The organism is Rheinheimera pacifica (genome assembly GCF_024809855.1).
Classification (GTDB): Bacteria; Pseudomonadota; Gammaproteobacteria; order Enterobacterales; family Alteromonadaceae; genus Alishewanella; species Alishewanella pacifica_A.
Genome location: NZ_JANUEM010000010.1, coordinates 115,343 through 164,222, shown reverse-complemented (window position 1 = coordinate 164,222; position 48,880 = coordinate 115,343). Strand labels below are relative to the sequence as shown.

Genomic DNA, 48,880 nt, shown 5'->3' with positions numbered 1-48,880 from the left:
ATTTCACCGTGTTAACCACCACCGTGAAGCGAGGGCGCCATTTTAGTGATTTAAACCAGTCTGTCAAGCGTCTTTTTAAAAGATTTTTGCGACCCATTTTGACTCACCTGAAGCACCCAAACTGCAGCGCCCCGTGGCATGGCGCGCATTATAGGGCCTTTTAGGAGACCTGCAAGCGGTTATTTAGTAAATAATACGGTTTTACGTGCTGTTTGCTTACTAAATGGGCTTTTTGCATGTTTTAGATACAAATTGAGTGCAAACAAGCTGTTGTTTATGGTTGCGGTTTATTACCTAACCGCTAAGATAAGGCTGCTTTATCTTATTAAAGCATTCCGATAAATAGAACTAAGTGCTTAGGATATTATTATGTTACCCACTTTACGTGCTTCTTTGCCTTATACACTGGCATTAGCAGTGTTGGCTTATCTTGGCTTTGCCTTTCTTCCTGTGCTGGGGTTTACACAGGAAATTTTCGTGGTAATTGGTATATTGTTAGCTGGCATATTGGTGCCGGTGTTAGTGGATGTGAAAGGTCGTGCCGGCGTAGCCGCTTCAACTTCGCCTTTAACTGACTACAAAGGTGATACGACTACTTTATATGTAGGTAACCTGCCTTATCGCGCCAACGAAGATGCTGTAAAAGAGTTATTCCAGCGTTTTGGTGTTGTCGTTAATGTGCGTTTAATGAAAGACCGGCAAACTGGCCGTCGCCGTGGTTTTGGTTTCGTTGAGGTTGCGGCTAAAGATGGCGATAAAATGATCCAGAAGTTAAATGACTTTAATTTTCAGGAACGCACATTAAAAGTGCGTGAAGCAAAAGAACGTCAGGATGCTGACGACACTGAAGAGTAAGCATTAGTAATCAGACGAGGGAAGCGTTGGCTTCCCTTTTTTAATGCTAATTAGCGCCCTGCGAATATTCGTGGTTGGCTCAAACGGTTCCGTGTCTTAAAATAGCCGTTTTGGTTAAGCAGAGCGATAAATGAGCGTAGGTCAGGTTTTCCCCGAGCAGTATTCACAGCAACTTGAAGATAAAGTTACCGCTGTACAGCAGTTGCTATCCGATTTTAGTGCTCCAGCAGCAGAAATCTTCCGCTCTGCAGCTGATCATTACCGTTTACGGGCAGAATTCCGCATTTGGCACAACGGTGATGATATTTATCATGCAATGTTTGACTCGCAAACACGCGACAAGGTACGTATTGACCATTTTCCGGTAGCCTGCCGCACTATTGCCGATTTTATGCCAGTGCTGCTGGCAAATATTCAGTTTAACCACGAGCTGCGCTATAAACTATATCAGGTAGATTATTTAGCTACCCTGTCCGGCGAGTTGCTGGTTTCACTTATTTATAAGCGGCCATTAACCAACAGTTGGCTGGAGCAGGCTAAGCAACTGACGGATAAACTGGCCGGGCAATATAATGTGAAGTTTCTTGGCCGTTCGCGTAAGCAAAAGCTGATGGTAAGCACCGACTACGTAACGGAGCAATTCGACTTTAATGGCAAGCTTTTACAGTATCAACAGGTAGAGGGCAGCTTTACTCAGCCTAACGGTGAAGTAAACCGGCATATGTTGGGCTGGGCAAAAAAGATCGCTCAGCAACTGTCCGGAGATTTACTGGAGCTATATTGCGGCAACGGTAACTTCTCTATCGCTCTGGCACCCAGTTTTAATAAGGTGGTTGCTACTGAGATCTCCCGCACCTCGATCAAGTCGGCGCAGTATAATATAGCGCTGAACAACGTAGATAATTTACAGGTGCTGCAAATGTCCGCTGAGGATGTAGCCGCAGCGCTCTTGCAGGGCACTAAGCTAAAACAACTGGATTTAACAGACATGCAACTGAATACTGTACTGGTAGATCCACCACGTGCAGGCCTGGATACCGGCACCGAACAACTGGTCAGCCGCTTTAACGATATTATTTATATTTCCTGCAACCCGCAAACGCTGGCACATAACTTACAAAGTCTGACTAAAACACACGACATAGTGCAATTGGCCGTATTTGATCAGTTTCCCTACACCCACCATATTGAAAGCGGTGTCTGGCTGCATAAACGCCAGAGCTGAGCAAATCCGCTGCACATCAGGTTTTAAACTTACGTCCTGAGCCAGCGGCACCATGGGTAAGCCAACGTAATTGGGTAATGGTGCGGCTGGTTAAATAGTTATACTGCTCTGGGGGTGCGTCCAGTGCATCAGCTCCGGCATGAAAAACCAATATTACCATGGCTTCTGCCTGTGCTCTGGCTAACTCGTCTGGGCAGGTGGTTTCCTTACGCAAATACTCGGCAAGTTCAGCAACGAAATGTTGGATCTCGCGGGCCACTGCGCCCCTGAATGCAGCAGAAGTACCCGAACGTTCGCGCAACAATAAACGAAACACGTTACTGTTGCCGGTAACAAACTCCATAAAAGTTTCAATAGAGGTGCGAATAACACTACCGTTTTTCTCAATACGTTGCCGCGCCTGGCGCATTAACTGGCGTAGCATCAAACCAGCTTCGTCTACCAGGGTAAGGCCCAATTCATCCATATCAGCAAAATGCCGATAAAACGATGTAGGCGCTATACCCGCCTCGCGTGCTACTTCACGTAAGCTTAAGCTGGCAAAGCTTTTATCAGCGCTCAATTGAGAAAAAGCGGCATTTATAATAGCGCGGCGGGTGCGCTCTTTCTGCTCGGCTCTGGACACAGATATTCCTTTATTCAGCGAAAAGCACTATTTTATACCTTGACCCGGGGGTTGTGACCAGTAGAATGAGCGAACAGTTGTAAGCTAAAGTGGAATTTATGAAAAAAGCGCCCATTATCTGGACTAACGTTCTGCTGTTTTCCATCACAACCCTGATTGCTGCCATCGGTGTGCCCTGGTATGCATTAACTATTGGTTTTGGTTGGTTCGAGATTATTGCCACCATTATATGCTTAGGCTATTGCGGTATGTCTATCACCGCAGGCTATCACCGGCTATGGGCCCACAAAACTTATGACGCGCATCCTGCATTACAATGGCTCTATGCTATTGGCGGCGCTTTTGCCCTGCAAAACAGTGCGCTGCACTGGTCGGCTGACCATCGCGTGCATCACCGTCATGTCGATCACAATGATAAAGACCCTTACTCTGCCGGCCGTGGTTTCTGGTATAGCCATATTGGCTGGATGCTGCGTGATTATGAAAATGTAGAAAAACCAGACTACAACAATGTACGTGATCTGCAGAAAAACCCGATTGTAATGTGGCAACATCGCAACTACTTGTGGCTGACGATAGTAACTAACTTTGGTATCCCATTATTACTAGGTATTATCAGTGGCAATATTCTGGGCATGTTATTACTAGCCGGTGTGCTGCGGCTGGTATTAAGCCATCATTTTACTTTCTTTATTAACTCATTGGCGCATATCTGGGGCTCACAGCCTTACACAGAAAAAAATTCTGCCCGCGATAACGGTATACTGGCTTTTGTTACCTATGGTGAGGGGTATCACAACTTCCATCATATCTTTGAGTATGATTATCGTAATGGTATTAAGTGGTACCAATTTGACCCAACAAAATGGTTTATCAAATCAGCTTCCTGGTTAAAGTTAACGGCCAACCTTAGGGTTGTTCCTGAAGAAAGGATTGAGCAAGCCAGATTGCAAATGCAACTTAAACGGGCACAGGATAATGTGCGTAAGCGGCCAAATGCAGAACAATTGCTACAGTTATTACAGCATGAGTATGAACTGTTACTGGCCAGAATGCAGGATTACTACAGTATAAAGAAACAGTTATTGCTACAACGCAAAGACAAGTTGGTAGCACAGTATCAAGCTGTTGATTTTAAAAATAAATATAATGAATTCAAACAACATTTACAGCAACAGCAGCAGCACTGGCAGCGATTGGTAGATGCTTTTGCTTAACCAAAAAAGAGACTTCGGTCTCTTTTTTTGTATCTAATACCTGATATGCTCAGACTTAAGTCAGTTAAATCAGTGAGATTATCCACGTGAGTGCAAAAAAAACGACCCCGAAAAAAGCCAGCTTTGATTTTGATGCCATTGTTATAGGTACCGGCCCTGGTGGTGAAGGGGCGGCCATGTATCTGGCCAAAAGCGGGCTTAAAGTAGCGGCGATTGAGCGTTACCATGCTGTCGGCGGTGGTTGCACACATTGGGGTACTATCCCTTCAAAGGCGCTACGCCACTCGGTTAGCCGTCTGATAGAATTTAATGAAAACCCTTTGTTTCAACTGGATGAACAACATACCAAACTTACTTTTTCGCAAATTTTAAAACATGCCGCCGGCGTTATCCGCAAACAAGTACGCCTCAGAACCGGTTTTTATGACCGTAATCTGGTAAAAATATACCAGGGCGAAGCCCGTTTTATTGATAACCACAATCTGAGTATCAGCAGTGATGATGGCAGTTGCTTTGAGCTTAGTGCCAAAACCATTGTAATTGCCACCGGCTCACGCCCCTACCGGCCTACGGAAGTCAACTTTAACCACGACAGGATCTATGACTCAGATACCATCTTGTCATTACAACACGATCCCAAGCATATTATTATTTACGGCGCAGGGGTTATAGGCTGTGAATATGCTTCGATTTTCCGCGGCTTAGGTGTTCGGGTAGATCTGGTAAATACCCGTGACCGGTTGCTGTCGTTTATGGATACCGAGATTTCAGATTCACTAAGTTACCATTTCTGGAACTCTGGTATGACTATCCGCCATGGCGAAGAATTTGATCGCATTGAAGGTAAAGATGACGGCGTAGTACTGCACCTAAAATCCGGCAAGAAAATGAAAGCTGATTGTTTTTTGTTTGCCAATGGCCGCACCGGTAATACTGACATGTTGAATTTAGCTGCAATAGGCCTGGAATCAGACAGCCGCGGCCTGGTTAAAGTAAATAAACAGTATCAAACCAGCATAGATAACATTTATGCCGTTGGCGATGTTATTGGCTACCCCAGCTTAGCCAGTGCAGCATACGATCAGGGTCGTTTAGCAGGCGAAGCCATTGTTAAAGGCAACCTGGATGGCCACTTGATTGCCGACATCCCTGCAGGTATTTATACCATCCCGGAAATGAGCTCTGTTGGCAAAACGGAGCAGGAACTTACTGCAGCAAAAATTCCATATGAAGTAGGCCGCGCCCAGTTTAAACATCTGGCCCGCGCGCAAATTGCCAATACCAGTGTGGGCAGTTTAAAACTGTTATTTCATCGCGATACCTTAGAGATACTTGGTATTCATTGTTTTGGTGAACGTGCTGCAGAAATTGTACACATTGGCCAGGCAATTATGATGCAGAAAAATGGCGGCAATACTCTGGAGTATTTTGTGCATACTACTTTTAACTACCCCACTATGGCAGAAGCATACCGGGTAGCAGCACTGAATGGCCTTAACCGGCTTTTTTAGCCATAACATAATGATATTTAATGACTAAATAATTTAATTTCGTTGCTATATATATTTTTGTTTTGCCTGATAAATCGTTGTAAACTCAATTGCATAATAATTAAACAAATAGTTTACGGGAAAGTTTTATGCTGCAACTTCGGTATAGTTTGGCATTATTGTGGCTGATAATTTCATTTCAGGTACAGGCTGATTTCCCCACAGCAAAAGCATTATTCGAGCAACAGGAATACGCAAAGGCCAAACCAAAGCTTGAGTCTCTGGCAGAGCTTGGCCACCTGGAGGCCCAGTATTTATTATCAAGAATGTATGCTGAGGGTTTAGGTGTAGATGCAGATATAAAACTCGCCTACGCCTGGACCCTGATTGCCCGTGACGCTAAACACCCGTTAGCAGATAAACAATATCAGGAACTACGCACCAAACTTCCTTCACGCTTGGCTGGTAAAGAAGTGTATATCGCGCTAAACAACCAATACGGCAAACAGGCTCTGTCAGGTAACCTGTATCCAAGTGCCAACCGTTATGTCAATACCAGCAGCAGGTTAAAAATACTGCATCAGCCAGAACCTAAATATCCATCTTATTTCGAGCGCGCAGGTGTCGCCGCATGGGCTGTGGTCCATTACGATGTGACAGAAGATGGCACAATAGAAAACGCTAATGTAGTTGCCAGTTTTCCCATTGATGGGATTAATGAATATGTGCTGGATGCTATTAAAAGCTGGCGGTTTGAACCGCCCAAAGATTTATACGGCGTCCCCGTTCGGATGGAATTACAATCACATACCTTCAGAGTAAAAAGCTCTGCAGGGGCACAAGCCCGCAAATTTCAGCGCGACAGCCAGGAGTATACCGATGCCATTTTGGCCGCAGCTAAAGCTGAATCTGCTAAATATCAGTACCTGCACGCAGTGTTGGCAGAAAATAATATTGTTACCGACCCCTCCCCTGTTAACTGGTATCTGCAAGCTGCCATTAACGGGTACCAGCCTGCCCAGTATCGTCTGGCGCAATGCTTAATTACCGGCAATGGCTGTGATAAAGACCCAAGCAAAGCGTTGAACTGGCTGGCGATTTCGGCAGACAGCGGCGATGCAAAAGCGGCCTATTTACTGGCTCAGGAGCTGCTGGACAGTAATAACGTTAATTATAACCCGCGTAAAGCTGCCGGTTATCTGGAAAGCGCCGCACAGCAACATTACATACCTGCAATAACCGAGTATGCCTCTTTGCTGGCGATGTCTGATGATCCTACGTTACGGGATCCGGAAAAAGCCATCAAACTGGCCGAGCAAGGCCGTACTGCAGATGCAGCCAACCCAACTCTGTTGTCTATTCTGGGTATTGCGTTTATTGAACTGGGCCAGCAAAGCCGTGGCGAATCAATGCTCAAGCAAGCAATAGAAGAAGCAAAACGGCGTAACTGGAGCATTGAAAATTATGAAGATTTACTCGCCGATTACCAAACTGTCGCAACCAGCACAAACTAACAATATTTTAGCATGTTAAGATCCCCCCGGCTTAATACCGGGGGGATCCTGCTTATTCAGCCAACTCAGTATTCATATGATATGTGCGGCTAAACGCATGAACAGCATCAATAAAGACACTGACGCGTTCAGGATCTACATCCGGTGTTATGCCATGGCCCAGATTAAACACATGACCTGTTCCCTGACCAAAACCATCCAGTATCATTTGCACTTCCTGACGGATACGCTCTGGTGAACCTAACAAAATTGACGGGTCCATATTGCCTTGCAACGCCACTTTATCGCCAACACGAACTTTTGCATCACCGATATTGATGGTCCAGTCCAGCCCCAGCGCGTCGCAGCCGGTATTAGCAATGGCTTCCAGCCACATACCACCATTCTTGGTAAACAGCGTTACCGGCACTTTACGGCCGTCTGCTTCACGGGTTAAACCGTTGACTATTTGCTGCATATAGCCCAGCGAAAACTCCTGGTAATCACGCGGCGTTAACACTCCGCCCCAGGTATCAAAAATCATCACCGATTGAGCACCCGCAGCTATTTGCGCATTCAGATATAACACGACACTTTGCGCCAGCTTATCCAGCAACAGATGCAAGGCCTCTGGCTCGCTAAACATCATCTTTTTGATGGTACCAAAGGTTTTGCTACTGCCGCCTTCAACCATATAGGTAGCTAAAGTCCAGGGGCTGCCGGAAAAGCCAATTAACGGCACACTGCCATTCAGTTCACGGCGGATAGTACGCACTGCATCCATCACATAGCGCAGTTCCTGCTCTGGATCCGGCACAGGCAGATTGGCAATATCAACAAAATCGCGTACTGGCCGTTGGAATTTCGGGCCTTCGCCTTCGCCAAAATAGAGCCCAAGGCCCATGGCATCAGGAATGGTCAGAATATCACTGAATAAAATTGCTGCATCCAGTGCATAACGGCGTAACGGCTGTAATGTCACTTCACACGCCAGCTCCGGATTTTTGCACAGCGACATAAAATCACCTGCCTGTGCTCTGGTTGCACGGTATTCAGGTAAATAACGCCCTGCTTGTCGCATCATCCAAACCGGTGTTCTGTCTACCGGCTGTTTGAGTAAAGCTCTGAGGTACCTATCATTTTTTAATTGCATAGTTTGTCCGCCATTCACAGGATTGGCGCTATTTTAACACTCTGTAGCCGCAGCGACCATGTTTTCGCTGTAAATGCTACGTTCAGGTTTTTTATGCTAGGCGCTTGTCATCAACAAATCGATCTGCTATAACATTGCTGCGCTAGTGAAGAATAACAAGCAAGAAGCCTGTTTAAACGGGACCATGCAAACCATTTAGTTAAGCCACTTTATGTGGCTTTTTTATTTGCTGCCATTCATGGCGCAGCCCCCTTCGGGCCACCGCTTTGCATTGTTAAAAATCTTTCCGGACGTTTTTATTTGCCTGCAATTTGCTGCAACTGCTGAATAATTTGCCCTGATAATGTTTGTACTGGCGGCACCTCTGGTAAAGAAGCCAAATCAAACCAATGCGCTTCTTCTATTTCTTGTGGCTGGCAGACAATATCACCGCCGGCATAGTCAGCAATAAAGCCTGTCATTAATGAATGCGGAAACGGCCACGGCTGGCTGCCAACATAGCGTAAATTAGTGATCTCAACACCTACCTCCTCTTTTACCTCGCGTACAGCCGCCTGCTCCAGCGTTTCAGCAGATTCAACAAAACCTGCCAGAATAGAAAAAAAACCTTTACGGTGCCGGCTGGAGCGCGCCAGCAAGATTTGTTTGTCTTTTACAATACCCACCAACACACAAGGCGCTATGCGGGGATAACAGCGATGGCCACATTTGCTACATAACGCTGCCAGCTCCCAACTGACCAGGCTCATAGCACTGCCGCATTGGCCGCAAAAGCGATGGGTTTGTAAAAATAATGCTACCTGCACCGCTCTGGCTGCCAGATGGAATAATTGCTCTCCTTCGTTTAGCAAGTCTCTTGGCGATACCCAATCATTTTCATCTGCAATATGGTCATGGTTAACCAGCAAATAGGCTTGTTGGCCTGCCAGCTCACCAAGCCGGCATATCTGCTCAGGCTCTGCTGAAAGGGTTAATGCGCTTAGCTTGCCTTGCGGGAGCTTACGCGCAGCATTAACCCAGATACGGCCCCGATTCACAACAAACCAGAGCCCGTGCTGATTTGGCGTTAAGCTGATACTGTGTTTGATCATAAGTGGTTCTCTGCTGTACCCTGTAGTTCGCGCTATCATAATGCCGTTCACTGGGCTGACCAATAAAAAAACGGTTGATCTTTCGTGCGAAATTCATTTAATTAGAGTTAACTGCAGCAAAAGCTGCATTGAAGGAGAAGGCAATGTACACCCGTGTGCAGACCGCGCGACAAAAATGGGGTGGTTCGCTTACCGCCATAGACAACTGGCTGGATGAGCGCCAACAACTTATTGTCAGTTATTGTAAGCTGGCTGCATTACCGCCTTTTGACAACAAACGCACTACTTTGCCTACGCAAATCGCAGTGCAGGAGTTTTGCCAACTGCTGGTAGATTATTTATCTGCCGGACATTTCGAAGTTTATGAACGTATTGTTTCTGAATGCGCGGTAAACGGCACAGACAGCCGCAAACTGGCTGACAGCCTGTATCCGAAAATTGCTGTTTCTACTGATCTGGCACTGAATTTTAATGATTTATACGCTGACCATCTGAGTACAAGAGATAGTGCAGCATTTGATCGTGAGTTGTCTGAACTGGGCCAGGCACTGGAAGAGCGCTTTGCTTACGAAGATGAACTTATTAACACTCTGTATGAAAAGCACACTGACAGTAATGTTTCTGCCTGAGCAAGCTAGAATAACAACCACCCTCAAGCTGGTTTAAGCTTAAATAAAGCAGCGCCAGAGGGTGCTGTTTTCGTCTGTGATACTTATAAGTTCCCTACTGATTTCTTGTTAAACTGCCCCCCTAAGATTACAAGCCACAAAATAAACACTATAAAAACCTTAATGAAACTTTTTTTACAAAATAACTACTCTTAGCTAAGATTCTCTCTGAACTTATCTTAAGGTGAGTTCTGTACCTGCTAGTTGTCTGGTGAAAACCGAGCCAGCCATGTTGTCAGTAGTAATTTGTAAAAATAACAATAAGGAATACTGCATGCGCTCCTATTCAACGATATACCTGAGTGTGCTTGGTGCTATCACCTTTGCACCAACAGCGACTCAAGCTCAAGACACAACAGCCGATAAAAGTGTTGAACGTATCGAGGTAACAGGCAGCCGGATTAAGCAAACAGAGCTTGAAGGCCGCAGCCCGGTACAAATTCTGGACCGCGATGCCATTGACCGTTCGGGTTTATCTTCAATTGGCGATATTATTCAAAATATTACCGCTTCCGGTTCTGCGCTGAATACTAAATTCAACTCCAGCGGCAATTTCGGTTTTCCGCCCGATGGTGGTGGAGTTGGCGCCGGTGCCACTACAGTTGATTTACGCCACCTCGGTGCTAAGCGTGTTCTGGTACTTGTTGACGGGATTCGCTGGGTAAATGAAAGCTCAGCATCCGGGGTGGGCGGCGTGGTAGACTTAAATACCATTCCACTGGCAATTGTTGAACGCATTGAGGTGCTGGAAGACGGTGCCTCATCAATTTATGGTTCAGATGCCATAGCAGGTGTGGTTAACATTATTACCCGCCGCTCAGCAGTTGGTGCAACTGTTAGCACCAGCTTTGGCCAATTTAGTAAAGGTGATGGTGATACCAGCACTTTTGAACTAAGTTTTGGCGGCGAAAGTGACAAACACAGCTATTTTATGGCGGCCAGCTACAACGAACAAAAGTCTGTTGCTGCAGACACCAGAGCTCAATCCAGTCTGCCAGTACCTGGCACCGGCCTGGCTTTTGGCAGCTCAGCTATTCCTGGCGGCCGTTTTATTATCAATGATCCCAATACCGGCGCTTCATTAGATTTAGTACCAAACGCCGGCATTACCAGCCCGAATTACGATCCCACCCTCGGCGATAGCTGTGATCGCACCGATGACTTTCACTGCTTCACCACAGCAGATCGCTTTAACTATTCCAGTTATAACCTGCTGCAGACACCGAACAAAAGAGTGTCACTTTACGCTCAGCAACGTTATGAATTTACACCGGATACCAACTGGTACCTACGCGCTTTATACAATCAGCGCAGCAGCGTAAATCAGGCAGCCGCTGAACCTATGTTTATTGGCACTTTCTCGCCAAGCAACTACTGGATGGATAATTTGACCATAGCGGCTGACAATCCATACAACCCATTTGGTTTTGACCTGATAGCATCAGGCGACGATCCCAACCTGATACTGGCAGGCAAACGCCCGCTTGAAGGCGGAGCCAGACGCTTTAAGCAGAGTGTAGACACCTTCTATATTGGCTCAGGTATTGAAGGCCAGCTTGAATTAGCCGGTAACCTGTATTACTGGGATGTCAACGCTGCTTATAGCACCAACCGCGCCAAGCAGGATAACTTCGGCAGTTACAATGCAAGGCGTATTGCTACCGCACTGGGGCCTTTGGCAACTTGCCAGGCGGATCCGGCTTGTGTACCGCTAAATATCTTCGGGGTTGGCAGCATCACCACCGATATGCTTGGTTATATTCAACCGGTTGTCCGCGATACCAGCGAAAACAAACTTAGTTTGTATTCCGCCAACATTACCGGCGACATTATAGAGTTACCCGCCGGAGCACTTAGCTTTGCATCAGGTTGGGAGTATCGCAAATACACCGGCGAATACATGCCGGATGCCCTTACTGTAGCAGGCGAATATAATGGCGTAGTATCTTCGCCTACCTCAGGCTCACTTAATGTTAACGAACTCTTTGTTGAACTAAACGTACCCTTACTGGCCGATATGCCGCTGGCAAAACAGTTAGACCTCAGCCTGGCCAGCCGCTACTCTGATTACTCTACTTTTGGTAGCGAAACAACCAGCAAAGTAGGTTTCCGTTGGCTGATGCAAGATGAATTGCTGTTTCGCGGCAGTTGGTCTGAAGGCTTCCGTGCGCCTAATATCGGCGAATTATTCGGCGCCGCCAGTGGCTATGATGCAGTATTATCCGATCCCTGCTCCACTCCAACAGCCGCAGTTGCAGCAAACTGTGCAGCACTTGGTGTACCAGCAAACTATCAGCAGCCGAATCCGCAAATCAGTGTTGTTACCGGTGGTAATCGCGAGCTGGCACCAGAAACCTCCACCAGTTACAACCTTGGCATGGTATACAGCCCGGAATACGCCAGCTCAGTATCCTGGTCAGAGCGTTTAGATATTGGTATCAGTTGGTATCAACATGAACTTAAAGGCGCCATTCAGGCGCTGGACGCGCAAACCCAGCTTAATTTGTGTGTGCAAACGCTGTCTGACACCTTTTGTGATGGTATCGGCCGTAACCAGTTGGGGGCGATTGATCAGTTTAATAATACTCTGACCAATATTGGCAGTATAGAAACCTCCGGCCTGGATTTCGATATTGGTTGGTTATTACCCCAAACTGCGTTCGGACAATTCAATGTCAGGTTAAGAGCAACCCTGGTTGAAGACTATACAGTGCTTGATGCCAACGGCCAGCGTCAGCCGAAAACTGTCGGTATTGAAGTGAATGATACGGCCATTCCAGAGTGGAGCGGTAACTTAGCTCTGAACTGGCAACATGAAGCCTGGCAAGCCAGCTGGACAATGCGTTACACCAGTGATTTAGAAGAAAGCTGTGGCGATGCAGCCAGTTTTGCAGTTTGCCGAAACAACCCGTCTACCGGCCAGAACCGTCTTGGCAGCACGACATACCATGATGCGCAGGTCAGTTGGAGTACAGATGCAATACTGTCTGGTATGCAATTAAGCTTTGGTGTTAATAACCTGTTTGGCAAAGAGCCACCAATTTGCTTGTCATGCTCACTGAACGGTTACGACCCATCAACCTATGATATGCCAGGTAGCCGTTATTGGTATCTGCGTGCATCCTTTAGTATTTAATAGCATCTGATAGCAAAGCCCCGCGATGCGGGGCTTCTTCATAACAGAGTAATGTATTAATTTTGTGCGTATTGCCGTTCAAGGCGGCTGACTTTTAGTTCTAAGCCCGCCAGCGAGGCTTTTTCTGCGGCAATTTTCTCGTTGTATAGCTGCTCGGTACGAGCAATTTTTTGTTGTACAAAAGCCTTGCCAAATAGGCAAGTTAAGCCAGGTATTTATTTAAACTACTGTAGTGCGTTTTCAGACACTCCTGTCTACCTCTGTTGCGTTTTAATCCAGCAAGGCTTTTTTCATAAAATTAGGCCAAGCAGACGCGGCTTTATGCACTTCGGCATTGTAGTAATCGGTATTAAACGGTGCCTGGGCAGCATCTGCCTCACGAAAGCCATTAAAGGCAGCACCTTTACGCGCCAGAGTGCAGGTCCACCAGCCAGACGGATATACCATTTGCGGGAACAGCAACGTTTGCAAAGCATCAAACCCGGCATCCAGCATAGCACTACGCATATCTTTAAGTAACGGCATATGGATCAGTGGCGACTCGCTCTGCTGCACCAAGATACCACCATGGCGCAATGCTTTACGGCAACTGTCATAAAATGCCCGGTTAAACAGCCCTTCGCCCGGCCCGATAGGATCAGTAGAGTCAACAATAATAACATCCACTGACTCCGGCGCTGCTTCACGCATGTATTTAATACCGTCGTCAAACTTCAGGGTTGCGCGAGGGTCGTTGTTTGAGGCACATAATTCCGGAAAATACTTTTCGGCCATCCGCGTAACCTGCTCATCAATATCAATTTGCGTTACGCTTTCCACGCCGGGGTGCTTTAATACTTCACGCAGGGTGCCGCAATCACCACCACCGATGATCACCACATTTTTCGGGTTGGCATGGGTAAACAATACCGGATGACTAAGCATTTCGTGGTAGAGAAAGTTGTCACGGCTGCTGAGCATAATAACGCCGTCAATCACCATCAGGTTACCAAAATGGGTGGTTTCAAACATCTCAATTTTCTGAAACGGCGACTGAACCTCATCCAGTTTCTTCGTGATAGCCAAACCAAAGGCGCTGCCGCTGGGGGCGAAAATTTCAGTGAACCAATTGTTGTCGCCAGACATAGTATTACCCTCAAAACAAAATAGCCGCATATTTTGCCTGCTTGCGCCGCCAAGGACAAATATTTCGATGTTTTTTGCTGCAGCTTTACCGTATTGGCCTTAAACTATGCACATCTTAATTTTAAAGGAACGACAATGGCCGACTGGGGTACTGAAAAAGCACGCTCTATCTATAACGTAGCGGTATGGAGTGAAGGATATTTTGATGTTAATACTGATGGTAATCTGGTGGCTTATCCGGATCAGGATCACAGTAAAACAGGCATCAGTTTTCCTGAGCTTACTGCACGTTTTAAAGAGGAAGGCTTAACCTTACCTGTGCTGGTGCGTTTTACTGACATTCTGCAACACCGGGTGGATACGCTGATTAAATCTTTCCAGCGTGCCAAGGCAGAAAAAGAGTATCAGGGCCAGTACACTGCTGTTTACCCGATTAAAGTAAACCAGCAGTTCTCAGTAGTAAAACGTCTTATCAGCCACGACAGCGATAAAGTAGGCCTTGAAGCAGGCAGTAAACCCGAGCTGATGGCTATATTAGGTGTTACTGATCAGCCATTGCAGATTGTCTGCAACGGTTACAAAGACAGCGAATTTCTGCGTTTGGCCACTATCGGCCAGATGATGGGCCACACTGTTTACGTGGTAGTAGAAAAACTGTCTGAACTAAAAACCCTGCTGCGTGAAATTGATAATTTAGGCACTGCACCACGTATTGGTATCCGTATCCGTTTAAATTCGGTGGGTAAAGGCAAGTGGCAAAACACCGGCGGTGAAAAAGGCAAGTTTGGCTTAACCGCAACCCAGGTGCTGCAGGCCATTGATGTCCTGCGCGATGCCGGCAAGCTGGATCTGTTGCAACTGGTACATTTTCATATCGGCTCACAAATTGCCAATATTCGTGATATCCACAACGCCATTCGTGAATGTGCCCGCCACTATGCTGAACTGCGTACTTTAGGTGTGCCCATCAGTACTGTCGATGTGGGTGGTGGCCTGGGTGTTGACTACGAAGGCTCTAAATCACGTTCGGCCTGTTCAATGAACTACACCATGTACGAATATGCCCGTAATGTGGTTAATGGTTTAAAAGAAGTCTGTGACGAGTACGACCTGCCCCACCCGAACATTATTACCGAATCAGGCCGGGCTATGACAGCACACCACGCCGTGCTGGTAACCGATGCCATTGATATTGAGCGCGCACCGGGCCTGGTCAATTTACCGGAGCCAAGTGAAGATTCGCCAACAGTGATCCTTGGCCTGTGGGAAGCTTACCAAAATGTTACGCCACGCACGGCAATTGAAGCCTATCACGATGCGGTGCACTACTTTACCGACGCCCATGCCCAGTATGTGCATGGCCTGCTGACATTAAAAGACTGGTCGCTGCTGGAGCAAATTTACTTTGCTACCATTAACAAAGTAAAAGCCAATCTGGACATGACAGCACGTTCGCACCGCTCTATTCACGACGAGCTGAATGAAAAACTGGCAGATAAGTTATTCGTTAACTTCTCGCTGTTCCAATCCATGCCCGACGCCTGGGGTATTGACCAGTTGTTCCCGGTAATGCCGCTGGAACGGATGAATGAGCCGCTGGATCATCGCGCCATTATTCAGGATATTACCTGCGACTCAGACGGCCAGCTGAAAAGCTACGCTGATGGTAACGGGATTGAACCCAGCCTGCCGCTGCCTTTATATAAAGAAGATGAACAGTACCTGCTGGGTATGTTTATGGTGGGCGCCTATCAGGAAATTTTAGGCGATTTACACAACCTGTTTGGCGACACTGACTCTGTACACGTGGAATTAACCGACGATGGTAGTTATAAACTGACCAATATCATTAAAGGTGATACGGTAGCTGATGTACTGCGTTATGTGCAGTTTGACGCGAATAAGCTGATAGCGTCATACAGCAAACAGCTGGCCAAACTTGATATGACTGCCAGCAAAAGAGATGAACTGTTGGATGAACTGAAAGCCGGTGTTTATGGTTACACCTATTTTGAAGATTAAGGTAAACTAGCTACTCATCGGACATGTTAACAGCAGGCTCGCCTGCTGTTATTATTTTTAGCAGCCGAAAACTTCGGCCAGCCACAAATACCAGGTGTTGTTATGCTACATTTTTTACCCCGCCCGCTAACGGGCACACTTTCAATGCTGCTTTATATTGTCAATACGCTGTTTTGGTGTGTACCCATTATGCTGCTGGCTATATTGAAATTGCCGCCGGTTACCCGCTGGCAAAGCTGGATGACTTACCTGCTGGATGCCTGTGCCGTGGCCTGGATCAGTGTCAACAACTTCACTACCCGGCTGTTTACCCGTATTCGCTGGCAAGTATCAGGCCTTGAAACGCTATCACTTAAAGACTGGTATCTGGTGTTGGCCAATCATCAATCCTGGGCTGATATTCTGGTACTGCAAAAAGTATTTAACCGCAATATTCCGTTTATTAAGTTTTTTCTGAAAAAAGAACTGCTATACGTACCCTTCTTAGGCATGTGTTGGTGGGCGCTGGACTTTCCCTTTATGAAGCGTTACAGCAAAAGCTTTTTGCAAAAAAATCCGCACTTGCAGGGCAAAGATATCGAAACCACACGCAAGGCGTGCCATAAGTTTCGCTTTAAACCGGCCGCAATTATGAATTTTGTCGAAGGTACCCGCTTCACCCCGGAAAAACATCGCCAGCAACAATCGCCGTACCGCAATCTGCTAAAACCCAAAGCCGGTGGCGTGGCTTTTGTACTGGGAGCTATGGGCGATCAGTTGCATAAAATTCTCGACATCACTATCTATTACCCTAAAGGAATTCCAAGTTTCTGGGACTACATCTCCGGCAAAGTGCGCGATATTACCGTGCAGATCCGGGTACTGCCTATAACACCCGAACTGCTGGGCGACTATAACGACAGCCAGTACCGCGAGCGGTTTCAACAATGGATCAACCAGTTGTGGCAACATAAAGATCAGCAACTCACTGCGCTGAAACAGGGAGAACAGCAATAATGCTAAGTTTTTTACCCGGCTGGCTGCTGCTGCCTGTTAGCTTCAGCTTATTTGCGTTAAATCTGGCGTTTTGGGGTATTTTGGTTACACCGCTTGGCATCATCAAGTTGCTGCTGCCGTTTAAAGCTGTGCACCGCATTACCGCACTGGCGGGTAAAGGCTGCTATCGCGGCTGGACAGCAGTTAACACAGCCTTAATTAACCTGTTTAATAAGGTCGACTGGCAAATTAGCGGTGCCCAAACGCTGGATAAAACCAGTTGGTATCTGCTTATTTCAAACCATAAAAGCTGGCTTGATATTCCGGTTGTCAGCACAGTGGCTCATAGCCGTATACCGGAGCCGAAGTTTTTCTTAAAAGACGAACTGAAATGGCTGCCATTTTTAGGCACCGGCTGCTGGGCACTGGATATGCCTTTTATGAAGCGCTACAGCACAGCACAGCTGGCAAAACGGCCAGAGTTAAAAGGTAAGGATATCGCCACGACCCGTGCTTCATGCCAGAAATTTAAAACCGTGCCTACTACCATTATTAATTTTGTAGAAGGCACCCGTTTTACCGAAAGAAAAAAAGCCGCGAAGCGCAGCCCATTTCAGTACCTATTGCCACCTAAAGCTGGCGGTATAGCTTTTACCCTGGCCAGCATGGGTGAACAATTTAACGCCATACTGGATTTTACCCTGCTCTACCCCGACAACCCACAGCACGTTGCTATGGACATGTTGATGGGTAAGTTAAAGCGGGTGATAGTACAGGTAGAAGTTCTGCCAGTAGATCAGCAGGTTATTGGCGATTATTTTAACGACGAGCAGTTTCGCGAACGCTTTCAGTTATGGCTTAACCAGCGCTGGCAGCATAAAGATCAGCTGATACAACAGTATAATCAGGCCCAGGTATTAACCCCCGCGCCCGGCCACTTGCCCTGTTAAGCCTGGCTTAACGGGTTGCTGTCAGTAGCAGATTGCGCGGTGTTACCTGATAGTCACAAAATTCACTGATGCGTGTCTTATAGCCATGTTGCTGTAAATATAACGCCTTATCCAACGCCAGCCATAGTTCCAGTGGCCGGCGGAATAAGTGCCTTACCAGTTCAATACGCTGTACAGTTGTTGCACGCTGTTGCGCCCGCGCCAGATACAGTGCTTCGTCTATCACGGCAGGTAACGCCAACTGATGCTGCGCCGCTGCCCAACAGGCAAAAGCTGTAAAACTGCCACTAAACCAATGCTTACCAACTGACGCCAGCGGCCGGTAATGGCGCTGCCCGGTAAGGTCGGCCCGTAATTCATCATAGGCCAGGCGCCACAGTACTTCGGTCGCTCTGAGTTTTTCAACACGATCACCTGCCGTTACCTGGCCTTGCACCACCAGTTTTAAATCGTCTTTGCTTAACTGTAAATTGTGTTGTAAGGCAAGATCCGACATCGGCTGATACTGTGGTTGCGTAATTAAATGATAGCAACACGGCACCAGTTGTAACTGCTGGCAACCTGCGTGTACCGCCTGTTGCAGCATAGAAATATGTAACTGGCCACAGGCATGCAGCGCTACGATATGCTGCTTTGGCTGTAAAACAGTATCAAGTGGTGCGCTTAGTACATCGGCACAAACAAAGTGCTGTGGTAACTGATATTTTTCGGCCAACCCCGCACCAGCATCACATAATGTTGCCTGCCATTCAACACTGGTTACCGGCACAGTAAAACGGTGAGCCAGTATCCTGCCCAAATGCCCTTTACCTGCGCACCATTCCAGCACCGGTAAATTGCTGTGTGGCCACTGCTGGCATAACGCCGTAATTTGCTGCAGTTTACGCCCGCCAATACCGTTTTCCAACCAGAACGGCAAAGCGGGCAAGGGTTCAGGAGCAACTGCAACCGCCACTGCCGGCAAAGCAAATAATGCAGGAAACAATGAAGCAAAATACTGCTGCTGCAACGTACTGCTTTGATCAATCTGCTTTAACAGGCTTTCATCCATACCTGTTAACAGCTGCTGCAACTCAGCATCCGGCCAGGGTAGAGTGTCACAGGCAAATGGCAATAACTGCCAGTACCGCCGGTACTGCTGTAATACCCTGCTTAGTTGCTGAAATTGCTGCGTTATTGTGTTGCTCATAAATATCTGTCTGCCGTTTTGCCAGGCTCACGCTTGTGCTTTATAGTAAAGCAGTCCGCTCCTATTAAGGCCGCTATGATAAATCAACGCATTAGCAGAACCATTAATTTTATCAGTTGGCTTGGTAGCATTTTATTATTGCTGTTATTCAGCTATCTGGCGTGGCGTGGTTACCAGCAAACCCCTACAGCTGATGTATTGCAGCGCTGGACTCTGGCCTTTTTAGCCAGTGAATTACTGTTGTTAACCTTGCTTTCAGAAGTTAAAAGGTTAATCAGGAGCTTATTGCAGGAAGTCAAACAATCTGAAAATTTAAAACGGCGTGCACAAATAGAAGCGGCAGAGCAACTGAGTAAAATGGCCAGCCAGTTACCCGGTATGGTATTTCAGTTTCTGCTGAAACCCGATGGCAGCAACAGCTTTATGTACTGCAGTGAAGGTATCCGCGATATATTTAATCTAACACCGGAACAGGTAAAAGATGATGCAGGCCCTTTATTCGACCGTATACACCCGGCAGATACTCAAACAGTACGTGACAGTATTATCGCTGCAACCAAACAGCTTACATTGTGGAAAATAGAGCACAGAGTGCAGCGCCCCAACGGGGACATAATATGGGTAACCAGCCGTGCAGTACCTGAGCGTCAAGCAGACGGCAGCGTCATTCTTTATGGCTTTGCCAGCGATTTTACAGAGCGAAAACAAGTTGAGCGCCTCAAAGATGAGTTTGTCTCTACCGTAAGCCATGAACTGCGTACACCGCTGACAGCGATTAGTGGCGCCATTGGCTTATTGCATGGTGAAGTATTTGGCCCGCTGCCACAGCAAGCCGCTCAAATGGCTCAACTGGCGCAGGCAAACGTGAAGAAATTGCAGCTGCTGATTAATGACCTGCTGGATATGGATAAACTGATCGCGGGCAAAATGTTGTTTGATATTCAACCGCAGCCATTACTACCTGTTGTTGAAGCTTCATTACACGATAACCAAAGCTATGCCCAGCAGTATCAGGTTTACTATCAGCTACAAGCTATATCAGCCGATATGTGGGTAAATATTGATAGCATGCGTCTGCAGCAGGTTATGGCCAACCTGCTATCAAATGCGGCTAAGTTTTCACCACCGCAGGCGGTAGTTAATATCACCGTACAACAACAAGGCGACAAGGCACTGATACGGGTAATAGACAACGGCTGTGGTATCAGCGAACAATTTAAACCTTATATATTCAGCAAGTTTTCTCAGGCTGACAGCTCTGACATTAAAAGCAAAGGGGGTACCGGGCTTGGGCTGGCTATCAGCAAACAGCTGATGAGCCGCATGCAGGGCGAAATAGGCTTTCAGTCAGAGCAAGATAAAGGCAGTGAATTTTATGTGTTACTGCCACTGGCCAACGTAGCAGAACTTCCGGAGACAGATTAATGACAGAATTACAGCGTATTATGCACGTAGAAGATGACCCGTCTATTCAGCAGGTAGCCAAAATTGCACTGGAGGCTGTCGGTGGCTTTAGCGTGCATACCTGTGGCAGCGGCATGCAGGCATTAGCTGATTACCCTACTGTGGCGCCACAACTGATTTTGCTGGATGTAATGATGCCCGGCATGGATGGCCCCACCACCTTGCAACAGTTGCAAAGCCGGTACGATTTAACCAAAGTGCCGGTGATATTTATGACAGCCAAGGTGCAAAGCAGTGAAATTGCGTCATACAAAGCACTGGGCGCTGCTGATGTCGTAGCAAAGCCGTTTGACCCTATGACGCTATCAAACCAGATCCGGCAGATCTGGCTCGACTTTCATCTGTAGCACCGCCTTTTCTGCTATCAGTAAAGCAGGCTATATAACTTGCGCCGGTACTGTGTTGCCACGCTGTCGCCCTTAGGCAACGCGGCCAGAATATCCAGATACAGCTTTTTGCTGCTGCCGTAGTTTAAATCCTGCTGCAGAATACTCAGCAACAGCGCCAGAGCCTCTTCGCTACGCTGTACAGCCTGATACTGTATGGCCAGTTTTTCTTTCAGCTCATTGCTGGCAGGTTCTGCTGCCAGAGCAGTTTCCAGCGCTTTTATTTCCGGCGTGTCGGCAGCTTCTTTAGCAAGTTCCAACTTGGCAACTACTGATTTATACAAGGCGTCCTGATCGGCCAGTTTAACCTCGCTTAGCAGTGTTTCTGCCTGCGGCAGCTGGCCCAGGCTAACAGCAGTATCAGCCAGCCACAGTTTAATTTCGGTGCGCTCAGGTGCCAAAGATAACGCTTCTTTTAACAACGGGTAGGCAGCAGCGTAGTCTTGTTTGGCCAGCAATTGTTCAGCCTGCGCCAGCAAATCATCTTCCGGTTTCGGTAGGTAGGCGGCCAGTTTATCGCGTATCGCCTGCTCGGTTTCAACCCCGGCAAAGCCATCAACCGGCCGGCCTTGTTTGATCATCATTACGGTTGGCAGCGACTGCACGCCAAACTGCATCGCCAGATCTTGCTCCTTGTCACAGTCTACCCTGGCCAGCAACAACTGCTGCGGATATTGCTGTACTATGCGCTCCAACACCGGGCTTAGTTGTTTACAGCCCTCGCTGCGGGCCGACCAGAACTGGAACAGCACCAGCTTCTGCATAGAGGCATCCAGTACCTCGCGGGCGTTATTAATAGAAACATCAATGATAGGCTGTTGCATAAAACGAAAATCCTTGCTGGCAGATCAAAACTCAGTTGTGTCTTACTATGTGGGCACAGCCGTGGCTTTGCAAGCCTCGTAAGTGCTGAGATGAGCCGCTGAAACAACGGAAAAAGTATCGACATCCGGCCGTCTATCACGTAAATTAATGCAGCGCACAAAAATGACTGCTCAGCAGCAAATAACCATAGCGCCATAGTTTGAGTTTAACAGCTTATCCTGTTCAACCAGTCCACGTAGCACAGCATTAAAGCGGCCTTTGGCTGCTTTAGAAAAATTCACCCGCGCCTTTGCCTGCAAAGCCGTGGCGTGTTGTATTTGCCACAGCAAACTATGAGATAGCATAATGACCAGCCAGATCCAGCCAGACGATAAGTCAGCCGACTCCACCAGAGCAACAGAAATGTTATCCGGTGCCGCCATGGTAATACGTGCCCTAGCCGATGAAGGTGTCGAATACCTGTACGGTTATCCGGGTGGCGCTGTATTACATATTTACGATGCGTTATTTCAGCAAAATAAAGTTAAGCATGTTTTAGTACGGCATGAGCAAGCGGCTACCCATATGGCCGATGCTTACGCCCGCGCCAGCGGCAAAGCCGGTGTCGTACTGGTAACATCGGGCCCCGGTGCTACTAATGCAGTAACCGGCATTGCCACTGCTTATATGGATTCTATTCCGATGGTAGTGCTAACCGGCCAGGTAATGAGCCACCTGATTGGCGGTGATGCGTTTCAGGAAACCGACATGCTGGGCATATCGCGGCCAATTTGTAAGCACAATATGTCGGTGCGCCGCCCGGAGGATATTCCCTATTTAATTAAAAAGGCCTTTCATATCGCACAAACCGGCCGGCCGGGCCCGGTCGTGCTGGATATCCCGAAAGATATGACCATGCCAAACCAGCAGTTTCCGTATCATTACCCGGCGGAAATTAACCTGCGTTCATACCAACCCAAGCAGCAGGGCCACAGTGGCCAGATTAAAAAAGCCGTTGCGGCATTACTGGCTGCCAAAAAACCGGTTTTATATGCCGGCGGCGGTGTCATTATGGGCGGGGCATCAAACGAACTGACAGAATTGGCGCAATTGCTGAACCTGCCGGTAACCAACACGCTGATGGGGTTAGGTGCCTACCCGGCCGATGATAAACAGTTTATTGGTATGCTGGGCATGCACGGCAGCTATGAAGCCAACCAGACCATGCACCATGCCGACGTTATTGTGGCGGTAGGCGCACGCTTTGACGATCGCGTAACCAATAACACCAAAAAATTCTGTCCCGACGCGACCATTATTCATATTGATATCGACCCGGCCAGCATCAGTAAAACGGTAAATGCGCATATTCCGATTGTCGGCTTAGTGCAACCGGTACTAAGCAATATGCTGGCCCTGCTAAAGCAGAAAAAGAAAAAGTCAGACAGCGCCGCACTGGAAGCATGGTGGCAGCAAATAGCTCAGTGGCGCAGCGTACATGGCGGCCGCTACGACACCAGCGCACCGCTGTTAAAACCACAATATGTTATTGAGCAGGTTAGTAAAATCACTAAAGGCGAAGCCTACGTTTGCAGTGACGTAGGCCAGCACCAGATGTTTGCCGCGCAGTATTACAAGTTTAATAAGCCCAACCGCTGGATTAACTCCGGCGGCCTTGGCACCATGGGTTTTGGCCTGCCCGCTGCGATGGGGGTGAAGCTGAATTACCCCGATGCCGATGTGGTTTGTGTCACCGGTGAGGGCTCTATTCAGATGAATATTCAGGAACTGTCTACCTGTAAGCAATACGGCTTAGGCGTAAAAATTATTAACCTGAATAACGGCTACTTAGGCATGGTTAAACAGTGGCAGGATATGAACTATGAGTCGCGCTATGCCAGTTCGTACATGGATTCACTGCCCGACTTTGTCAAACTGGCAGAAGCTTATGGCCATGTTGGCATTCGTGTTACCACACCGGAAGAACTGCAACCGGCGCTGGAGCGCGCCTTTGCGCTGAAAGATCAGCTGGTGTTTTTAGATATTCATATCGACCCGAAAGAGCACGTTTACCCGATGCAGGTGCCGGGTGGCGCCATGAACGATATGTTTTTAAGCAAAACAGAGAGGACTTAACATGCGGCATATTATTTCTGTTCTGCTGGAAAACGAATCCGGCGCCTTGGCCCGCCTAGTGGGCCTGTTTGCCCAGCGCGGCTATAACATTGACTCGCTAAATGTGGCCGCCACCGAAGACCCTACCCTGTCACGCTTAACGCTGGTAACTCATGGCAATGATCAGGTTATTGAACAAATCAGTAAACAACTGCACAAGCTGATTGAAGTGGTAAAAGTGTCAGATATCAGCGAAGCGGCACATATTGAACGCGAATTAATGCTGGTAAAAGTTAAAGCCGGTGGCAACCAGCGTGAAGAGGTAAAACGCTGCGCCGATATTTTCCGCGGCCAGATTATCGACGTTACCCCCGCCACTTACACTATTCAACTGGTCGGTACCAGCGATAAGCTGGATGCCTTTATTCAGGCACTGGGTACTACGCCCATTATGGAGGTAGTGCGCAGCGGCGCTTCGGGCATAGCCCGTGGTGAAAAAACCCTGGCGCTATAGTTTTTAACAGGCATTAAGCATATACCAACGGCAGCCTCAGGTTGCCGTTACTTTTGCCTGATGCCTGCCATATACCCACTGAAATAACGGCGATGCCATCAGCGTAGTAACAATTGCCATAACCACCATAATTGAAAACAGCGCTGGCTGGATAACACCATAACTAAGCGCGATATTAATAATAATCAGCTCCATCAGGCCGCGCGCATTCATTAATGCACCTATCGCCATTGCAGTACGGTTATCGGCGCCATTTAGCCGGGCGGCAGCCCAACAGGCTACACCTTTGGCAAACACAGAAACCGCCAGCACCACCAGGGCTACCGACAACACCTGCCATGAGCCCAGCACATCCAGTTGCGTATTCAGGCCAGAATAGGTAAAAAACATTGGCAACAACAGCAAAATAGTAAACTTTTCCAGCCGTTTACGCAGTTGTTCTACTATTACGCCGCGCGGCATAGCAATACCCAGTAAAAAACCACCGAAAACCGCATGCAGGCCTACCCAGTCCATACTGTAAGCCGACACGGCAAAGAGCAGCATAATGCCAATAAACTGTATAAGGTTCATATGGTTATTGCGGGCAATACTATCTGCCAGCGGCTGCAGCCAGCGCCGAACCCGGGTAAGCATGATAAACGCATATAAACCACCACCCAGCAGCGCTTTAAACAGCAACTCTGTACCACCGCCAAAGCTGGCAAGCACAAAAGCCAGCACCAGCCAGGCAGCGGCATCGTCAATGGCCCCGGCTGCCAGCGCCATGGTGCCAAGTGGTGTACCGGCTAAGCCACGCTCGTAAATAATGCGCGCCAGCATCGGAAAGGCCGTAATAGCAATGGCGGCGCCCATAAATAAGGCAGCGTTAAAATAAGAAATATCAGCCGCAAACAGCCCCGGTGTATCGGTAAGCCATAAACACAGCAAGGCTGCGCAGACAAAAGGCACCAGCATCCCGGCTAACGATACACTGACAGCACTTTTGGCATGGTGCTTAAACAGCCGGGTGTTAAATTCCAGCCCGACCAGAAACATATACAAACCCACGCCAAGCTGGGCGCCAAAATACAGCCAGCTGCGGGTATCGGCAGTAAAAATACTTTGCTGCAACTGTGGCGCCAGCCAGCCAAATAGTGATGGCCCCAGCAGCACTCCAGCTATCATTTCGCCCACAACTTTGGGCTGGCCAATAAAACGCGCCAGCCGCCCCATTAGCTGCGCAGCCAGTAAAATCAGCACTAGCTGGCACAAAAACAACAACACTGTACTAAACCCCATCGGCCAGCACCCTCAGTTAACCCAGTAAGCCACTGTACCAGCCTAAAAACAGTAGTGAAAAACCACTCAGATAGAATAAACCGGCCCAGCTAAGCAGCCTTAGCGGCCAGCTAAGCACTATGGCCCCCTCACCGCGCATCAGGCTGTAGTTAAGCCAGGCAAATACCGGCGTGGTTAAAAACGCCAGCGTCATGGCAAAAGTTAACATAGGCGCCAGAGCCGCTTTAAAAAACAGGATCATTGCCATACCGCAGGCGGCCTGAGCAATAAGCCAGTAGTTCAGCGCGGCCGGGTGTTTAATCCAGCCCAGTTGGGCAAAAGAAGCATGTAAAGTGCGGGCATAGCCGTCCAGCACGGTAATAGTGGTGCCAAACATACATAAAAAAGCAATCAGTGCTACCAGCGGCCGCGCCCAGTCGCCTATAGTGCTGGCATACATATTCATTAACTGTTGGGCAAAAGCACTACCTGCCAGCGCAATAGGTTGCTCACTCCCGTACTGCACCAGGGCCCCCAAAGATAAAAACACCAGCGCCAGCGCGGCGGTAAGCCAATAGCCGAGATTAAAATCAAACAACCCCTGAGCCCGGGTGATATGAGTATGGCGCTGCTTGGCCTTTAACCACAGCGAGCTGATGGCTGATATTTCTATCGGCGCTGGCATCCAGCCCATCAGTGCCACCAGAAAACCCAGACTGGCCAGAGTCCAGGGCGATGGGCCAACATAACCCTGCGGTGCCTGAGCGCCATTGTGCCAGGCTATCGCTGCTGCAATCAGCGTGGTAAATGTCAGCAGTATCATGATCAGCTTCGACACATTATCCAGCGCTTTGTAATGGCCCAGCAGCAAAATCAGCAAACAGGCGGCCAGTATGCCCCAGCACAATAAGGTTAACGACAAATTACCCGGCAGCGCATATTGCAACAGGCTGGCGGTTAGCAGCAGTACCCCGGCGGTATTTACTACAGCCGCGATAATATTCAGCACAATAAAACTGTAAAAATAGCCACGCCCCTTACGCTGATACCCCACCAACAGGCTCTCTTTGCGGGTTAGCGTGTATTCAACCCCAAAACGGAAAAACGGATACTTCAGCACATTAACCAGCAAAATAAGCCAGGCCAGCTGCCAGCCAAATAACGCCCCCGACTGCGTAGACGCCACTAAATGCGAGCCACCAATAGCTGCTGTAGCCATTAAAATACCGGGGCCAAGCGCCTGTATACGGCCGCGCCAGCCATAATTTTCCTGTTGCATAGGGGTGTTCTTAATTCAAACGTCAGTGCGCCCCAGCTTAGCCAAAGCCACAGCTAAATACTATCTGGCATAAGCTTTTTTCCGCAGCCAATTGGCAAGCGCCTGCAGATATTCCATACTGGCGCAACTATAATCCAATGCGCAAAAGCAATACTGAGGCATTTATGAGCGACGAGCTGCTCGATCAGGCCATGCTGTTTGAAGTGGTAGAAAACCAACTGGCCGACAATTACCCGAAACAAGTTACTGAAACCTTAATGCGCCTGCGCATGACCGGCCACAGCCGCGAAGAAGCCATAGAGCTGATCGCCTGCGCCTTAGCACCTGAAATGATTGATGTGATTGAACATCAGCAAAGTTTTAATTTAGAGCGTTATGCCGCTCATCTGGCGCAATTACCACAAACACCCTGGCTGGGAGAAGACGCATGACAGAGGCCACTATTGTTCACCAGCCACAGCAGCAGCGTTTTGTTCTAACCCTCGATGGTGCAGAAGCGGTGCTGGATTACCAGTTAACCGGCAGCCAGATTAACTTCCACCATACCTTTGTGCCACCGGCGTTTCGCGGCAAAGGCCTGGCAGAAAAGCTGGTGCGCCATGGCTTGGCATGGGCTAAAGCACAGCAGTATCAGCTGCAGGCTAGTTGCTCTTATGTGCAGAAGTTTTTGCGCTAGCAGCTACCGGGTTTTACTGCATTGAGCCGGTTACCGGCGTTATAAGCCGTCGCAGAGCAGGCAGTCGCGACTTATGTTTCACCTGATATAAGGACACTATCATGTTATCGCGTCTTACCCTCGCTTTGCTGTTAAGCTCGGTTATATTAACCGGCTGCGACAAAGCTCCACCCAGCACAGCCACCAGCGGCAATACTGCCGCACTCAGCGTAAGTGCTGCTATACCTCAGTACAGCGCAGAGCAATTTTTTGCCACTAAAACCTATCTGGGCAATGACATTAACCATAATGCCAGCGCTTTGCTGGTGGCATCTGACGAAAGCGGTGTGTTTAACCTGTACCGGGTTAGCCTGGACGGCAAAGACTGGCAACCGTTAACACAGTCGGAGACCGATCCGGCCTTCCCTGTCGGTTGGTTTCCCTCTGACGATCGCCTGCTGTACACCGCCGATCAGGGTGGTAACGAGCTTAACCACATTTATCTGCGTGAAATTGATGGCACCGTGCGTGACCTTACCCCCGGTGACAAACTTAAAGCCGCTTTTGCCGGCTGGCACGACGATGGCAGCTTTTTTATTACCAGTAATGAGCGCGATGCGCGGTTTTTCGATTTATATCACTACAACGCCACCGACTACAGCCGCAAGCTGGTGTATGAAAACAACGACGGTTACAGCATTGATGCCGTTAGTAAAAACGGCCGCTATCTGGCATTAAGCAAAGAGCGCAACAACGCCGACAACAACCTGTTTTTACTCGACTTACAGGCAAAAGAGCCCACGGCTACGCTGCTGACACAGCACGACGGTAATATTTCGCATAACGTGTATGGCTTTACCCCGGACAGCAGCACTTTACTGTTTGGTACCGATGGCAACAGTGAGTTTGTTGAAGCTTACCGGTACAACCTGGCCAGTGGTGAAACCAGCCCCTATAGCCAGGCCGACTGGGATATCAGCTTTATTTACTTTAGTGATGACAACAAATATCAGGTACAGGGCATTAATGCCGATGCCTCTACCGTCATCAGCATTACCGAGCAGCAAAGCGGCCAGAGCCTGCAATTACCACCACTACCCGCCGGCGATTTACGCGGCATAACGTTTTCGGCCGACAGCCGCTACCTGAGCTTTTACCTGAATGCCGACAACAGCCCGTCAAATTTATATGTCTGGAAACTGGGCGACAGCCAGGCCCAGCGCCTGACCCAGGCACTGGACAGTAGTATTGATGAAAGCAATCTGGTGCAAAGCCGTGTCGTGCGGTACAACAGCTTTGACGACTTAACCATACCGGCATTGTTGTATCAACCGAAGCAGGCTAGTGCCACAGCCAAAGTGCCGGCACTGATTTGGATCCACGGCGGCCCGGGTGGCCAGTCGCGTACCGGTTACAGCCCTGTTGTTCAGCATCTGGTAAATCAGGGTTATGCCGTGTTAGCCGTAAATAACCGCGGTTCATCCGGCTATGGCAAAACCTTCTTTCATCTGGACGATTTACGCCACGGCGAAGATGATTTACAAGATATCGTTTATGGCAAAAAGTATCTGCAAAGCCTCGACTGGGTAGCAGCAGATCGCATCGGTGTAATGGGCGGTAGCTATGGCGGCTACCTGACTATGGCCGCCATGGCCTTTACCGACGAGTTTAAGCTGGGTATTAATATTTTTGGTGTAACCAACTGGGTGCGCACGCTGGAAAGCATTCCGCCATGGTGGGAAGCATTCCGTGAATCGCTGTATGCTGAGCTGGGTGATCCGGCAGTAGACGGCGAACGCCTGCGCCGTATTTCACCGCTGTTTCACGCTGACAAAGTGAAAAAGCCGGTATTAGTCGTGCAAGGTGCCAACGATCCGCGGGTACTGCAGGTAGAAAGCGATGAAATGGTTGCCGCCATTCGGGCTAACAGCGTACCGGTAGAGTACGTACTGTTTCCCGATGAAGGCCACGGCTTTTTGAAAAAAAGTAACCGCATTACCGCCCAGCAGGCTTATCTTAAGTTTCTGCAGCAATACCTGTAACACCGTCACAGGGGCCCGCGGGCCCCTGTTTATTTAACTCTGGCAAACAGTTTGCATACTATTCAGCGGAACAGCCAAAGGGCTAGAGGCCCGGAGTAGTAACTGGTTATGCAGCTATTTGTAGAACGACACAAAACTATACTTAAAGCCAGTATGCAAGGCGTGCTGGAACATGAACAAAAACTGCAACAATTGGACGACTGGTGGGGAAAAGTAAGCCTGATAGGCAAAATTAACAGTTTACGCCTTGGCTCTGACATTCTTACCAGTATGGACATCACAAAGCAGCGCTTTAATCAGCTGCAATACACCCTTATTGATAACCTGCTGCAGGAGCAAACTAAAAAAGTGCTGTTGCACGATAATGCCTGCTGCCAGATGGCAATAGACGTGTTAATACGTAACCTGTTTGAGCGCACGGCCGATATTGGCTTTCTGGCGACAGATCAGCAAATCTGTCATTTTATGGCTCTGCCCACGCCTGACGAAGCGCTGCAAAACCGCTTACACCAGCACCTGCAACATTATGTGGCAAATTATTCTGTTTACGATGATGTGGTGTTATTAGCCCTGGACGGCACTATTTTGCTACGGCTAAACCAGCAGTACAACCAAACCCGCTCGGCCGATCCGCTGCTGCAACGCAGCCTTGAGCGCGGCAGCAATTACACCGAAACCTGCCGCTACAGCGATTTACAACCCGATAAAAGCTTAAGCCTGATTTACTCACAACCGGTATACGGCGATGCCGGTCAGCCACTTGGCGTGTTATGCCTGTGTTTTAATATCGCAGATGAGCTAAACACCATTTTCAGTAAATTACTGGCAGCAAACCGGCACAGTATTTTAGCGCTGGTTCATGCTGACGGCACGGTAGCTTTTAGCTCTGATCCGGCGCAACTGGATGCCCAAACCAGGGTTACACTGGCAAACTCTCTGAACTTACAGCAGCACGGGCAGCACAGCTACCTGGTGAGCTTTGCCAACAGCCGCGGTTATCAACAGTATTTGGGCCCCGGCTGGCAGGTACAAATGTGGACACCACTGCAGCGACTGGCCAGCAGTAAGGTAAGCGCCAGCAATACAGACAGCCCCTCAGATGGCCAGTTGTTCCCGGCGCTGTTGGCAATCAAGCGTGAGTCTATGCAGGTTAATGATGAGCTGAGTTTAATCGTGCTTAACGGTGAAATTGCCGCGGCGCGCAAAGAGGCTATAGAGTTTATTCCGGTACTCAACGCCATAAGAGGTATAGGGCAAAATATTTATCAGGTGTTTTCCTCGTCTATCGACGAGCTGGGCAGCACCATTATGCACAGCCTGCTACAGGAGCTCACCACACTGGCAGAACTGGCGGCCGACATTATGGATCGCAACCTGTACGAGCGTGCCAACGACTGCCGCTGGTGGGCACAAAATGCCAGTTTTCGCCAGGCTTTAGTCCAAAATACTGTAGATGCTACACAACAGCAAAAATTATCAGCAGAGCTTAGTTACATCAATAGCTTATATACCGTTTACCATACTATTTACCTGTATAACACGGCACTGCAATTAGTCGCTATTTCCACTACCGCCGCCCACCTTACCAACATTGACGATAGCACCGGTGCCGCAGGTTGCCTGCAACTGACCCAGCCGCAGCAATACAGTGTCAGCGCTTTTGTGCCCAGCGCCCTGTACCGGCAGCAGGCTACCTATATTTATAATGCGCCATTGTTCCACCCGACAGAACCAGAGCAGGTTATCGGCGGTATCGGCCTGGTGTTTGACAGCACGCCCCAATTCAGGGCAATGCTGATTGATATTCTCCCCAAAAATGAGCAGGGTGACGTTAAAGCAGGCTATAGTGCCTGCTATGTTGACAGTGCAGGCAAAATTATTTCTGCCAGCCACGACAACTGGCAAATTGGCGCACGGCTACCTTTACCGGCAGCCTTATACCAAAGGGCGCTGCAAGGCAGCCTGACCGAACAATATAATATAAACGGCCAGCGTTATCTGTTGGCAATAGCACCGGCTAGCGGTTACCGCGAATACAAAACCAGTGACGGTTATAAAAATGTGGTGTTTGCCTGCCTGTTGCTAAATTACCGCTAAGCCGGTACCGCACTCTGCAGATAAAACAATCTACAAATCATTAACCTTGCGCTATAGTACCCGCAGTATTAGCACCAACAGGAGTAAGGTGTTGCAAACCAGTCAGTTGCTTATTCAGTTAATGTTGTATGTGTTTCTGCCACTTTGGGGTATCGCCGGTTTTGTTGACTGGTGCTGCCACCGCGCTACCCGCATTGAACATACCTCAGGCTTAAAAGAGTCACTTATTCACTCGTTAATGGGTGTGCAAATGGCAGTGCCGATTTTGCTTTGCCTGCTGTTTAAGGTAAATGTGCTGATTATGCTGATTTGCCTTGCCGCCTGGCTGGCACATGAAGCCGTAGCCCACTATGACGTACATTACGCCGCACCCAAGCGCCATATCAGTGTGTGGGAGATGCACGCACATAATTATTTAGCCACCTTGCCGCTGTATATGTTGCTGTTAATCGTTGTAATTAACTACCCGGTGTTTATTAAACTGGTCAGTTTTAACTGGCAGGGTGAGTTTTATTTGCAGCGTATGCCCTATGCCCATGGCGGCGATACTTACCTGCCGTATTATCTGGGTTTTATGGCCATTGTGTGTGTACTGCCTTATATGGAAGAAAACCTGCGCTGCCTGATAGCCGCACTGAAGCAGCGCAAGGTGCACGCATGAGTGTGTATATCAACAGCACAGGCCACTTTTTACCCGGCCCGCCCGTAAGCAATGATGAAATGGAACCGCTGTTAGGTTTAGTACATGGCAAACCCAGCCGTTTAAAGCGGCGTATTTTGCAATCTAACGGTATTCATACACGCCACTACGCTATCGATGCCAGCCACAACACCCTGTTTTCTAACGCCGAAATGGCAGCCAAAGCAGCCGAGCATTGCTTAACCGGCAGCTTTATCGGCAAACGGCAGATTAAAATGTTAAGTGCTGCCACCAGCCAGGGCGACATGGTACTGCCGGGCTTTGGCTCTATGCTGCAGGCTGAGCTTGGGCTAAACGACATAGAGCTGCACAACAGCCACGGTATTTGCTCTGCCAGTATGATGGCGCTAAAAGCCGCCTTTATTAACCTCAAAGCAGGCGAACAGCCCAATGCATTAGTAGTAGCCAGTGAGCTGACCTCACGTTTATTTAAAGCCAGCCGCTATGAAGCCGCCGGCACAGAACTGGATTTTAACGCTGAGTTTCTGCGCTGGATGTTATCCGACGGCGCCGGTGCCATGCTGCTGGAAACCCAACCGCGCGGCAGGTGTTTTCGTATTGACTGGATCCGCAGTTTCTCACATGCCGATGCCTACCCGGTATGTATGAGCGTAGGCTACCCAACAGACAGTAACCACAGCCAAAGCTGGCAGGATTACGCCACTTATGCCGAGGCCGAAGCGGCCGGTGCACTGCTTATCCGCCAGGATGTACGCCTGCTGGAAAACATTGTTAAATTGGGCGTAGATGGTTACCTGCGTTTAATTGCTGAGGGTCGGGTACAGCCAGACAAAGTAGATCATGTACTGTGCCATTATTCCTCGCATTATTTTCGCGGCAAAATCTTCGATATGCTGCAGCGCGCCGGGGTGGGCATCGCCGAACATAAGTGGTACAGCAATTTATACAGCCGCGGCAATACCGGCTGCGCCTCTATTTTTATTATGCTGGACGAGTTTCGCCGCACACAAAACTATAAAACCGGCGATACCATTATCTGTATGGTGCCGGAAAGCGGCCGCTTTAATAATGCCTATATGCAACTAACGGTAGTGGAGGCCTGAATGACAGAGCACCTATTAAGCCCGCAGGGCCAACAATGTTTACAGGCACTGATGCGGGTATGGTTTGAATTTGAGCGCCAGCTTGGCCGGGTGCCGCTGTTGCAGCGCTTAGAACGTGGCCAGTTTAGTAAAGCCGATTACTGCCAGCTACTGCAACACTGGCGCCAGCAGGTCATAGAAGGCTCACGCTGGATCAGCCGCTGCGCCTCAAGTTTTGACCGCGATTACAGCGATGTGCGCTCAACCATTATTGGCCACGCCCGTGAAGAGCACCGCGACTATGAAATGCTCGAGCGCGATTATGTTGCCGCCGGCGGCAGCTTAAGCGACATTCAAAACGCGCCACGTAATATTGGCACTGAAGCACTGCACGGCTTTTTAATGTACCGCGCCAGCCAGCCAAATCCGGTCGATTTAATTGGTGCCATGTGGATTATTGAAGGCCTGGGCCAGAAAATGGCTAACAGCTGGGCGGCGCAAATAGATAAAACGACCGGCGGCGATGGCAGCTACACCCGTTTTATGCGCTACCACGGCGCTAACGATGACGGCCATATGCAAAAGCTGTATCAGCTAATAGATCGCCTGTGCCAAAGCCCGGCGCAGCTCACGGCCATAGTGCGCACCGCCCGTGTTACCGCCAGGCTGTATTGCCTGCAACTGGAAGAGGTAGAGCATGAGTACTGAACACCACACCAGTAACCGCCACGGCTCAAGCGCCTATTTAAAGGCCATTGCCAACGATAACTCGCTGCCGATAGAACAGGCAGCGCTGAACTTATGGCTAAAAGACTTACAAAACCCGCTACGCTGGGGCGTGCGGCCATTGCTGCAGTTTATTTTTGCTATTTTGCTACATATCACCTGGTTGTTTAAACGCCTGCCGTTGCCGCAATTTAGCGCGCATAAAAGCCTGCAAAAGCTAATTTGCTGGTTTTGCAGCCATTTTGTCAGCAAAGAGGCCAATTTACTGATTTTGCGCCACTATGCGACTGAATCTAATGTACTGAATTTTCTCGCTGCCAATAGCCCCAATAGCGGTTTCACCCCGGTACAGCTGTATCCTAAATGCATAGCCGATATGCAACACGCCAGCTTTGTTGAGCACGACCAACAGCTGTTTCGCTTATTCGCAGAGCTTGGCAGCTGGCACCACCCTAAACAGCCGTTACAAACGGGTGAGCTTAACTGGCAGCACTGGCAAAGCATTGATATGGCGCAGTTTGAATTTACAGAAAAACGCACCCAATGGCTCGATTTTGAAAGTGCCCATGCGCTGTTTATGTGTTTATTCTGCCTGCTGCTAACGCGCGAAGAATACCGCGATGCCATTAACGGTTTTAACCTCGATCAGTCAATTGCTATCCGCATCGGCGACTTGGTTGGCGATAACAGCTTGCGTGAAATGGCCTATAACAAATACCCGCATTATTTGGTCGGGCCGTGGAATTTAGGCCAGCGCTTTTTAATGCACGGCTTTTTTACCGAGCAGCTGTATGCCTATCTGGAGCAACAGCGCATACAACAACAGGCCTGAGCAATGAAAACCGTAGCACTGGTGACGATTCATGGCATGGGCGAAACACAGCCAGATTATGCTGACAAACTCTTTACCCGGTTACAGCAAGCCGTTGCCACTGCACAGTTATACTGCGGCACCGTGTATTATCAGGACTTACTGCAGTACAACGAGCAGCGGGTGTGGCAAGCTACCGGTTCACGCCTGCGCTGGAGCAAACTGCGCCGCTTTATGTTATTTGGCTTCGCCGACGCCGCAGCGCTGGAATACCGCAAAGAGCAACCGCATAGTTTGTATCATTACAGCCAGCTGAAAATAGCCCGTGCACTGTATCTGGCAAAGCAGCAGTTAACCGCCAACGGCAAGCTGATGTTACTGGCGCATTCTCTGGGTTGCCATGTATTGTCATGCTATTTATGGGATGCGCAGCAAGCCAAAGCCGGGCTAAAACCGGCAGCCGGTATTTGGCGGGATATAAAGCGCTATCAGGCAGCTATCAGCGGCGATAACCGGCTAACTGATGAGGATATTGCATTCTTGCACGGTGATCGTCTGGTTGGCCTTGTTACCACCGGCTGTAATATTCCAATCTTTGTTGCCGCCCACGCCATGGAGCAAATTATTCCATTCCCTAAGCCCAACAATACTTTTATCTGGCACAACTATTACGACAAAGACGATGTATTGGGCTGGCCACTGGCTGAGTTATCAGACGGCTATGCCGCCCTGGTAACCGATATTGAAATTAACGCCAGCGGCGGTGGTTTTTTCAGTTGGTTAACCGCCAGCTGGAATCCGTTGTCGCATAATCTGTATTGGCAGGATCACGCTATTGTTAAAGCGCTGAGTGAACAGCTGGCAGCTGCACTGCCAACTGTTCACGGGGTTACACCTTAACTTTATAGCCGGTGTGGAAAATCCAGCAAATTACTGCAATACAACTGGCCATAAACAGCAAAATCATTGCCAGGCTCAAGCCAACATTCACATCTGCCACGCCGTAAAAGCTCCAGCGAAAACCACTGATTAAATACACCACCGGGTTAAACAGCGTTATTTGCTGCCACAGTGGCGGCAGCATACTAATAGAATAAAAGCTGCCACCTAAAAAGGTTAGCGGTGTGATCACCATCAGCGGCACTATTTGCAGTTGTTCAAAGCTGTTAGCCAGCACGCCAATAATAAAACCAAACAGGCTAAAGCTAATCGCGGTAAGTACTAAAAATGTCAGCATCCACAGCGGGTGCATTATGCTGAAATCGACAAAAAACTGCGCCGTAAACAGGATAATTAACCCAAGCAAAATCGCCTTACTGGCTGCCGCGCCGACATAGCCCAGAATAATTTCCACCGCCGACACCGGTGCCGATAAAATCTCGTAAATGGTACCGGAGAATTTGGGCATATAAATACCAAAAGAGGCATTCGATGTGCTCTCTGTCAGCACCGTAAGCATAATTAAGCCCGGCACAATAAAGGCACCATAGCTAATGCCGTCTATCGCTACCATCCGTGAGCCGATAGCAGAGCCAAACACAATAAAATACAACGAGGTAGATAACACCGGCGAAGCAATACTTTGCATCAGCGTGCGCCAGGTACGCGCTAACTCAAACAGGTAAATGGCTTTAATGGCGTAGAAATTCATGCGGCATCTCCTACCAGGCCAATAAAAATATCTTCCAGCGAGCTTTCTCTGGTGTGTAGATCACTAAACTCTATGCCCTGAGTATTCAGCTGGCGTAACAAGCTGGTGATAGTAGCCTGCTCCTGCTGCGCATCATAGGTGTATATCAGTTGGTTATTATCCGCCGATAACTGTAACTGGTATCCAGCCAGCGCCGCCGGGATTTGCTGTAATGGTGTGGTTAATTGCAACAGCAATTGCTTCTTACCCAGTTTTTGCATCAGGCTGGTTTTGTCATCTACCAGGATCAACTTACCAGCCCGGATCACGCCAATACGGTCGGCCATATCTTCGGCTTCTTCAATATAGTGGGTGGTAAGAATAATAGTCACGCCACTGTCGCGCAGGCGGCGGATCATCTGCCACATATCACGGCGCAGCTCTACATCTACCCCGGCGGTAGGCTCATCCAGAAACAAAATTTGTGGCTGATGCGCCAGCGCTTTGGCTATTAATACCCGCCGTTTCATACCGCCGGACAACGTCATAATTTTGCTGTCTTTTTTATCCCACAACGATAAATCGCGCAGCAGTTGCTGCAAATAGGCCGGATCAGCCGGTTTACCAAATAAGCCACGGCTAAAGCTAACGGTATCCCACACCGTTTCAAAGATACTCACCGACAACTCCTGCGGCACCAGGCCAATACGCTGGCGGGCTTTGCGGTACTGCTGCACTATATCCAGGCCGTCTACCAGTACAGTGCCCTCACCCGGGTTCACAATGCCGCAGATAATACTGATTAAAGTCGTTTTGCCAGCACCGTTCGGCCCCAGCAAAGCAAAGATTTCACCACGGCGGATTTCCAATTCAATGTTTTGCAACGCCTGAAAACCGGACGGATAAGTTTTGCCTAAATTGTTTACCTGAATAATAGCTTGCACTTTACCCCCTATAACCTTGAAATTGCCGCTAACAGTTTAGCTTAACCCCTGCCAGAAGCTGGCAGTAGTAAAACAGCACCAGAGGCTAAAACATCAAGGTAACCCTAGATCAAGCACATTTTCTGTTATCTGAATAACAATAAACCCTTATCTACCTGCAAAGCGGACCGTCTATTTTTTATACACAACATCATCAAAATATGATTAATAATTTACAAAAAAACCTAAAAAAATGACGTGGACACTAAGAAAATGCTTTAAACAGCCTACTTTTGAATATATGCTCGATAAACCGTCACATTTTTTTACACCTGTAAAATTGTGTTATGGAAAATAATAAAAATACACCTTATGAATTAGGAAGAACATGTTGAACGCCAATAAATACAGATTAAGCGGTATAGCAGTAGCCGTAGCTTTATCTGTCACCGCCTGCGGTGGTAGTAAAAATATTGCACCCGAAGCCATGAATGTATCCGTTGATGCAACTCAAAGCTGGCTCCCCGTTCAGGGTAACTTTGCCGTTAGTGATGCGAATGTGAAAGACTCACTGCAAATTACCTCTATTAGCGAAAACGGAGCAGCTGTTACTGGTTCACAAGGCACTTATACTTTACGTTACGGCATTCTGACTGTGCAGGGCACAACGTTTAGCTACCTGCCACTGGCCGACGAAGCTACCACAATACAATATACGGTCAGCGACGGTAGCCTTTCCGCTACTGCATCGCTAAATATTGCTGCACCGGTATCAGATCCATTGGCTTATCAGCAATGGCATTTGCGCAACACCGGGCAGGCTGCATACTCGTTAAATCTGGAGGCAATTAGGGCGTTTCTGATCGCCGAAGCAGGTTTCGAACCAGAGGTTGCTGACGATTGGATCGCTGCCAGAGTTGATGCTGATATGTTGGTGCCGGGCGAAGACATGAATGTAGTAGCGGCTTACCAACAAGGTGTTACCGGTGAGGGCAGTATTGCTGTTGTAGTTGACTCCGGATTGGAAATTGCACACGAAGATTTGGCAGCAAATATTCTGCCCAATCGTTCACTGAATTTGATCCCAGGCTCACTGAACGTAACCGATCCGACATCGACGAGCAATTTGGGTGATCATGGAACCAGTGTTGCAGGATTGATAGCTGCTGAAGGCTGGAATGGCTTGGGTGGACGCGGCGTTGCACCGCATACCAAGCTAATTGGCATGAACTATTTACAAGCTCAGTCTGATTTAAATGGCGCTTTAAGTCACGGCATTCCAGGCAGCGGCATCACTGAAAGTGAGCCTTTAACCGTTTTCAACCGTAGCTATGGTATCAGCTACCCTGCTGTTATTTCTTATGATTTATTTGAAGAGGCAGTGCAGGAATATTCGGCTACACAACTGCGTTCTGGTTTAGGTGCCGTAAATACCAAATCCAGTGGTAACAGCTTTCTGCGCCCCGGCAACAATAGTTGGGTTGGCTCTATCTGTACTGCAGCCAATGAGCTGGGCCTTACTTGTTTGAATGGCAATTTTGAACCTTCGCAAAATACACCATTCTATTTCTCTGTTGCGGCAGTAAACTCTAACGGCAAACACACCAGTTACTCTACGGCGGGTGCGAATGTGCTGATTTCAGCGCCGGCAGGAGAATATGGAGATCTGGCACCAGCGATGGTTACCACTGATCAGATGACTTGTCTACGCGGTTATAGCAGTTTCCCATACGTAGATGCCGGTGGTTGGGCAGAGTATGATGCCGCTTTCACCCCGTTTAACTATCCCGGGCATCCGGAAAACCCCAGTTGCAATTACACCAGTACATTTAATGGTACTTCTTCAGCGGCACCCAATGCGGCTGGTGTTATTGCCTTAATTCACAGTGCTAATCCGAACCTTTCTTACCGTGATATCAAAAATATCCTGGTAAAAACCAGTACTAAAGTTGATGCCGACAATGCAGTGGTAGAGCTGGAAATAGGCGCAGACAAATTTGCCGCGCATCTGGGCTGGGTTGAAAATGCTGCAGGCTATAGTCATAACAATCTGTATGGCTTTGGCCGTGTTAATGCAGGGGCTGCAGTAGCAATGGCGAAAAACTATGGTGTTGCCTTACCAACACAAATAATCACACCATGGATAGCAGCAGGCACTCAGGCGGATGAGCCTGCGCTGGCGCTGGCAATTCCGGATAACAATGCAGGGGGCACGGTAACGACATTGGAGCTTACTGATGATATTACCATTGAAGGTGTTCAATTTGCTTTTGATGTTGCCAATGCTGAGCTGAGATCAGATACCCTGACAAGCCAGACCACAGCAGGTATCGATCTCGCAATTGAAGTTACCTCACCAAGCGGAACTACCAGTATATTGTTGTCCTCCAAACAGGCAATCGCTGATCCAGCGGTAGATTTTTCTGCAGGTTACAGTGAAGGATATATACTGAAAAACTCTGTCTTTTTATCTAATGCTTTCTATGGTGAAAATGGTAAAGGCACCTGGACAATACGTCTGTTAGACACCAGTGCGACGGATTACGCAGTAACCAACGCCATGTGGCCAGAGGGTTATAAGAACAATATTGAGGATTCGGTGCTAGAGGGCGTCGGCATCCGGGTATTTGGTTATTAACAGACAAAGGAATAAACCATGAAGTACAATATATCAATTTTAGCGGCTACCCTTTGCCTTACTATGCACAGTGCCAATGCACAGGACAACAAAGCAGAATTGCTTGGGCTGGAGCCAAATGTGAAGGAGAAAGCCAGTGTGGCTGCAAGCACATCTCCACAATATGGCACCTACCAGCTACAAAGTGAGTTAGTTGCCGTCCCACAAGCACTGGCAGACCGTTCAGTCAGCAAAAAAGACATTGGTAATATGACACTGGTCGCGCGAGCAGCCAGCACTGACACTGAGCGCTTGGCAGAGTTTCGTCGTAATGCGGTGGTGCGTAATGCCATCACTGGAGAACTTGGCGTAATTACCGGCAATATCAGCGTATTAAGTAGCAGGAATGCAGAGATCAACGACCTTTTACAGCAGTTTCAGCTAAAAATAATTCGTTCTGCCAGCAGTTCTGGAGTGTATATCGTGCAACCGCAAAATGATGTTGATCTGCTCGCTTTAGTAGAGCAAATCAATTCATCTGGCCTGGTCAGTACTGCGCGGTTAGATATTCTCGAGAAGAAATATACTAATCAGTAACCGCCATTCAGCCCTGCAATTGCAGGGCTTTTTAATGTCTATCTTACGGGCAAATACACCGTTACCACCAAACCACCATAAGCATGGTTATGCAGTGTTATATCGCCGTGGTGCATATCGACTATTTTTTTAATAATAGCCAGCCCCAGGCCTGAACCACCGCTACCACGAGCCACATCGCCCTGCGTGAAGGGTTCAAACATGGTTTTCATCTGGTTTTCCGGTATGCCGGGGCCATGATCGCGGATTTGCAGGTAAATACGTTTGCGGTTGCGTTCGTAACCGGTGGTTATTTCAATATCGCCATCGCTGTAACGCAGGGCGTTTTCCAGCAGGTTATTTAGCAGGCGCTTTATGGCGATCCGCCTTAATATCACTTCGGGTAAATTATCTGCCAGCACGGTGGCAATATGGCGCTGCTGTAAATGCTCGGCCTGCACCAGTTCACGTACCAGGGTATTAAGGTTTTCTTTCTGACCGGGCTCTTCTTTATGGTGGCGCAGGTAGTCGATAAACTGGTCGATAATGGCGTTCATATCTTCAATATCGTTGATAATGCCCTCCCGAATCCAGTTGTCTGGCTCTTGCATCATCTCCGACGCCAGCCGGATACGGGTTAGCGGGGTACGTAAATCGTGCGATACCCCGGCCATCAGTAAGGCTCTGTCCTGCTCAAGCTGGCGGATGCCGCGTGCCATATAATTAAAGGCCTTGGTTACCGCAATAATTTCGGTAGAGCCTTTATGCTCTGGCAAAGGCGGCGGAAACTCACCACCGCCGACCTGCAATGCCGCCTGCTGTAGGCTTTTTAGTGGCCGGTTTAACTGGCGGGCAAACAGCCAGCCGCCGCCGACACTGAGCACACCTATCATCAGCAGGTAAAATGTCAGCGGCGAAAAGTCGGTTTCATCCAGCCCGGTAAGTGGTACCTTTACCCAGTAGTGTGGTGCCTGTGGCGGCCTTACCCAAAAGGCGTAGGTTTCGCCCTGTGCTACCCGCACTTCAGCGGCACCGCCCAGTTCACGCGACATCAGATCAGAAAAATAACCATAGTAACTGGCTTCTGCCAGGCCCTGCTGTAATGCCTGCTGCTCGGTATACACCTCAATGCCGGTGGCTTCGCGAAAACGTTCTGTCAGCTCATGGGACAACACCGGCTGCTGATGCCCGACATCAATAAAAACCACTTTAATTTGTTTGGCAATCAGGTGGTTAATTTGCTGGGTGGTGGGTTTTATCACATAAAACGCCACCGAAAGATAAGACACTAACTGATTAATCAGCAGCAACAGGCCGATAAGGAAAACAGTCTGGCCAAAGGCACTACGCGGCAGGCAACGCATTTAACTGACGCTGCCATCCGGTACAAACACATACCCCAGGCCCCATACCGTTTGAATATAACGCGGGTTAGCGGCGTCGTCTTCTAACATGCGGCGCAAGCGTGATACCTGTACGTCGATACTGCGCTCCATAGCGGAATAATCGCGGCCCCGTGCCTGGTTCATCAGCTTGTCACGCGATAACGGCTCGCGCGGGTGGCTTACCAGCACTTTTAGTACCGCATATTCACCACTGGTAAGCGGTAATAACTGCTCGCCTTTGCGCATTTCACGCGTGGCCAGGTTAAATTTAAACGGGCCAAATTCCACTATCCCTTCAGCCTGACTGGGGGCCCCCGGTAATTCTTTACTTTTGCGCCGCATTACTGCCCGGATGCGCGCCAGCAACTCACGCGGATTAAAAGGTTTGGGCAGGTAATCATCGGCACCCATTTCCAGGCCGATAATACGGTCTACCTCATCGCCTTTTGCCGTTAGCATAATAATCGGAATTTCATTTTCCTGCTGGCGCAGGCGGCGGCAAATAGACAAGCCATCTTCTCCCGGCAGCATCAAATCCAGCACCACTAAATGGAAGTTTTCCCGCTCCATCAGGCGTTGCATCTGCTCGTAATTTGCTACGCTGCGTACTATATACCCCTGCTCAACCAAATAGCGCTCCAGCAAGGCACGTAAACGCATGTCATCATCAACTACCAGAATTTTCGGGGTTTCTGAACTGGCCATAGTGAAGCCTCCACAATATTTGCTTCACTATAAACGAAAAAACCGCTGCGGCGAAAAACCTTGGCGCTTCTTTATGTTACAAAGTTTGTCTGCTGTACAACAGTGGCATATCGCTGGCAGGGCGGCGGCAAAAGCTGCTACCATTCCGCCCTGCTTTTACCGGACGACACCAACACAATGCGCACCGATTTAATTACCCGTGAGGGCTTTGAAGCCTTACAACATGAGCTGAATTATTTATGGCGGGAAAAACGCCCCGACGTTACCGCCAAAGTGGCCTGGGCCGCCAGCCTGGGTGATCGTAGTGAAAATGCGGATTACCAGTACAATAAAAAGCTGCTGCGTGAAACGGATCGCCGTATCCGCTTTTTACGCAAACGGCTGGAAGTGCTGCGCGTGGTAGACTATTCGCCACAGCAGGATGGCAAAGTGTTTTTTGGTGCCTGGGTTGAAATTGAAAACGAACAGGGCGAACAGCTGAGCTTTCGTATTGTCGGGCCGGATGAAATATACGGCCGCAAAGATTATATCTCTATCGACTCACCCATGGCGCGGGCACTGCTGAAAAAAGCGGTAGATGATGAAGTGCTGGTACATACGCCAACCGGCAACAAACTGTGGTTTATTACCCAAATACGCTACAAATAATAGCCACACCACAGCGCCGGATTGGATTTTTTGCCCCACAAAGTGGACAATCGGCAAATATTGCCGTGTTTTTAGTTTGATGCTTTTCACCTTAACGGTGCTTTTTAATCAGGAACTCCTTGTTTATGTCTATGATTGTTAAACAAATTGCAGCAGAAATTGCCGCCCGCCCAGAGCAGGTTTCAGCAACTATCGCATTATTGGAAGAAGGTGCAACAGTGCCTTTTATTGCCCGTTACCGTAAAGAAGTAACCGGCGGCCTGGATGATACCCAGCTGCGGCACCTGGAACAGCGTTTAACTTACCTGCGTGAGCTGGAAGAACGCCGCCAGGTAATTTTAAAAACCATAGACGAACAAGGCAAATTAACCGCTGAGTTAAAACAAGACATACTGGCAGCAGACAATAAGACCCGGCTGGAAGATTTATATCTGCCGTATAAAGCCAAACGCCGCACCAAAGGGCAGATCGCCATTGAAGCCGGTATATTGCCGCTGGCTGATGCGCTGCAGGCCAATCCGAAGTTAATTCCGGAAACAGAAGCCAGTGCGTTTATCAATGCTGAGGCCGGTTTTGCTGATGTAAAAGCCGTGCTTGATGGTGCTAAATATATTCTGATGGAACGCTTTGCCGAAGACGCTAACCTGCTGGCCCGCTTGCGCCAGCATCTGGCACAACATGCGGTATTAAAAAGTACCCTGGTTGCCGGTAAAGAGCAGGAAGGCGCCAAGTTCCGCGATTACTTTGCCCATACAGAAAGCTGGAAAACCACACCGTCGCACCGCGCGCTGGCTATGTTTCGCGGCCGCAACGAAGGAGTACTGCAACTGCAGTTAGTACCCGATGCCAATGAAGAAACGGCCCACAGCCTGTGCGAACAAATGGTGGCCAGCCACTTTAATATTAAAGACGAAGGCCGCGCTGCAGATGCGTTTTTACACACCGCAGTACAATGGACCTGGAAAGTAAAACTGCACCTGCACTTAGAAAATGACCTGCTGAGCGAGCTACGCGAAAAAGCCGAAGAAGAAGCCATTAAAGTATTTGCTCGTAACTTAAAAGACCTGCTTATGGCCGCACCTGCCGGTATGCGCAACACACTGGCACTGGACCCCGGCCTGCGCACCGGCGTTAAAGTAACCGCCATTGACGAAACCGGTAAGTTGCTTAGCCAAACCACTATATTTCCGCATGCGCCACAAAATATGTGGGATAAATCAGTGCGTACTCTGGTAGCGCTGTGTCAGCAACATAAAATAGAGCTGGTTGCCATAGGTAACGGCACCGCATCACGTGAAACCGACAAACTGGCCGCCGATGTGATCAAAGCACTGCCTGGCCAGCCAATCCAGAAAATTATGGTATCAGAAGCCGGCGCTTCTGTTTATTCTGCTTCTGAGCTGGCGGCGCAGGAGTTCCCTGATTTAGATGTATCGCTGCGCGGTGCGGTATCTATTGGTCGCCGCCTGCAGGACCCGCTGGCCGAACTGGTAAAAATTGAACCCAAAGCCATTGGCGTGGGCCAGTACCAGCACGACGTTAACCAAAGCCTGCTGACGAAATCTCTCGATGGCGTAGTAGAAGACTGCGTAAACGCGGTAGGTGTAGATTTAAATACCGCCTCGGTACCCCTGCTGGCCCGTGTCGCGGGCTTAAATAAAACGCTGGCACAAAATATTGTGTTCTACCGCGACAGCAACGGCCGCTTTAACGAGCGTAAAGAGCTGTTAAAAGTACCACGGCTGGGGCCAAAAGCGTATGAACAGGCTGCAGGCTTTTTACGCATTAACAACGGTAAAAACCCGCTGGATGCCTCATCAGTGCACCCTGAAGCTTATCCGCTGGTAGAAAGAATTATCAGCGCGCATCAGAAATCGGTTGAGCAGATCATTGGTAACAGCAGCTTCTTAAAAAGTATTGATGCCAAAACCTTTGCCGACGAGCATTTTGGTGTACCTACCATTAGCGATATTTTAAAAGAGCTGGATAAACCCGGCCGGGATCCGCGCCCGGAGTTTAAAACCGCCAGCTTTAAAGATGGCGTAGAAACATTAAAAGATCTGAAAGACGGCATGTTGCTCGAAGGCGTAGTAACTAACGTTACCAACTTTGGTGCCTTTGTTGATATAGGCGTGCATCAGGACGGCTTAGTGCATATCTCGTCGCTGACCGATAAGTTTGTCAGCGATCCGCATCAGGTAGTCAAAGCCGGTGATGTAGTAAAAGTAAAAGTGCTGGATGTGGATATTGAACGCAAACGTATTGCGCTTACCATGCGGATGGACGAACAACCAGCGCCGAAAAATGCAGATAAAGCAACCGACAAAACCGGCGCACGCCCACAGCACAATAAAGCTGCCGCACCGCGCCAGGCTAAACCGGCAGATAATAACGCAGCAATGGGCAATGCATTTGCCGAAGCCTTTGCCAAGCTGAAAAAATAATATTGCCGCTAAGCAGCTTTGCTTAATAACGGCAGAGCTGCAATTTAATGCAACAACGGGTGGCTAAGCTTATGAATATCTGCCCGCGGGTGCACAGATAATTCAAACAGCAACCGCTGATTTTCTGCATCAAAGCTCATAATACTGAGCAAATGCAGTAAATCAGGCGGTAGCAAAATAACATCCTGCAGCTGACCATTGCCGGTATCATAGTAACTTACCAGTAACTGGTCAGGCTTTTGCTGCAAAAAATAAATCCCCTGCTCTGCAACAGTCCAGGCCGTTCTGGAGCTGAACACACTGCCGGGCAGCAGTTGCACCTCACTACCATCGGGCAACAGCTGCCATAAGCCCCGGTTGCGGCCTTTACTGAAATAAAACCGATCTGCAGCCGGCATTTGTGCACCAATACCGCCTTTTACTGTCAGTTGGTTGATATCGCCGCTACTGAGATTAATACTGAACAAATTACTGCCATGCGAGAAAATGACTGCACTATCGTCATACCACCAGCTAATTTGGCCGTGCCAGCGGGCGCCGGTTTTCAGTTGCGTTAACCGGCCGGTTTTGACCTCAAGCAGCATCAGTTTATCTTCTTCTTCTGCCGGAAAACGGCCAACAAATGCAATATAACGGCCGTTATTAGACCACTGCGGATATTTAACCATGCCATGCAGGCGCGTAAGTTGCTGACGGTTTTCCATATAAGCATCAGCCCGCCATATTTCCATATAGCCAGACTCGTTGCTGACATAAGCCAGAGCATGCTGAGCCTTGCTGTAATGCGGCGCTTCGTAGCGGGATTCGGCGGCGGTAAGCGGAAACACCGCGCCGGTCACACCTTTGTTTAATGGCAGGTATCCCAGCTGCGGTACATTACTGCTGTTGTGGTAGTACACGTCACCGCTGGCGGTAATACGGCTTGGCCAGGCAAAATCATCCAAATCAAGTGATACGGTAGTGGTATCGGCCACATTCAGGATAAATCCCTGCCGTTTGCCATGCCGTAAAGCAGCATACAACACCCGCTTGCCATCGGGGTGCCACACCAACCCCATAATATCTTCTTCACCTGACGTAAGCTTATGCTCTTCACCAGTTGCCAGATTATGCAGATAAATTTCTTCAGACAGGCGGTGAGCGCGACGGGTTATTGCCAGATACCGGCCATCAGGTGAAAACGCCAAATCACGGACCCGGTACTGACAATTATGCTGGCATGGCACAGGCTGCGGCTCGGCCTCAGGGTTTTGTAAATCCAGTTGATACAGGCTGGCCCCTTCCGGCGTTACACTGCCGTTAAAAGCCAGATAACGTCCATCTGCAGAAATATCCATATACACTGTACTGTGCCGGTTGCAGGCAGCAAGTTTTTCACTGCGTAAGGTGATGATATCCAGTTGCATAATGTAGCATTCGCCATATACAGCCGTTTTGCTGGAATAATAAATATGCCTGCCATCTTTTGCCCACAGTGGGCGGCTCTCGTCATCTATGCTAAAGGTTAGCTGCCGTGGCGGCTTGCTATTATCCTGCAAGTCCAGCAGGTATAAATCACTGGAGGCTTCAAACTTACGCCAGCTAAACACCAGATAGCGTTCATCCGGCGACAACGCCGGAAACATGGCACGGCCACTGCCTTTGGTTAGCAGAGAAACCTCTGGCTCGGTGTTATCAGGCGGGTTAAAGAGGTAATAAAAAGCCACGCTTATCAGGGCCAGTATAACCAGCCCGGCAACCATAAACCCGCTGTAGCTACGGCGTACAGTGCGCGTATTGCTAGTATGAGCTTCCTCCACCTCCAGAGCAGGCTCTGCGGTTTTAACAACGCCGGGCTGATAAACCGGCGCTACTGCTAAGCGATACCCTTTTTTTCTGACCGTGTTTATAAGCTCTGTCTCGGCAAGTTGCTCAAACAGATTGCGCAGCTGCCATATTGCGTTAGTCAGAGCTTTTTCACCCACATAGTTATTACCGGCCCAGACAGTGTCAATTAACTGCTGGCGGCTAACCAGTGCGGGGTATTGCTGTGCCAGAAAAGCCAGGACTTCCATCGGCTTTTGCTGCACAGATGTTTGTTGCCCCGCCGGGGCCTGAATGCTTAGTTCAGCCGGATTAACATACAGTTCAGCCAGATAAAAAGATTGCTGCGTTGTCATGCTTTCCCGATCCAGGTTTTCCTGCTTAGGTTTACCCGCCGGATTTTACCACAGGCGGGCAGAAAAACAGCTGTCATTGTTAACAAAGCAGCCAGGCTTACTCTGCCAGCGCTTCTGGCTGCAGTAATTGCATTGCCGGCGTAGCAGTAAGATGCCTGGCCAGCCATTGTTGCTGCTCCCACAATACATGCAAAACCGATTCTCTGGCCTGGTAATGGTGCCCCTCATAGGGCAGTAGAACCAACCGGGCAACTTTGCCAAGCCCCTGCATAGCCTCAAACAACCGCTCTGATTGCAGTGGAAAAGTGCCTGAATTAGCATCGGCTTCACCGTGGATCAGCAGCAATGGCGCCTCCATTCGATCGGCGTGCAAAAACGGTGACATGAGATTATATAGCGCGGTGTTCTGCCACAAATTGCGCTTTTCTGACTGAAAGCCAAATGGGGTAAGGCTGCGGTTGTATGCACCACTGCGGGCAATACCAGCAGAAAAAAGGTCGGTGTGCGCCAGCAGATTAGCAACCATAAAAGCGCCATACGAGTGCCCGCCAACGGCAATATTACCCCGCTCGGCAACCCCCAGCTTTACCAGAGTGTCAACGGCAGCTTCGGCATTTGCAGTAAGTTGTGGCAAAAAATCATCATTTGGCAAAGCCGCATCTTTGCTGATAACAGGCATGCTC

At 48.8% G+C, this 48,880-nt stretch carries 42 protein-coding genes (1 of these 42 only partly in view); 27 read left to right on the top strand and 15 right to left on the bottom strand.

Annotation, left to right across the window (positions count from 1 at the left end):
• Positions 1-369: 369 nt before the first annotated feature.
• Entirely contained in the window at positions 370-855 is a 486-nt protein-coding gene (locus M2404_RS13865; protein ID WP_259240343.1) for an RNA recognition motif domain-containing protein, read from the top strand.
• Between the two features lie 130 nt (positions 856-985).
• The gene (gene trmA, locus M2404_RS13860; RefSeq protein WP_259240342.1) at positions 986-2,080 is read left to right on the top strand and encodes a tRNA (uridine(54)-C5)-methyltransferase TrmA; all 1,095 of its coding nucleotides are present in this window, start codon (positions 986-988) and stop codon (positions 2,078-2,080) included.
• 16 nt (positions 2,081-2,096) lie between these two features.
• On the opposite strand, the gene fabR is transcribed toward trmA, so the two are convergent.
• The gene (gene fabR / locus M2404_RS13855; protein WP_405047786.1) at positions 2,097-2,705 is read right to left on the bottom strand and encodes an HTH-type transcriptional repressor FabR; all 609 of its coding nucleotides are present in this window, start codon (positions 2,703-2,705) and stop codon (positions 2,097-2,099) included.
• Positions 2,706-2,803: 98 nt separating this feature from the next.
• Between fabR and M2404_RS13850 the strand changes: the two genes are divergently transcribed.
• From M2404_RS13850 to M2404_RS13840, 3 genes are all read left to right on the top strand, one after another.
• The gene (locus M2404_RS13850; RefSeq protein WP_259240341.1) at positions 2,804-3,922 is read left to right on the top strand and encodes an acyl-CoA desaturase; all 1,119 of its coding nucleotides are present in this window, start codon (positions 2,804-2,806) and stop codon (positions 3,920-3,922) included.
• Between the two features lie 86 nt (positions 3,923-4,008).
• On the top strand, positions 4,009-5,433 hold the full coding sequence (gene sthA, locus M2404_RS13845; RefSeq protein ID WP_259240340.1) for a Si-specific NAD(P)(+) transhydrogenase: 1,425 nt from the start codon (positions 4,009-4,011) through the stop codon (positions 5,431-5,433).
• A 128-nt stretch (positions 5,434-5,561) separates the two neighbouring features.
• Complete coding sequence (locus M2404_RS13840; protein ID WP_259240339.1) at positions 5,562-6,926, top strand: TonB family protein; 1,365 nt, start codon at positions 5,562-5,564, stop codon at positions 6,924-6,926.
• 52 nt (positions 6,927-6,978) lie between these two features.
• Here the strand turns inward: M2404_RS13840 and hemE are convergent, their stop codons facing one another.
• Together hemE and nudC are read right to left on the bottom strand one after the other, a co-directional pair.
• On the bottom strand, positions 6,979-8,058 hold the full coding sequence (gene hemE, locus M2404_RS13835) for a uroporphyrinogen decarboxylase (protein ID WP_259240338.1): 1,080 nt from the start codon (positions 8,056-8,058) through the stop codon (positions 6,979-6,981).
• Positions 8,059-8,354: 296 nt separating this feature from the next.
• Positions 8,355-9,149: an NAD(+) diphosphatase gene (gene nudC / locus M2404_RS13830; RefSeq protein ID WP_259240337.1), complete on the bottom strand. Its 795-nt coding sequence runs from the start codon at positions 9,147-9,149 to the stop codon at positions 8,355-8,357.
• Between the two features lie 143 nt (positions 9,150-9,292).
• Here nudC and rsd point away from each other — a divergent pair, with 143 nt between their 5' ends.
• On the top strand, positions 9,293-9,778 hold the full coding sequence (gene rsd / locus M2404_RS13825) for a sigma D regulator (RefSeq protein ID WP_259240336.1): 486 nt from the start codon (positions 9,293-9,295) through the stop codon (positions 9,776-9,778).
• 313 nt (positions 9,779-10,091) lie between these two features.
• Positions 10,092-12,953 carry a TonB-dependent receptor plug domain-containing protein gene (locus tag M2404_RS13820; protein ID WP_259240335.1) on the top strand — a complete coding sequence of 954 codons (2,862 nt, stop codon included), beginning with the start codon at positions 10,092-10,094 and terminating at the stop codon, positions 12,951-12,953.
• A gap of 270 nt (positions 12,954-13,223) precedes the next feature.
• Here the strand turns inward: M2404_RS13820 and speE are convergent, their stop codons facing one another.
• Positions 13,224-14,078, bottom strand: a complete 855-nt coding sequence (gene speE / locus M2404_RS13815) for a polyamine aminopropyltransferase (RefSeq protein WP_259240346.1) — start codon at positions 14,076-14,078, stop codon at positions 13,224-13,226.
• A gap of 135 nt (positions 14,079-14,213) precedes the next feature.
• Here speE and speA point away from each other — a divergent pair, with 135 nt between their 5' ends.
• From speA to M2404_RS13800, 3 genes are all read left to right on the top strand, one after another.
• Positions 14,214-16,100 (top strand): biosynthetic arginine decarboxylase, encoded by a 1,887-nt coding sequence (speA, locus tag M2404_RS13810; RefSeq protein ID WP_259240334.1) that lies wholly within the window; start codon positions 14,214-14,216, stop codon positions 16,098-16,100.
• A 102-nt stretch (positions 16,101-16,202) separates the two neighbouring features.
• Complete coding sequence (locus tag M2404_RS13805) at positions 16,203-17,096, top strand: acyltransferase (protein WP_259240333.1); 894 nt, start codon at positions 16,203-16,205, stop codon at positions 17,094-17,096.
• Positions 17,096-18,025: an acyltransferase gene (locus M2404_RS13800; RefSeq protein ID WP_259240332.1), complete on the top strand. Its 930-nt coding sequence runs from the start codon at positions 17,096-17,098 to the stop codon at positions 18,023-18,025. The genes M2404_RS13805 and M2404_RS13800 overlap by 1 nt, the downstream gene beginning before the upstream one ends.
• A gap of 7 nt (positions 18,026-18,032) precedes the next feature.
• Here M2404_RS13800 and M2404_RS13795 read toward each other — a convergent pair whose 3' ends face one another.
• The gene (locus tag M2404_RS13795) at positions 18,033-19,214 is read right to left on the bottom strand and encodes an SAM-dependent methyltransferase (protein WP_259240331.1); all 1,182 of its coding nucleotides are present in this window, start codon (positions 19,212-19,214) and stop codon (positions 18,033-18,035) included.
• Positions 19,215-19,289: 75 nt separating this feature from the next.
• Between M2404_RS13795 and M2404_RS13790 the strand changes: the two genes are divergently transcribed.
• Both M2404_RS13790 and M2404_RS13785 read left to right on the top strand, forming a co-directional pair.
• Positions 19,290-20,639: a sensor histidine kinase gene (locus M2404_RS13790; protein WP_259240330.1), complete on the top strand. Its 1,350-nt coding sequence runs from the start codon at positions 19,290-19,292 to the stop codon at positions 20,637-20,639.
• The gene (locus tag M2404_RS13785) at positions 20,639-21,025 is read left to right on the top strand and encodes a response regulator (protein ID WP_259240329.1); all 387 of its coding nucleotides are present in this window, start codon (positions 20,639-20,641) and stop codon (positions 21,023-21,025) included. Before M2404_RS13790 ends, M2404_RS13785 begins: the two co-directional genes overlap by 1 nt.
• 17 nt (positions 21,026-21,042) lie before the next feature.
• On the opposite strand, the gene M2404_RS13780 is transcribed toward M2404_RS13785, so the two are convergent.
• Positions 21,043-21,888, bottom strand: coding sequence for a tetratricopeptide repeat protein (locus M2404_RS13780; protein WP_259240328.1), 846 nt, complete (start codon positions 21,886-21,888; stop codon positions 21,043-21,045).
• 171 nt (positions 21,889-22,059) lie between these two features.
• Positions 22,060-22,233, bottom strand: a complete 174-nt coding sequence (locus M2404_RS13775; RefSeq protein ID WP_259240327.1) for a hypothetical protein — start codon at positions 22,231-22,233, stop codon at positions 22,060-22,062.
• Between the two features lies 1 nt (position 22,234).
• On the opposite strand from M2404_RS13775, the gene M2404_RS13770 reads away from it, so the two are divergent.
• Positions 22,235-24,004: an acetolactate synthase 3 large subunit gene (locus tag M2404_RS13770; RefSeq protein ID WP_259240326.1), complete on the top strand. Its 1,770-nt coding sequence runs from the start codon at positions 22,235-22,237 to the stop codon at positions 24,002-24,004.
• A gap of 1 nt (position 24,005) precedes the next feature.
• Complete coding sequence (gene ilvN, locus M2404_RS13765; protein ID WP_259240325.1) at positions 24,006-24,497, top strand: acetolactate synthase small subunit; 492 nt, start codon at positions 24,006-24,008, stop codon at positions 24,495-24,497.
• A 36-nt stretch (positions 24,498-24,533) separates the two neighbouring features.
• Here the strand turns inward: ilvN and M2404_RS13760 are convergent, their stop codons facing one another.
• Together M2404_RS13760 and M2404_RS13755 are read right to left on the bottom strand one after the other, a co-directional pair.
• A complete protein-coding gene (locus M2404_RS13760; protein ID WP_259240324.1) occupies positions 24,534-25,778 on the bottom strand; it encodes a cation:proton antiporter in 1,245 nt (414 codons plus the stop codon).
• Between the two features lie 16 nt (positions 25,779-25,794).
• Positions 25,795-27,036 carry an NRAMP family divalent metal transporter gene (locus M2404_RS13755; RefSeq protein WP_259240323.1) on the bottom strand — a complete coding sequence of 414 codons (1,242 nt, stop codon included), beginning with the start codon at positions 27,034-27,036 and terminating at the stop codon, positions 25,795-25,797.
• A 164-nt stretch (positions 27,037-27,200) separates the two neighbouring features.
• Here M2404_RS13755 and M2404_RS13750 point away from each other — a divergent pair, with 164 nt between their 5' ends.
• The 9 genes from M2404_RS13750 (at position 27,201) to M2404_RS13710 (ending at position 36,010) form a co-directional block, all read left to right on the top strand.
• A complete protein-coding gene (locus tag M2404_RS13750) occupies positions 27,201-27,467 on the top strand; it encodes a hypothetical protein (protein ID WP_215399461.1) in 267 nt (88 codons plus the stop codon).
• Positions 27,464-27,712: a GNAT family N-acetyltransferase gene (locus M2404_RS13745; protein ID WP_259240321.1), complete on the top strand. Its 249-nt coding sequence runs from the start codon at positions 27,464-27,466 to the stop codon at positions 27,710-27,712. Before M2404_RS13750 ends, M2404_RS13745 begins: the two co-directional genes overlap by 4 nt.
• Before the next feature lie 101 nt (positions 27,713-27,813).
• Positions 27,814-29,733 carry a S9 family peptidase gene (locus tag M2404_RS13740; protein ID WP_259240320.1) on the top strand — a complete coding sequence of 640 codons (1,920 nt, stop codon included), beginning with the start codon at positions 27,814-27,816 and terminating at the stop codon, positions 29,731-29,733.
• Positions 29,734-29,841: 108 nt separating this feature from the next.
• Complete coding sequence (locus M2404_RS13735) at positions 29,842-31,830, top strand: cache domain-containing protein (protein ID WP_259240319.1); 1,989 nt, start codon at positions 29,842-29,844, stop codon at positions 31,828-31,830.
• 88 nt (positions 31,831-31,918) lie between these two features.
• Entirely contained in the window at positions 31,919-32,491 is a 573-nt protein-coding gene (locus tag M2404_RS13730) for a diguanylate cyclase (RefSeq protein ID WP_259240318.1), read from the top strand.
• On the top strand, positions 32,488-33,594 hold the full coding sequence (locus M2404_RS13725; protein ID WP_259240317.1) for a beta-ketoacyl-ACP synthase III: 1,107 nt from the start codon (positions 32,488-32,490) through the stop codon (positions 33,592-33,594). Before M2404_RS13730 ends, M2404_RS13725 begins: the two co-directional genes overlap by 4 nt.
• The gene (locus M2404_RS13720; protein WP_259240316.1) at positions 33,595-34,281 is read left to right on the top strand and encodes an iron-containing redox enzyme family protein; all 687 of its coding nucleotides are present in this window, start codon (positions 33,595-33,597) and stop codon (positions 34,279-34,281) included.
• The gene (locus M2404_RS13715; RefSeq protein ID WP_259240315.1) at positions 34,271-35,131 is read left to right on the top strand and encodes a DUF6999 family protein; all 861 of its coding nucleotides are present in this window, start codon (positions 34,271-34,273) and stop codon (positions 35,129-35,131) included. The genes M2404_RS13720 and M2404_RS13715 overlap by 11 nt, the downstream gene beginning before the upstream one ends.
• A gap of 3 nt (positions 35,132-35,134) precedes the next feature.
• Positions 35,135-36,010: a hypothetical protein gene (locus M2404_RS13710; protein WP_259240314.1), complete on the top strand. Its 876-nt coding sequence runs from the start codon at positions 35,135-35,137 to the stop codon at positions 36,008-36,010.
• Here the strand turns inward: M2404_RS13710 and M2404_RS13705 are convergent.
• Together M2404_RS13705 and M2404_RS13700 are read right to left on the bottom strand one after the other, a co-directional pair.
• Positions 36,000-36,761, bottom strand: a complete 762-nt coding sequence (locus tag M2404_RS13705) for an ABC transporter permease (RefSeq protein WP_092795334.1) — start codon at positions 36,759-36,761, stop codon at positions 36,000-36,002. The genes M2404_RS13710 and M2404_RS13705 overlap by 11 nt on opposite strands.
• Positions 36,758-37,684 (bottom strand): ABC transporter ATP-binding protein, encoded by a 927-nt coding sequence (locus tag M2404_RS13700; RefSeq protein ID WP_259240313.1) that lies wholly within the window; start codon positions 37,682-37,684, stop codon positions 36,758-36,760. The genes M2404_RS13705 and M2404_RS13700 overlap by 4 nt, the downstream gene beginning before the upstream one ends.
• A 367-nt stretch (positions 37,685-38,051) precedes the next feature.
• Here M2404_RS13700 and M2404_RS13695 point away from each other — a divergent pair, with 367 nt between their 5' ends.
• Positions 38,052-40,301 carry a S8 family serine peptidase gene (locus tag M2404_RS13695; protein ID WP_259240312.1) on the top strand — a complete coding sequence of 750 codons (2,250 nt, stop codon included), beginning with the start codon at positions 38,052-38,054 and terminating at the stop codon, positions 40,299-40,301.
• A gap of 18 nt (positions 40,302-40,319) precedes the next feature.
• Positions 40,320-40,877, top strand: coding sequence for a hypothetical protein (locus M2404_RS13690; protein WP_259240311.1), 558 nt, complete (start codon positions 40,320-40,322; stop codon positions 40,875-40,877).
• 38 nt (positions 40,878-40,915) lie between these two features.
• Here the strand turns inward: M2404_RS13690 and envZ are convergent, their stop codons facing one another.
• On the bottom strand, positions 40,916-42,220 hold the full coding sequence (envZ, locus tag M2404_RS13685; protein ID WP_259240310.1) for a two-component system sensor histidine kinase EnvZ: 1,305 nt from the start codon (positions 42,218-42,220) through the stop codon (positions 40,916-40,918).
• Positions 42,221-42,946 carry an osmolarity response regulator transcription factor OmpR gene (gene ompR, locus M2404_RS13680; RefSeq protein ID WP_215398942.1) on the bottom strand — a complete coding sequence of 242 codons (726 nt, stop codon included), beginning with the start codon at positions 42,944-42,946 and terminating at the stop codon, positions 42,221-42,223.
• A gap of 102 nt (positions 42,947-43,048) precedes the next feature.
• Between ompR and greB the strand changes: the two genes are divergently transcribed.
• Complete coding sequence (gene greB, locus M2404_RS13675; protein WP_405047785.1) at positions 43,049-43,594, top strand: transcription elongation factor GreB; 546 nt, start codon at positions 43,049-43,051, stop codon at positions 43,592-43,594.
• Between the two features lie 125 nt (positions 43,595-43,719).
• Positions 43,720-46,038 (top strand): Tex family protein, encoded by a 2,319-nt coding sequence (locus M2404_RS13670; protein WP_259240309.1) that lies wholly within the window; start codon positions 43,720-43,722, stop codon positions 46,036-46,038.
• 44 nt (positions 46,039-46,082) lie between these two features.
• Here the strand turns inward: M2404_RS13670 and M2404_RS13665 are convergent, their stop codons facing one another.
• Positions 46,083-48,197 carry a winged helix-turn-helix domain-containing protein gene (locus M2404_RS13665; RefSeq protein WP_259240308.1) on the bottom strand — a complete coding sequence of 705 codons (2,115 nt, stop codon included), beginning with the start codon at positions 48,195-48,197 and terminating at the stop codon, positions 46,083-46,085.
• A 97-nt stretch (positions 48,198-48,294) separates the two neighbouring features.
• Positions 48,295-48,880: the final stretch of an alpha/beta hydrolase family protein gene (locus tag M2404_RS13660; protein ID WP_259240307.1), read on the bottom strand. 1,781 nt of this gene lie beyond the right edge of the window; 586 of the gene's 2,367 nt are visible here — the last part of the coding sequence; its start codon lies beyond the right edge, outside the window; the stop codon is at positions 48,295-48,297.

Excerpts from the sequence above, each read along its gene's own strand:
- M2404_RS13690 (WP_259240311.1), top strand. The coding sequence starts at position 40,320 with ATGAAGTACAATATATCAATTTTAGCGGCTACCCTTTGCCTTACTATG.
- M2404_RS13850 (WP_259240341.1), top strand. The coding sequence starts at position 2,804 with ATGAAAAAAGCGCCCATTATCTGGACTAACGTTCTGCTGTTTTCCATC.
- M2404_RS13720 (WP_259240316.1), top strand. The coding sequence starts at position 33,595 with ATGACAGAGCACCTATTAAGCCCGCAGGGCCAACAATGTTTACAGGCA.
- hemE (WP_259240338.1), bottom strand. The coding sequence starts at position 8,058 with ATGCAATTAAAAAATGATAGGTACCTCAGAGCTTTACTCAAACAGCCG.
- trmA (WP_259240342.1), top strand. The coding sequence starts at position 986 with ATGAGCGTAGGTCAGGTTTTCCCCGAGCAGTATTCACAGCAACTTGAA.
- envZ (WP_259240310.1), bottom strand. The coding sequence starts at position 42,220 with ATGCGTTGCCTGCCGCGTAGTGCCTTTGGCCAGACTGTTTTCCTTATC.
- M2404_RS13710 (WP_259240314.1), top strand. The coding sequence starts at position 35,135 with ATGAAAACCGTAGCACTGGTGACGATTCATGGCATGGGCGAAACACAG.
- M2404_RS13695 (WP_259240312.1), top strand. The coding sequence starts at position 38,052 with ATGTTGAACGCCAATAAATACAGATTAAGCGGTATAGCAGTAGCCGTA.
- M2404_RS13800 (WP_259240332.1), top strand. The coding sequence starts at position 17,096 with ATGCTAAGTTTTTTACCCGGCTGGCTGCTGCTGCCTGTTAGCTTCAGC.
- rsd (WP_259240336.1), top strand. The coding sequence starts at position 9,293 with ATGTACACCCGTGTGCAGACCGCGCGACAAAAATGGGGTGGTTCGCTT.
- M2404_RS13740 (WP_259240320.1), top strand. The coding sequence starts at position 27,814 with ATGTTATCGCGTCTTACCCTCGCTTTGCTGTTAAGCTCGGTTATATTA.
- M2404_RS13770 (WP_259240326.1), top strand. The coding sequence starts at position 22,235 with ATGACCAGCCAGATCCAGCCAGACGATAAGTCAGCCGACTCCACCAGA.
- M2404_RS13840 (WP_259240339.1), top strand. The coding sequence starts at position 5,562 with ATGCTGCAACTTCGGTATAGTTTGGCATTATTGTGGCTGATAATTTCA.
- M2404_RS13715 (WP_259240315.1), top strand. The coding sequence starts at position 34,271 with ATGAGTACTGAACACCACACCAGTAACCGCCACGGCTCAAGCGCCTAT.
- M2404_RS13795 (WP_259240331.1), bottom strand. The coding sequence starts at position 19,214 with ATGAGCAACACAATAACGCAGCAATTTCAGCAACTAAGCAGGGTATTA.
- speE (WP_259240346.1), bottom strand. The coding sequence starts at position 14,078 with ATGTCTGGCGACAACAATTGGTTCACTGAAATTTTCGCCCCCAGCGGC.
- M2404_RS13820 (WP_259240335.1), top strand. The coding sequence starts at position 10,092 with ATGCGCTCCTATTCAACGATATACCTGAGTGTGCTTGGTGCTATCACC.
- M2404_RS13785 (WP_259240329.1), top strand. The coding sequence starts at position 20,639 with ATGACAGAATTACAGCGTATTATGCACGTAGAAGATGACCCGTCTATT.
- M2404_RS13760 (WP_259240324.1), bottom strand. The coding sequence starts at position 25,778 with ATGGGGTTTAGTACAGTGTTGTTGTTTTTGTGCCAGCTAGTGCTGATT.
- M2404_RS13670 (WP_259240309.1), top strand. The coding sequence starts at position 43,720 with ATGTCTATGATTGTTAAACAAATTGCAGCAGAAATTGCCGCCCGCCCA.
- M2404_RS13755 (WP_259240323.1), bottom strand. The coding sequence starts at position 27,036 with ATGCAACAGGAAAATTATGGCTGGCGCGGCCGTATACAGGCGCTTGGC.
- M2404_RS13665 (WP_259240308.1), bottom strand. The coding sequence starts at position 48,197 with ATGACAACGCAGCAATCTTTTTATCTGGCTGAACTGTATGTTAATCCG.
- M2404_RS13745 (WP_259240321.1), top strand. The coding sequence starts at position 27,464 with ATGACAGAGGCCACTATTGTTCACCAGCCACAGCAGCAGCGTTTTGTT.
- M2404_RS13790 (WP_259240330.1), top strand. The coding sequence starts at position 19,290 with ATGATAAATCAACGCATTAGCAGAACCATTAATTTTATCAGTTGGCTT.
- ompR (WP_215398942.1), bottom strand. The coding sequence starts at position 42,946 with ATGGCCAGTTCAGAAACCCCGAAAATTCTGGTAGTTGATGATGACATG.
- nudC (WP_259240337.1), bottom strand. The coding sequence starts at position 9,149 with ATGATCAAACACAGTATCAGCTTAACGCCAAATCAGCACGGGCTCTGG.
- ilvN (WP_259240325.1), top strand. The coding sequence starts at position 24,006 with ATGCGGCATATTATTTCTGTTCTGCTGGAAAACGAATCCGGCGCCTTG.
- speA (WP_259240334.1), top strand. The coding sequence starts at position 14,214 with ATGGCCGACTGGGGTACTGAAAAAGCACGCTCTATCTATAACGTAGCG.
- M2404_RS13775 (WP_259240327.1), bottom strand. The coding sequence starts at position 22,233 with ATGCTATCTCATAGTTTGCTGTGGCAAATACAACACGCCACGGCTTTG.
- M2404_RS13725 (WP_259240317.1), top strand. The coding sequence starts at position 32,488 with ATGAGTGTGTATATCAACAGCACAGGCCACTTTTTACCCGGCCCGCCC.
- M2404_RS13705 (WP_092795334.1), bottom strand. The coding sequence starts at position 36,761 with ATGAATTTCTACGCCATTAAAGCCATTTACCTGTTTGAGTTAGCGCGT.
- M2404_RS13805 (WP_259240333.1), top strand. The coding sequence starts at position 16,203 with ATGCTACATTTTTTACCCCGCCCGCTAACGGGCACACTTTCAATGCTG.
- M2404_RS13780 (WP_259240328.1), bottom strand. The coding sequence starts at position 21,888 with ATGCAACAGCCTATCATTGATGTTTCTATTAATAACGCCCGCGAGGTA.
- M2404_RS13735 (WP_259240319.1), top strand. The coding sequence starts at position 29,842 with ATGCAGCTATTTGTAGAACGACACAAAACTATACTTAAAGCCAGTATG.
- M2404_RS13865 (WP_259240343.1), top strand. The coding sequence starts at position 370 with ATGTTACCCACTTTACGTGCTTCTTTGCCTTATACACTGGCATTAGCA.
- M2404_RS13750 (WP_215399461.1), top strand. The coding sequence starts at position 27,201 with ATGAGCGACGAGCTGCTCGATCAGGCCATGCTGTTTGAAGTGGTAGAA.